At 54.8% G+C, this 57,671-nt stretch carries 50 protein-coding genes and 1 pseudogene (2 of these 51 only partly in view); 39 read left to right on the top strand and 12 right to left on the bottom strand.

All coding sequences use genetic code 11. The features are described 5' to 3' along the window. The 9 genes from ACKWMY_RS04640 to ACKWMY_RS04600 form a co-directional block, all read left to right on the top strand. Positions 1 to 748, top strand: the 3' portion of a protein-coding gene (locus ACKWMY_RS04640; protein WP_021178886.1) for a LysR substrate-binding domain-containing protein. Its footprint begins 176 nt before the window's first position; 748 of the gene's 924 nt are visible here — the last part of the coding sequence; its start codon lies beyond the left edge, outside the window; its stop codon occupies positions 746 to 748. A 111-nt stretch (positions 749 to 859) separates the two neighbouring features. Then, positions 860 to 2,323 (top strand): gamma-aminobutyraldehyde dehydrogenase, encoded by a 1,464-nt coding sequence (locus ACKWMY_RS04635; RefSeq protein ID WP_065686622.1) that lies wholly within the window; start codon positions 860 to 862, stop codon positions 2,321 to 2,323. 72 nt (positions 2,324 to 2,395) lie between these two features. Further along, positions 2,396 to 3,547 (top strand): putative ABC transporter substrate-binding protein YdcS, encoded by a 1,152-nt coding sequence (gene ydcS / locus ACKWMY_RS04630; RefSeq protein WP_409485964.1) that lies wholly within the window; start codon positions 2,396 to 2,398, stop codon positions 3,545 to 3,547. Positions 3,548 to 3,937: 390 nt separating this feature from the next. Next, complete coding sequence (locus ACKWMY_RS04625; RefSeq protein WP_021178883.1) at positions 3,938 to 4,966, top strand: ABC transporter ATP-binding protein; 1,029 nt, start codon at positions 3,938 to 3,940, stop codon at positions 4,964 to 4,966. 1 nt (position 4,967) lies between these two features. Continuing rightward, entirely contained in the window at positions 4,968 to 5,912 is a 945-nt protein-coding gene (locus ACKWMY_RS04620) for an ABC transporter permease (protein WP_021807702.1), read from the top strand. After that, complete coding sequence (locus ACKWMY_RS04615) at positions 5,902 to 6,708, top strand: ABC transporter permease (RefSeq protein WP_021178881.1); 807 nt, start codon at positions 5,902 to 5,904, stop codon at positions 6,706 to 6,708. The genes ACKWMY_RS04620 and ACKWMY_RS04615 overlap by 11 nt, the downstream gene beginning before the upstream one ends. A gap of 38 nt (positions 6,709 to 6,746) precedes the next feature. Continuing rightward, positions 6,747 to 8,171 carry an aminobutyraldehyde dehydrogenase gene (gene patD / locus ACKWMY_RS04610; RefSeq protein ID WP_098930043.1) on the top strand — a complete coding sequence of 475 codons (1,425 nt, stop codon included), beginning with the start codon at positions 6,747 to 6,749 and terminating at the stop codon, positions 8,169 to 8,171. 95 nt (positions 8,172 to 8,266) lie between these two features. Further along, a complete protein-coding gene (locus ACKWMY_RS04605) occupies positions 8,267 to 10,177 on the top strand; it encodes an NAD(P)-binding protein (RefSeq protein WP_409485963.1) in 1,911 nt (636 codons plus the stop codon). Next, a complete protein-coding gene (locus ACKWMY_RS04600; RefSeq protein ID WP_199062711.1) occupies positions 10,174 to 11,355 on the top strand; it encodes a c-type cytochrome in 1,182 nt (393 codons plus the stop codon). Before ACKWMY_RS04605 ends, ACKWMY_RS04600 begins: the two co-directional genes overlap by 4 nt. 59 nt (positions 11,356 to 11,414) lie before the next feature. Here ACKWMY_RS04600 and ACKWMY_RS04595 read toward each other — a convergent pair whose 3' ends face one another. The 8 genes from ACKWMY_RS04595 to hmpA form a co-directional block, all read right to left on the bottom strand. Beyond that, positions 11,415 to 11,699: a hypothetical protein gene (locus ACKWMY_RS04595; RefSeq protein WP_409485962.1), complete on the bottom strand. Its 285-nt coding sequence runs from the start codon at positions 11,697 to 11,699 to the stop codon at positions 11,415 to 11,417. A gap of 839 nt (positions 11,700 to 12,538) precedes the next feature. Further along, a complete protein-coding gene (locus tag ACKWMY_RS04590; RefSeq protein WP_211134446.1) occupies positions 12,539 to 12,943 on the bottom strand; it encodes a hypothetical protein in 405 nt (134 codons plus the stop codon). After that, positions 12,943 to 13,290: a hypothetical protein gene (locus tag ACKWMY_RS04585; RefSeq protein ID WP_211134445.1), complete on the bottom strand. Its 348-nt coding sequence runs from the start codon at positions 13,288 to 13,290 to the stop codon at positions 12,943 to 12,945. Before ACKWMY_RS04585 ends, ACKWMY_RS04590 begins: the two co-directional genes overlap by 1 nt. Beyond that, a complete protein-coding gene (locus ACKWMY_RS04580; RefSeq protein WP_211134457.1) occupies positions 13,274 to 13,696 on the bottom strand; it encodes an RHS repeat domain-containing protein in 423 nt (140 codons plus the stop codon). Before ACKWMY_RS04580 ends, ACKWMY_RS04585 begins: the two co-directional genes overlap by 17 nt. Positions 13,697 to 13,807: 111 nt before the next feature. Beyond that, positions 13,808 to 14,290 carry a pentapeptide repeat-containing protein gene (locus ACKWMY_RS04575; protein ID WP_211134444.1) on the bottom strand — a complete coding sequence of 161 codons (483 nt, stop codon included), beginning with the start codon at positions 14,288 to 14,290 and terminating at the stop codon, positions 13,808 to 13,810. After that, positions 14,290 to 19,155, bottom strand: coding sequence for an RHS repeat-associated core domain-containing protein (locus ACKWMY_RS04570; RefSeq protein ID WP_409485961.1), 4,866 nt, complete (start codon positions 19,153 to 19,155; stop codon positions 14,290 to 14,292). The genes ACKWMY_RS04575 and ACKWMY_RS04570 overlap by 1 nt, the downstream gene beginning before the upstream one ends. 10 nt (positions 19,156 to 19,165) lie before the next feature. Further along, positions 19,166 to 19,951 carry a DUF4123 domain-containing protein gene (locus ACKWMY_RS04565; protein ID WP_211134442.1) on the bottom strand — a complete coding sequence of 262 codons (786 nt, stop codon included), beginning with the start codon at positions 19,949 to 19,951 and terminating at the stop codon, positions 19,166 to 19,168. Positions 19,952 to 20,372: 421 nt separating this feature from the next. Further along, positions 20,373 to 21,563, bottom strand: a complete 1,191-nt coding sequence (hmpA, locus tag ACKWMY_RS04560) for an NO-inducible flavohemoprotein (RefSeq protein WP_409485960.1) — start codon at positions 21,561 to 21,563, stop codon at positions 20,373 to 20,375. Between the two features lie 341 nt (positions 21,564 to 21,904). Between hmpA and glyA the strand changes: the two genes are divergently transcribed. Both glyA and ACKWMY_RS04550 read left to right on the top strand, forming a co-directional pair. Further along, entirely contained in the window at positions 21,905 to 23,158 is a 1,254-nt protein-coding gene (glyA, locus tag ACKWMY_RS04555) for a serine hydroxymethyltransferase (RefSeq protein ID WP_024529358.1), read from the top strand. Between the two features lie 160 nt (positions 23,159 to 23,318). Further along, entirely contained in the window at positions 23,319 to 24,470 is a 1,152-nt protein-coding gene (locus tag ACKWMY_RS04550; protein WP_074029474.1) for a 3-phenylpropionate MFS transporter, read from the top strand. On the opposite strand, the gene csiE is transcribed toward ACKWMY_RS04550, so the two are convergent. Beyond that, positions 24,467 to 25,732, bottom strand: coding sequence for a stationary phase inducible protein CsiE (gene csiE / locus ACKWMY_RS04545; RefSeq protein WP_409485959.1), 1,266 nt, complete (start codon positions 25,730 to 25,732; stop codon positions 24,467 to 24,469). The genes ACKWMY_RS04550 and csiE overlap by 4 nt on opposite strands. Positions 25,733 to 25,876: 144 nt before the next feature. On the opposite strand from csiE, the gene ACKWMY_RS04540 reads away from it, so the two are divergent. Continuing rightward, on the top strand, positions 25,877 to 26,545 hold the full coding sequence (locus ACKWMY_RS04540) for a DUF1007 family protein (protein ID WP_409485958.1): 669 nt from the start codon (positions 25,877 to 25,879) through the stop codon (positions 26,543 to 26,545). Beyond that, entirely contained in the window at positions 26,536 to 27,558 is a 1,023-nt protein-coding gene (locus ACKWMY_RS04535) for a nickel/cobalt transporter (protein ID WP_409485957.1), read from the top strand. The genes ACKWMY_RS04540 and ACKWMY_RS04535 overlap by 10 nt, the downstream gene beginning before the upstream one ends. A gap of 51 nt (positions 27,559 to 27,609) precedes the next feature. Here the strand turns inward: ACKWMY_RS04535 and suhB are convergent, their stop codons facing one another. Next, entirely contained in the window at positions 27,610 to 28,413 is an 804-nt protein-coding gene (suhB, locus tag ACKWMY_RS04530; RefSeq protein ID WP_021178863.1) for an inositol-1-monophosphatase, read from the bottom strand. Positions 28,414 to 28,530: 117 nt separating this feature from the next. Between suhB and trmJ the strand changes: the two genes are divergently transcribed. From trmJ to ACKWMY_RS04420, 22 genes and pseudogenes are all read left to right on the top strand, one after another. Continuing rightward, a complete protein-coding gene (gene trmJ, locus ACKWMY_RS04525) occupies positions 28,531 to 29,265 on the top strand; it encodes a tRNA (cytosine(32)/uridine(32)-2'-O)-methyltransferase TrmJ (RefSeq protein WP_024529353.1) in 735 nt (244 codons plus the stop codon). A 195-nt stretch (positions 29,266 to 29,460) separates the two neighbouring features. Continuing rightward, complete coding sequence (gene iscR / locus ACKWMY_RS04520; protein ID WP_021178861.1) at positions 29,461 to 29,955, top strand: Fe-S cluster assembly transcriptional regulator IscR; 495 nt, start codon at positions 29,461 to 29,463, stop codon at positions 29,953 to 29,955. 55 nt (positions 29,956 to 30,010) lie between these two features. Continuing rightward, on the top strand, positions 30,011 to 31,225 hold the full coding sequence (locus ACKWMY_RS04515; protein WP_409485956.1) for an IscS subfamily cysteine desulfurase: 1,215 nt from the start codon (positions 30,011 to 30,013) through the stop codon (positions 31,223 to 31,225). Positions 31,226 to 31,249: 24 nt separating this feature from the next. Continuing rightward, positions 31,250 to 31,636 (top strand): Fe-S cluster assembly scaffold IscU, encoded by a 387-nt coding sequence (gene iscU / locus ACKWMY_RS04510; RefSeq protein ID WP_004952090.1) that lies wholly within the window; start codon positions 31,250 to 31,252, stop codon positions 31,634 to 31,636. Positions 31,637 to 31,688: 52 nt separating this feature from the next. Next, the gene (iscA, locus tag ACKWMY_RS04505) at positions 31,689 to 32,012 is read left to right on the top strand and encodes an iron-sulfur cluster assembly protein IscA (protein WP_021178859.1); all 324 of its coding nucleotides are present in this window, start codon (positions 31,689 to 31,691) and stop codon (positions 32,010 to 32,012) included. A 68-nt stretch (positions 32,013 to 32,080) separates the two neighbouring features. Next, positions 32,081 to 32,602, top strand: a complete 522-nt coding sequence (gene hscB / locus ACKWMY_RS04500) for a co-chaperone HscB (protein ID WP_024529351.1) — start codon at positions 32,081 to 32,083, stop codon at positions 32,600 to 32,602. Between the two features lie 34 nt (positions 32,603 to 32,636). Beyond that, the gene (gene hscA / locus ACKWMY_RS04495; protein WP_409485955.1) at positions 32,637 to 34,487 is read left to right on the top strand and encodes a Fe-S protein assembly chaperone HscA; all 1,851 of its coding nucleotides are present in this window, start codon (positions 32,637 to 32,639) and stop codon (positions 34,485 to 34,487) included. Between the two features lie 2 nt (positions 34,488 to 34,489). Further along, positions 34,490 to 34,825 (top strand): ISC system 2Fe-2S type ferredoxin, encoded by a 336-nt coding sequence (gene fdx / locus ACKWMY_RS04490; protein ID WP_021178856.1) that lies wholly within the window; start codon positions 34,490 to 34,492, stop codon positions 34,823 to 34,825. Positions 34,826 to 34,834: 9 nt separating this feature from the next. Then, on the top strand, positions 34,835 to 35,035 hold the full coding sequence (gene iscX / locus ACKWMY_RS04485; protein ID WP_021178855.1) for a Fe-S cluster assembly protein IscX: 201 nt from the start codon (positions 34,835 to 34,837) through the stop codon (positions 35,033 to 35,035). Positions 35,036 to 35,277: 242 nt separating this feature from the next. After that, on the top strand, positions 35,278 to 36,573 hold the full coding sequence (pepB, locus tag ACKWMY_RS04480; protein ID WP_065686609.1) for an aminopeptidase PepB: 1,296 nt from the start codon (positions 35,278 to 35,280) through the stop codon (positions 36,571 to 36,573). A gap of 224 nt (positions 36,574 to 36,797) precedes the next feature. Continuing rightward, entirely contained in the window at positions 36,798 to 37,634 is an 837-nt protein-coding gene (sseB, locus tag ACKWMY_RS04475) for an enhanced serine sensitivity protein SseB (RefSeq protein ID WP_065686608.1), read from the top strand. Positions 37,635 to 37,814: 180 nt separating this feature from the next. Further along, positions 37,815 to 38,240: a nucleoside-diphosphate kinase gene (gene ndk, locus ACKWMY_RS04470; protein ID WP_004952077.1), complete on the top strand. Its 426-nt coding sequence runs from the start codon at positions 37,815 to 37,817 to the stop codon at positions 38,238 to 38,240. A 229-nt stretch (positions 38,241 to 38,469) separates the two neighbouring features. Beyond that, positions 38,470 to 39,657 (top strand): bifunctional tRNA (adenosine(37)-C2)-methyltransferase TrmG/ribosomal RNA large subunit methyltransferase RlmN, encoded by a 1,188-nt coding sequence (locus tag ACKWMY_RS04465; RefSeq protein WP_024484240.1) that lies wholly within the window; start codon positions 38,470 to 38,472, stop codon positions 39,655 to 39,657. Between the two features lie 98 nt (positions 39,658 to 39,755). After that, positions 39,756 to 40,505: a type IV pilus biogenesis/stability protein PilW gene (gene pilW / locus ACKWMY_RS04460; protein WP_024526992.1), complete on the top strand. Its 750-nt coding sequence runs from the start codon at positions 39,756 to 39,758 to the stop codon at positions 40,503 to 40,505. Then, positions 40,495 to 41,475 (top strand): cytoskeleton protein RodZ, encoded by a 981-nt coding sequence (gene rodZ, locus ACKWMY_RS04455; RefSeq protein ID WP_409485954.1) that lies wholly within the window; start codon positions 40,495 to 40,497, stop codon positions 41,473 to 41,475. The genes pilW and rodZ overlap by 11 nt, the downstream gene beginning before the upstream one ends. A 47-nt stretch (positions 41,476 to 41,522) precedes the next feature. Further along, positions 41,523 to 42,644 carry a flavodoxin-dependent (E)-4-hydroxy-3-methylbut-2-enyl-diphosphate synthase gene (ispG, locus tag ACKWMY_RS04450; RefSeq protein ID WP_024484238.1) on the top strand — a complete coding sequence of 374 codons (1,122 nt, stop codon included), beginning with the start codon at positions 41,523 to 41,525 and terminating at the stop codon, positions 42,642 to 42,644. Positions 42,645 to 42,765: 121 nt separating this feature from the next. After that, a complete protein-coding gene (hisS, locus tag ACKWMY_RS04445; protein ID WP_065686605.1) occupies positions 42,766 to 44,040 on the top strand; it encodes a histidine--tRNA ligase in 1,275 nt (424 codons plus the stop codon). Between the two features lie 13 nt (positions 44,041 to 44,053). Further along, positions 44,054 to 44,674: a YfgM family protein gene (locus ACKWMY_RS04440; RefSeq protein WP_024526995.1), complete on the top strand. Its 621-nt coding sequence runs from the start codon at positions 44,054 to 44,056 to the stop codon at positions 44,672 to 44,674. Positions 44,675 to 44,685: 11 nt separating this feature from the next. Beyond that, positions 44,686 to 45,867: an outer membrane protein assembly factor BamB gene (gene bamB, locus ACKWMY_RS04435; RefSeq protein ID WP_024526996.1), complete on the top strand. Its 1,182-nt coding sequence runs from the start codon at positions 44,686 to 44,688 to the stop codon at positions 45,865 to 45,867. A gap of 157 nt (positions 45,868 to 46,024) precedes the next feature. Further along, positions 46,025 to 47,512 carry a ribosome biogenesis GTPase Der gene (der, locus tag ACKWMY_RS04430; RefSeq protein ID WP_024526997.1) on the top strand — a complete coding sequence of 496 codons (1,488 nt, stop codon included), beginning with the start codon at positions 46,025 to 46,027 and terminating at the stop codon, positions 47,510 to 47,512. Positions 47,513 to 47,616: 104 nt separating this feature from the next. Further along, on the top strand, positions 47,617 to 48,573 hold the full coding sequence (locus ACKWMY_RS04425; RefSeq protein ID WP_409485953.1) for an AEC family transporter: 957 nt from the start codon (positions 47,617 to 47,619) through the stop codon (positions 48,571 to 48,573). A 13-nt stretch (positions 48,574 to 48,586) separates the two neighbouring features. Then, positions 48,587 to 48,813 (top strand): annotated as a pseudogene (locus tag ACKWMY_RS04420) (zinc ribbon domain-containing protein). Between the two features lie 2 nt (positions 48,814 to 48,815). Here the strand turns inward: ACKWMY_RS04420 and ACKWMY_RS04415 are convergent. Further along, positions 48,816 to 49,898 carry a LacI family DNA-binding transcriptional regulator gene (locus ACKWMY_RS04415; RefSeq protein WP_074029466.1) on the bottom strand — a complete coding sequence of 361 codons (1,083 nt, stop codon included), beginning with the start codon at positions 49,896 to 49,898 and terminating at the stop codon, positions 48,816 to 48,818. Between the two features lie 349 nt (positions 49,899 to 50,247). Between ACKWMY_RS04415 and ACKWMY_RS04410 the strand changes: the two genes are divergently transcribed. Both ACKWMY_RS04410 and ACKWMY_RS04405 read left to right on the top strand, forming a co-directional pair. Then, the gene (locus ACKWMY_RS04410) at positions 50,248 to 51,555 is read left to right on the top strand and encodes an MFS transporter (protein WP_024484230.1); all 1,308 of its coding nucleotides are present in this window, start codon (positions 50,248 to 50,250) and stop codon (positions 51,553 to 51,555) included. An 11-nt stretch (positions 51,556 to 51,566) separates the two neighbouring features. Continuing rightward, positions 51,567 to 53,930, top strand: coding sequence for a TIM-barrel domain-containing protein (locus ACKWMY_RS04405; protein ID WP_409485952.1), 2,364 nt, complete (start codon positions 51,567 to 51,569; stop codon positions 53,928 to 53,930). Between the two features lie 174 nt (positions 53,931 to 54,104). On the opposite strand, the gene xseA is transcribed toward ACKWMY_RS04405, so the two are convergent. After that, entirely contained in the window at positions 54,105 to 55,481 is a 1,377-nt protein-coding gene (xseA, locus tag ACKWMY_RS04400) for an exodeoxyribonuclease VII large subunit (protein WP_021178839.1), read from the bottom strand. Positions 55,482 to 55,650: 169 nt separating this feature from the next. Here xseA and guaB point away from each other — a divergent pair, with 169 nt between their 5' ends. Together guaB and guaA are read left to right on the top strand one after the other, a co-directional pair. Continuing rightward, positions 55,651 to 57,114, top strand: coding sequence for an IMP dehydrogenase (gene guaB, locus ACKWMY_RS04395; protein WP_037411907.1), 1,464 nt, complete (start codon positions 55,651 to 55,653; stop codon positions 57,112 to 57,114). 102 nt (positions 57,115 to 57,216) lie between these two features. Beyond that, on the top strand, positions 57,217 to 57,671 hold the beginning of the coding sequence (gene guaA, locus ACKWMY_RS04390; protein ID WP_024527003.1) for a glutamine-hydrolyzing GMP synthase. Its footprint extends 1,123 nt past the window's final position; the window shows 455 of its 1,578 coding nt (coding positions 1-455); the start codon lies at positions 57,217 to 57,219; its stop codon lies beyond the right edge, outside the window.

The following is a 57,671-nucleotide window of genomic DNA, read 5'->3' as shown; positions in this document are numbered from 1 at the left end:
CCACCAGGGGCACCAGTTCCTGCGCCAGTCGTACCTGATCTTGGCAACGGTGGATAATGCCAAGCGCAGCCTGCAACTAGGCACCGAAAGCCTGAGTGGCAAATTGACCATCGGCGTCACCAGCCTGGTGGCGGGGTATTTCCTGGTTGAGCTGCTCAAGCGCTTCAAGTCTGCCTATCCCAACGTGACCATCCAGGTGATTGAGGACGAACGGCCCTATATCGAGCATTTGCTGGTGAGCGGTGAGATTGATATCGGGGTGCTGATCCTGTCGAACATTGAAGACCGCGATGCCTTACAGACCGAAGTGCTGATGCACTCCCCGTATCGCCTGTGGCTGCCGCCGCTGCATCCGCTGCTGGAGCACGAAAGCATCGGTTTGGCAGACGTTGCCAAACAGCCGCTGATCCAACTCAACGTTGATGAAATGGACGTTCATGCCCGGCGTATCTGGGGGAGAGCGGGCCTGAAGCCGGAGATCGCCATGAAAACTGCCTCCACCGAAGCGGTGCGCAGCCTGGTGGCGGCGGGCATGGGCATTGCCATCCTGCCGGATATGGCTTACCGCGCCTGGTCGTTGGAAGGCAATATGATTGAAGCGCGCAAGCTGGTGGATTTGCTGGAACCGCTGGATATCGGTCTGGCGTGGCGGCGTGGCAGCGCACGGCCTGAATTGGTGACGCCATTCCTCACCATTGCGCGGGAGAACAGCAAAACGAACATGACTGGCCTCAAGCCTTCGATTTAATCGAACGCTGCCTTCAGTATTTAGAATTTGTTGTCCGCAGTGCGCTCGCTTAGTCTGATTAAAACTAACTTATCACATTTAGTTAACGTTTTTGTCACATAAGGCGGCGCAATGGCAGAGTTACAGTTGGTTTCAGGTTTGTCCTGTCGGCAATTCATTAACGGCGAATCGGTCGAGGGTGAAGGCCACCAGGAGACCATTGTTAATCCTGCCAACGGTGAAACTCTGGTTTCCATTGCCGAGGCAACGCCAACTCAGGTGGGTCACGCAGTTGCCGCCGCGCAGCGGGCATTTTCCCACTGGTCACGGACCACTCCCGCTTTCCGAGCAACAATCCTGCTGCGTATTGCCGATGCCATTGAACGGCAGGCAGAACATCTGGCGCGCCTTGAAGCGCTGAACTGCGGTAAACCTTTCCATCAGGCACTGAACGACGATCTCCCCGCAGCCATTGACGTATTCCGCTTCTTCGCCGGGGCCGTGCGCACCCAGCAAGGCCAGTTGGCCGGTGAATATGTTGAGGGCCATACCTCAATGATCCGGCGTGACCCGATCGGTGTGGTGGCCTCCATCGCGCCATGGAACTATCCGCTGATGATGGCGGCCTGGAAGATTGCTCCGGCGCTGGCCGCAGGCAACACCGTAGTATTCAAGCCCTCCGAACATACCCCATTGACCATCCTGGCCTTGGTGCCTGCGTTGCAGGAAATCCTGCCGCCAGGCGTGTTGAACATTGTTTATGGCGGTGGCGAAGGGGTGGGTAGTCATCTGGTGGGTCATCCGCAGGTTCGTTTGGTTTCGGTTACCGGCGATATTGTTACCGGGCAAAAAATCCTGCAGGCGGCGGTCAAAAGCGTCAAGCGTACCCATCTGGAACTGGGCGGTAAAGCCCCGGTGATCGTCTGTGACGATGCCGATCTGGATGAGGTCGTCAGCAGTATCCGCACCTTCGGTTACTACAATGCCGGGCAGGATTGCACCGCGGCCTGCCGCATTTACGCCCAGGCAGGAATCTATCCGAAGCTGGTGGAAGCTTTGGGGGAGGCAGTCTCTAGCCTGCGCTTTGCCCGCAAGCGCGACGAAGATAATGAAATTGGCCCACTAATTAGCAGCCGCCAGCGTGACCGGGTAGCCAGCTTTGTCGAACGGGCCCTCAGCCAGCCACATATCGAATTGATCACTGGCGCGGCGGCGCACTCTGGCCCCGGCTTTTACTACCAGCCCACGCTATTGGCTGGCTGCCTGCAAACCGATGAAATCGTCCAGCGTGAAGTGTTTGGCCCGGTGGTCAGCGTGACGCGTTTCGACACCCTGGAGCAGGCGGTGACCTGGGCCAATGACTCCGAATACGGTCTGGCCTCCTCGGTCTGGACACAGAATATCGACCGCGCGCTGCATATCGCGGCGCATTTGCAATATGGCAGCACCTGGATCAATACCCACTTTACGCTGGCGAGCGAAATGCCCCACGGTGGCTTAAAGCGCTCCGGCTACGGCAAAGATCTCTCCAGTGATTCATTACAGGATTACAGCGTTGTCCGGCACGTGATGGCGAAGTTCAAGGCTTCCTTCTAGCCACACGGCCGATAAAAAATCGGCGGCAACCGTTCCTTGCCGCATATCTACTGCAACACAGGGGTAATTACGATGGGAAAAACACACGCAATCACCACAGTCACCGCGCTCTGTATGACGATCCTTTGCGGTATGGCTCAGGCTGCTGATACGCCGCAGCAGTTGGGCAAAGGGGAAGGGCGGTTGGACATCATCGCCTGGCCCGGTTACATCGAACGTGGTCAGTCCGACAAGAACTACGACTGGGTGACCCAGTTTGAGAAACAGACCGGCTGTGCGGTGAATGTGAAAACCGCCGCGACCTCGGATGAAATGGTCAGCCTGATGGCGAAAGGCGGTTACGATCTGGTGACCGCTTCTGGCGATGCGTCGTTGCGCCTGATCTTCGGCAAACGCGTGCAGCCAATCAATACCGCGCTGATCCCTAACTGGAAGAATATCGACCCACGCCTGTTGAACGGTCCTTGGTACAACGTGGCGGGGAAAACCTACGGTACGCCGTATCAGTGGGGGCCAAACCTGCTGATGTATAACACCAAAACCTTCCCGATGCCGCCAGACAGTTGGGCCGTGGTGTTCCAGCAGCAAAACCTGCCGGACGGCAAGACCAATCAGGGCCGGGTGCAAGCTTACGACGGCCCAATCTATATCGCCGATGCGGCTCTGTTCCTGAAAGCGACTCAACCCCAGCTTGGCATCACCGACCCTTACCAACTGAACGAAGAGCAGTATCAGGCGGCGCTGAAACTGCTGCGCAACCAGCACGCGCTGATCCACCGTTACTGGCATGACACCTCGGTACAGATGAGCGATTTCAAAAACGAAGGCGTGGTGGCCTCCAGCGCCTGGCCATACCAGGCCAACGCCCTGAAAGGCGAAGGCCAGCCTACCGCTACCGTATTCCCGAAAGAAGGGGTTACCGGCTGGGCAGATACCACCATGTTGCACGCCGAGGCTAAGCATCCAAGCTGCGCCTACCAGTGGATGAACTGGTCGCTGGAGCCGAAGGTCCAGGGTGACGTCGCTGCCTGGTTTGGTTCATTACCAGCAGTTCCAGCAGGCTGCAAGGCCAGCACCTTGCTCGGCGACAAAGGGTGTGAAACCAACGGTTTCAACCAGTTCGACAAGATTGCCTTCTGGAAAACGCCACAGGCCGAGGGCGGCAAGTTCGTCCCTTATAGCCGCTGGACACAGGACTACATCGCCATTATGGGCGGTAGATAACTCTCATTGCTCTCACCTGCGAGCGCCAGACGGCTCCCTCTCCCTTTGGGAGCATTGGGGTGAACAACTGGACTACATCGCCATTACGGGCGGTAGATAACCACCACTGTTCTCACCTACGAGTGCCTGACGGCTCCCTCTCTCTTTGAGAGAGGTTGGGTGAACTGCTGGACTATATCGCCATTACGGGTGGTAGATAACCACCACTGTTCTCACCTACGAGTGCCTGACGGCTCGCTCTCCCTTTGAGAGAGGTTGGGTGAACTGCTGGACTATATCGCCATTACGGGCGGTAGATAACCACCACTGTTCTCACCTACGAGTGCCTGACGGCTCCCTCTCCCTGTGGGAGAGGGTTGGGGTGAGGGGCAACATTTTGGAGCGTACATCATGACCATTGCTGTGCAGTTTATCGATGTCTCGCGCATTTTCGGCGATGTTCGCGCCGTAGATCGGGTTTCTGTTGAAATACAGGACGGCGAGTTTTTCTCCATGCTTGGGCCTTCTGGCTCGGGTAAAACCACCTGCCTGCGGTTGATTGCCGGCTTTGAGCAACTGAGCTCCGGCTCCATCCGCATTCATGGGCAAGAGGCGAGCAATCTGCCGCCTTATCAGCGCGATGTGAATACCGTGTTCCAGGACTATGCGCTGTTCCCGCATATGTCAGTGCTGGAGAACGTGGCCTACGGCCTGATGGTGAAAGGCGTTGCCAAGCGTGAACGACTGGCCAGGGCGAATCAGGCATTGGAAAGCGTGGCATTGGGGTTTGCTGCCGAGCGTAAACCGGCGCACCTTTCCGGTGGCCAGCGTCAGCGCGTGGCTCTGGCTCGTGCATTAGTCAATCGCCCACGCGTACTGCTGCTGGACGAACCGCTCGGGGCGTTGGATCTGAAACTGCGCGAGCAGATGCAGGGGGAGTTGAAGAAGCTGCAACGCCAACTGGGCATCACCTTTATCTTCGTCACGCACGATCAAAGCGAAGCCCTGTCGATGTCCGATCGGGTGGCGGTATTTAACAATGGCCGTATTGAGCAGGTAGATGCGCCACGCGAACTGTATATGCGGCCAAGAACGCCGTTTGTTGCCGAGTTTGTCGGCACGTCCAACGTGGTACGCAGCGAACTGGCGGAACGGTTGCTGGGGCAATCGGCCACCTTCTCGATCCGCCCGGAGCATATCCGCCTGCTGGATCAAAGCGGCGCAACGCAAGGGGAAGTTCAGGTTCAGGGCACCTTGCAGGATATCCATTACCAAGGGGCGGCGACACGCTATGAAATCGCCCTCAGCAGCGGTGAGAAACTGCTGGTCAGCCAGGCTAACCCGCAGTGGCAGGCCGTGGCACAGCAGCGCCTGATCGGCCAGCCGGTCACCGCCTGTTGGGCCAGAGAGGCAATGGTACCGCTGCTGGAGGAGAGGTGAGATGGACATGAGCATCGAGCAGCCGGCAGCGCCCGGCGGTAAAATTCGCGCGATTTCAACCTACCTGTACCGCAAGCCAACGCTGTATCTGCTGTTATTGCTGGTGCCACCGCTGCTGTGGTTTGGGGCGGTGTATCTGGGCTCGTTGCTGACCTTGCTGTGGCAGGGTTTTTACACCTTCGACGATTTCACCATGACGGTGACGCCGGATCTGACCTTCGCCAACCTGAGCGCGCTGTTCAACCCGGCCAACTACGACATCATCGTGCGTACGCTGACCATGGCAGTGGTGGTTTCGCTGGCCAGTGCGGTATTGGCATTCCCGATCGCCTATTACATGGCCCGCTATACCAGCGGCAAGGTGAAGGCATTCTTTTATATCGCCGTGATGATGCCGATGTGGGCCAGCTACATCGTTAAAGCTTATGCCTGGACGCTGCTGCTGGCGAAAGACGGCGTGGCCCAGTGGTTCCTGCAACATATGGGGCTGGAGCCGGTATTGGCGAGCATTCTGAGCATTCCCGGCGTAGGGGGTAATACGCTATCCACTTCCGGTCTTGGGCGCTTCCTGGTGTTTGTCTATATTTGGCTGCCGTTCATGATCTTACCGATCCAGGCGGCGTTAGAGCGCTTGCCACCTTCGTTGCTGCATGCTTCTGCGGATCTGGGGGCTCGCCCATCGCAGACGTTCCGCTATGTGATCCTGCCGCTGGCGGTACCGGGGATCGCAGCCGGTTCTATCTTTACTTTTTCGCTGACGCTGGGCGACTTTATCGTGCCACAGCTGGTGGGGCCGCCGGGCTACTTTATCGGCAGCATGGTGTATGCCCAACAGGGGGCGATCGGCAATATGCCGATGGCGGCTGCCTTTACGCTGGTGCCGATCGTCCTGATCGCCATTTATCTCTCGATTGTGAAACGCCTGGGGGCCTTCGATGCACTCTGAACGCGCGCCGTTAGGGCTGAAACTGGCCGCCTGGGGTGGCCTGATCTTCCTGCACTTCCCGATAGTGATTATCGCCATGTACGCCTTCAACACCGAAGACGCGGCGTTCAGCTTCCCACCGCGGGGTTTTACCCTGCATTGGTTCAGCGTGGCGGCGGGGCGGCAGGACATTATTGATGCGGTACTGCTTTCGGTGCAGATCGCCTGCCTGGCCACGGCGATTGCGCTGGTGCTCGGCACGTTGGCAGCAGCGGCGCTGTATCGCCGGGACTTCTTCGGCAAGGACAGCATTTCGTTGCTGCTGCTGTTACCTATTGCCTTGCCGGGGATTGTCACCGGTCTGGCGCTGCTGGCGGCGTTTAAGGCGCTGAATATCGAACCGGGGATCATGACGATCGTCATCGGCCATGCCACCTTCTGCGTGGTGATCGTGTTCAACAACGTGATCGCCCGCTTCCGCCGTACCTCACACAGCCTGATCGAAGCTTCGATGGATTTGGGGGCTGATGGCTGGCAGACCTTCCGTTACGTGATCTTGCCGAATCTGGGCTCGGCACTGTTGGCGGGGGGGATGCTGGCGTTTGCCCTGTCATTTGACGAAATCATCGTGACCACCTTTACCGCCGGGCACGAACGTACGCTGCCGCTGTGGCTGCTGAATCAACTGGGCCGCCCACGTGATGTGCCGATCACCAACGTGGTGGCGCTGTCGGTGATGGTATTGACGATGTTCCCGATCCTGGGCGCGTACTACCTGACCAAAGGCGGAGAAAGCGTCGCTGGTAGCGGTAAATAACACCTTAATTGATGCCAATATTTCCAAAGGATAACCCTATGCAAAGCCAACTGCTGATTAATGGTCAACTGGTTACCGGCCAGGGCGAAAAGTTGCCGGTCTACAACCCGGCGACGGGAGAAGTGATTGTGCAGGTGGCCGAGGCCAGCGCACAGCAGGTTGAAGAGGCCGTGCTGGCCGCCGATGCGGCGTTTGAACAGTGGGGGCAAACCACCCCGAAAGAACGTGCTGAGCACTTACTGGCGCTGGCGGACGTGATTGACCAGCATGCGGAAACCTTCGCCAAACTGGAATCCCTCAACTGCGGCAAGCCTTATCACTGCGCGTTGAATGACGAATTGCCTGCGGTGGCCGATGTCTTCCGCTTCTTTGCCGGTGCCAGCCGTTGCCTGAGTGGTATGGCGGCCGGTGAATATCTGGCGGGACACACCTCGATGATCCGCCGCGATCCGCTGGGTGTGGTGGCTTCGATTGCTCCCTGGAACTACCCGCTGATGATGGCCGCCTGGAAGTTGGCACCCGCGTTGGCGGCGGGGAACTGCGTGGTGATCAAACCTTCTGAACAGACGCCGCTAACCACCTTCAAGCTGGCCGAACTGGCTGCTGGCGTGTTTCCGCCGGGCGTACTCAACGTGTTGTTTGGCCGTGGTGCCAGCGTGGGCGATGTGCTGACCGGCCATGACAAGGTGCGCATGGTATCTCTTACCGGTTCTATTGCTACCGGCGAGCACATCATTGCCCACACCGCACCTGGGATTAAACGCACCCATATGGAGCTGGGAGGCAAAGCGCCGGTAATCGTCTTCGATGATGCCGATATCCAGCAGGTTGTTGACGGTATCCGCACCTTCGGTTTTTACAATGCCGGGCAGGATTGCACAGCCGCATGCCGGATCTATGCGCAAAAAGGCATTTACCCGCAACTGGTGAAAGCGCTGGGTGAAGCGGTGGCCAGCTTGAAGATCGGGCCTCCGGAAGACAGCAGTACCGAATTAGGGCCGTTGATCACTTCCCAGCATCTGGAGCGAGTGATTGGCTTTGTTGAGCGAGCCAAAGCACTGCCTCATATCCAGGTGGTCACCGGGGGTGAAAAAGTCGCTGGCCCTGGCTTCTATTTCCAACCAACGCTGTTGGCAGGCGCGCGCCAGGAAGATGAGATCGTCCAGCGTGAAGTGTTTGGCCCGGTAGTGACGGTGACGGAATTCGACGACGAAGCGCAGGTGCTGGCCTGGGCCAACGCCTCCAATTACGGCTTGGCTTCCTCCTTGTGGACGCGTGACGTAGGGCGTGCCCATCGCCTGAGCGCGCGTTTGCAGTATGGCTGCACCTGGGTCAACACCCACTTTATGCTGGTGAGCGAAATGCCGCACGGCGGGCAGAAGCTGTCTGGCTATGGCAAAGACATGTCGATGTACGGGCTGGAGGATTACACCACCATTCGCCATGTGATGTTCAAACACTAATCTGCTTGATCTGGCTGGATTTATACGCACAATAACGCGGCTCTCAGGCTGGCTTCGGCTGGCCTGATAATAATAAAGAATAAAAGGACGCTTTTATGGCTATCACCCGTCGCGATTTTCTTAATGGGGTGGCGATCACCATCGCCGCCGGGCTAACGCCGATGCAGATCCTGCGCGCATCACCGCAAGCCGCCCATCAAACCCTGTATTACCCACCCGCGTTAACTGGCCTGCGTGGCAATCATCCAGGCTCATTTGAACATGCCCACCAACTAGGGCGTGATGGCAAAACCTTTGATTTTGGCAGCCTGCCGATCGAGGAGGAATTCGATCTGGTGGTCGTCGGCGCTGGTATCAGCGGACTGGCGGCGGCCTGTTTTTGGCAGCAGATGAAGGGCAAACAGCAACGTATTTTGCTGATTGATAACCATGATGACTTTGGCGGCCACGCCAAGCGTAACGAATTCAGCACCGAGAACGGTACTCTCCTTGGCTATGGGGGCAGCGAATCGTTACAGTCGCCGCGTTCCAACTTCAGCCCGGTTGCCATGGGGTTGCTGAAAAATCTGGGCGTTAGCCTGGACGGTATGGAAAAGGCCTTCGACACCACCTTCTACCCAGACCTGAATCTCAGCCGTGGCGTCTACTTCGATCGCCAGAACTTTGGCGTTGATAAGGTGGTGAGTGGCGATCCGGGCCGAGTGGTGGCGGATGATATTCCGCGCGATCGCCTCAATGGTCGCTCTTATGAAGATTTTATCAACGACTTCCCGTTGCCGCAGGCCGATCGCCAGGCCTTGATTGCGCTGCACACCGTCGAAAAAGACTACCTGCCGGGGCTGAGCCAGGAAGAGAAGGTGGCCTGGTTGGACAAGCACAGCTATAGCCAGTTCCTACGTGAGAAAGTGGGGCTGAGCGAAATGGCGATCCGCTATTTCCAGCAAACCACCAACGATTTCCAGGCCGTCGGCATTGATGCGACCTCTTGTAGCGATGCCCGCATCTGTGATCTGCCAGGCTTGAGCGGTATGAACCTGCCGCCGCTGGACGAGGAATCGCAGGCCGATCTCGACGATCCCTATGTATTCCACTTCCCGGATGGCAACGCTACGCTGGCTCGTCTGATGGTGCGTCATTTGATCCCTGCGGTGGCACCGGGTGGCAAAGATATGAACGACGTCATCCTGGCGCAGTTTGATTACAGCCAGTTGGATCGCCCAGAGTCGCCGGTGAAACTACGCTTGAACAGCACCGGGCTGCACGTGGCCAACGTGGGTGATAAGGCCGAGGTGGCCTATATCAACGGCGAGAAGATGGTCAAAGTGCGTGCCGGGCAGGTGGTGATGGCCGGTTACAATATGATGATCCCTTATCTGATCCCGGAAATGCCTCACGAGCAGCAAGAAGCGCTGAAGCAGAACGTCAAATCGCCGTTGGTGTACAGTAAGGTGGTGATCCGCAACTGGCAGCCGTTTATCAAACTGGGGGTGCACGAAGTCTATTCTCCTACCGCGCCTTACAGCCGGGTGAAACTGGACTATCCGGTAAGCATGGGGGGATATCAGCACCCGCGCGATCCAAACCAGCCTATCGGGCTGCATATGGTGTATGTGCCGACCTTGTCCGGCAGCGGCCTGAGCCCGCGTGAACAGTCGCGCAAAGGACGAGCGCTGTTGCTAGGAACCCCGTTTGAGGTACACGAGCAGATGATCCGTGAACAGTTGCAGGGCATGTTAGGTGATGCCGGATTTGATCATCAGCGGGATATTCAGGCGATCACCGTCAACCGCTGGTCGCATGGTTACTCCTATTTCCTCAACGGCATGTTCGATGATGAAGATGAGACTAAAAAGATCATCGAAACCGCGCGTCAGCCGATCGGCAAGATCGTCATTGCCAATTCTGATTCCGACTGGAGCCCGTATGCCAACTCGGCGATCGATCAGGCTTGGCGAGCAGTGAATGAACTGGCTTACGGCAAAGTGGCTGCCAAGGAGGGGGTATGACATTACGTCCGTTGTATCTGATGCTGTTACTGGCTGGTGGCTCGGCTCACGCCATGTCCGCCGGTGAATACGTGGCCAAGGCAGGGGACTGTACGGCTTGCCATACGGCTCCGGGTGGTAAGGAACTGGCGGGTGGGATGAAGTTCCCAACGCCGGTGGGGGATATCTATGCCACCAATATCACACCGGATAAACAGCAGGGAATTGGCAGCTACAGCTTTGAAGAGTTCGACCGTGCCATGCGGCAGGGCGTGGCCAAAGATGGGCATCGTTTGTATCCCGCTATGCCTTATACCTCTTACGCCAAAATGAGCGAGCAGGACATGCGCGCTCTGTATGACTACCTGATGCACGAAGTCCCGGCGCAAGACACTGCCAACCGGGAAAGCGATATCAGCTGGCCGTTGTCCATGCGTTGGCCGTTAGCGGTATGGAATATGCTGTTCCATGAAGACCAAACCTATCAGCCAGACAGTAAGCAAAGCGCCCAATGGAATCGCGGCGCCTATCTGGTGCAGGGGTTGGGTCACTGTGGCAGTTGCCATACTCCGCGCGGCTGGGCGATGCAGGAACAAGGGCTGGATAACCAATCTCCAGAGTTCCTGAGTGGCGCAGAGTTGGATGGTTGGTATGCACCGAGCCTGCGTGGGTTGAAGCCGGATGATGTGGTTGCGCTGCTGAAAAGCGGCCGTAGCCGACATGCGGCAGTGGCTGGGCCGATGAGTGACGTGGTGGCGCACAGCACGCAATACCTCAGCGATGACGATTTAAAAGCTATCGCACAGTATGTGCACAGCCTGGAGATAGAGGCACCGAAACCTGTAGCAACCATGGCGGCATCAAGCGCGAGCATGGCTTCTGGCGGGCAGACCTATGCGATGTACTGCTCAACTTGCCATGGCAATAAGGGGGAGGGGAGCGACAACGTAATACCTGCTCTGGCGGGCAATCTGTCGGTGACGGCGGAAAATCCGCTGACCGCCTTGCGCGTGGTGCTGGAAGGAGCGCATACGCCGGTTACCCAACATGCCACGGCGATCGTTATGCCGGGTTATGGCTGGGTGCTCAACGATCAAAAGACTGCCGATCTGATGAGCTATCTGCGCGGGAGCTGGGGGAACCAGGCTGCGCCGGTGACGGCGGAACAGGTACGGGATGCGTGGAAGCGGACTAAATAACAGGGTGTTGCAGTGTGTCACTCTGTGCTTGTTTTATAGGGTTCGAACATGTTCGAACCCTATAACTTCAGCCACTTATTGTTTTTTATTTCCCTTACTTTATCAGTCAACGCAAAACAATCCTCCAGCGGTTCTCCATCTAACGCCCAGTATTCAATTAACTGAAAATGCTTCTGATGATTGTTTGAAAGAAAACCTAATGCTTTAACGATAACATCATCATTTGCATCCATTCCCATATTTAAACAATCATTAGTAACATCAAGTATCAATTGCATCAGCAAATCTTGCTCAGATTCAGAGTAACTATAATTTGAGTAAGTTAAGATATATTTTTCAGCCATTCCTCAGTACGAAATCCCTCAGGTAATTCATATGCCCAATCTTGGGTGAACTCATCCCCGCAAGGTAAGCCAAGATCTCTACATATACGCTCTATTGAATTCATTTTATGTTTCTCTATATTTTTTGAGATGTGTTGAGTTATAAAGTTTATAGTGCTTCATGTAGACGCCGAACACTTGTAGTGTGACGTTATTTTGGGATTGGTAGTTTTTAAATCAAAACTCACTGCACTCCAATAGATTGATATTTAATTCATTTTCTTTCAAAAATCGTTTCAATTTTATTTTTGATCACATTTTGCTCGTTCAGGTTTCCATAAATGAATAGTATGACAATATCCATAGACATAGAGAGATAAAAAAAGGGGAGTGGCGCTATTTTGATAAAAATTACCTTTGTGGACGAAGCCGATATTCTTTTTACGTGAATAGACCATGTCATAATCATTGATTAAGTCACAAGTGATTTTATTTATAAAATCATCAATAATCTTGTCTACTTTAGCAAATAGTTCTAGACCCATAATGCTTACTGTCCTCCTGAGCTAGTATAGCTCTGATTGAATAATAACGATACCGACTTTAGTACAACTTGCTTTCTACATCATGGAAATACCCATTCAAAATGAGCGACTGTGGAAAGGACTCAACAAACGCTACCGTCAGATTGCCTGAAGCGCGGCGTACCGCGCCTACGGCAATCTGACTTTTATCAATTATCAACCCCGGCGGGACCTTACCAATGCTTCAATTCCACTACATGTTACCAGTTGCGTTGAGTGAAATTGTTTACTTAATGCATCAGTCAAGGCGATTTTTGTTGGTAGTTAATTATTTTATCACCTTAACTCTTCACTGAGTAAATTAAATTCATCACTTTCATCATCAAATTTATAAGTATAAATCTTATCACTTGAATACACATGTCTACTAACATGTGTAACATCTTTGTTTTTCAGTGCTTCCTTAATGAATTTATCTTGTTCAACTATATTACTAACATGAACATATAGGCCATAATCTTTCAGATCCTCATCATACTGTTCCTCACCCTCTATATTTTGAATGATGTCTATTTTTCCATTATTATCGAAATCGAAAGTATTGTGTTCTCCTAGGTAACTCCCTTCTCTTTCTGTATATTCCATATCTAGCATGGATGAAAATAACTCACTATAGAGAGCCATGTCATTACTCTTAATCGCTAGGGTGTCATATTTTTTAACTTTATTTTCAGTAGTCATTATTTATTTACCTTTAATGAAGGTCGTCTCAATGCCTCAGTTGAATTATCAAAAAGCATGAGTTCAACATCTCTACCAGATATTTGACTAAGCTTAAGCCTAAGATCATCTAACTTCAAATATTCTGCCTGATTATCAGTAAGTGGCCCTATACGTAGAGGGCCTGTTTTTTGTTTGAATTTTTTATCTTTTGGTGCATTTAAAGCCCCTAAGTATAAATCATCGTTAACTATCGCAATATCAAAATCGCTTCTGCGGTTAACATCAAATTTTTCGCCTGTCGAGTGCTTATACCCTGTTGCTGAGCTACCTTGGAAATAAACATCAGTATTAGGGGGGTAAGTCATCTAACAATACTTTCTTAAATGTATTATATTCCTCAAGTGAATTAAAACCATGAGGAATTTCTGTACGATAACCAGGATTACTTAGCTCCTTACAAGGATCACTCGCCAGCCCCAGCGGATCCACCCATCCGGTCGGGTTAGGCACATACTGCGTCTGGTTCAGTCCACCGGCCAGCCCAATAGGGTCAGGGGTGATAAATCGGGCTGTCTCCGGCGAATAATAACGATACCGGTTATAGTGTAGCCCGCTCTCCGCGTCGAAGTACTGGCCCTGAAAACGCAGCGCCTGCGGCACAGATTCAACGAACGCTACCGCCAGATTGCCGTAGGCACGGTACGCCGCGCTCCAGACAATCTGTCCTTTGCCGTTGACCTGTTCCTGTGGCGTTCCCTGGTGGTCATTCAGGTGGTAGTAAATTGGCCTTTGCCCAGCAACTGCGCCAGTGGCACAAAGCTGCTAGGGCTAGGTTACCGGAAGTGCGATAGGGCGGATTCCCGGTAATCTGGCTTTAAATTTTTATTTAATCAATAATGCACCTTTGCTTTCAGGATCGAAGTTATCAGGCCAAATTGTAAGCCTATTATAAGTAGCTTGATTAAAGCTAGCTGTTTCAATTCTTGATGATGATAAGTTGGCCCCACTCAACTTTGCGTTGTTAAAGTTAACACAAAATAAGTCAGCCTCAGATAAATTCGCGTTAATCATATTTGAACCAAGAAAAAAAGCTCCCATCAGTTTTGCATTTGATAAATTGCAATTAATTAGTGATGCATTTAAAAAATTAGCATTCATTAACAATGAATTGGAAAGGTCAGAAAAATCAAGAACGCAGTTGGAGAAGTTAGCACTTCGTAAATTGGCGCTTTCAAAATTAGCTTGGCGTAATACATAGCCCTCAAAAATAGCCGTATGTAAAGATGCGCTAGAGAAATCGAAACCCTCTAAACTAGATGCATTGATAACTTTAACTTCTCCAGATTCAAATTTAATAATAAACATTAATTATTGCCCCAATCAGTTGGATCAACTATTGTTTCATGCATTGGCTTGACTCTAGGTATATTACTTGGGGATAATGTCCCCGCACCTATTTCAGGAAGGACTCCAACGACCTTTCCTGCAACATATCGATGGTTACCCTCAACGATTACATTACCATCAACTTTGATCGGAGGTGCAATGTCTCCTTTCAATAATCGGTCAACATAGCGTTGAACAGCAGGGAGTGAAACCATCCCCTGTACTGTTTGGAGAGAATCTCCTTTTAAAGCTGTGTGAATAACTTCAGGTGTAACGTCGGCACCACGCGTGATCTTAGGGATCTCCGGCTCACCCGTCTTCACCCCAGCCGGTATATCTGAGTCCGGAGGGCACCCCCTCTTCACACTAGTCAACCCCAGCGGATCCACCCACCCAGTAGGGTTAGGCACATACTGCGTCTGGTTTAGGCCACCGGCCAGCCCAATAGGGTCAGGGGTGATAAACCTTGCGGTCTCCGGTGAGTAATAACGATGCCGGTTATAGTGCAACCCGCTTTCTGCATCGAAGTACTGCCCCTGAAAACGCAGTGGTTGCGGCACAGATTCAACGAACGCTACCGCCAGATTGCCGTAGGCGCGGTACGCCGCGCTCCAGGCAATCTGTCCTTTGCCGTTGACCAGTTCCTGCGGGGTGCCCAGATGGTCATTCAGGTAGTAGTAAATCTCCGACTTGCGTCCTTTGCCCAGTAACTGCGCCAGCGGCACAAAGCTACCGGGGCTGAACAGGTAGCTTTTATAGGTCGCCAGGTGCGCCGGTTTTGGGTCATCCGCCGTAAAGATATTATCATCGTCGGCGCATTCTGCCACCATCCGCTCGCCCTGCCAGAAGAACCGGGTTATGGCATTAGGCCGTTGGGCCAGCAGGTCCTGCTTTTGGATACGCCGACCAAAGGCATCATAGGTATAGGCAAAATGGGTTTTCTGCCCCTGGCGCTGTTCAATGAACTCCACCAACCGGTGCTGGCAGTCATAACGGAACTCCCGCACCCACAGTGGCTTGTTGCTGCGCACTTCATGTGTCAGGTTGCCAAACTCGTCATATTCGAACTGCACATCGCCTTTCTGCTTCAGCAGGTTGCCACGCACTTGTGTTCCACGGGAGGCAGCATCGTTCCCCAATACGTTACCCGCTGCATCGTGCGTAAACCGTTCACTGATACCCCGCCAGCGCAGCGCCTGCGGCAAGGCTTCAGGGTAGGCTATCGGGTGGTGCAGCGCTTCGGTCAGGCGATGTTGCTTATCGTAGCGGTATTCCCGGTTGCCTTTGTGCGGGTCGAGGATCTGCGTCAGGTTGCCTGCCGGGTCGTACTCGTAGCGGCGCTGCATCACCGGTGTTACGTCTGGGGCGTCACCCTCCATTTCTGCCTGTACCACGGCGGTAGCCCGTTGATAGCGCAGGCGTTGCTGTCCGTCATAATCAAACTCGCTCACCACCTTGCCGGTGATACGCCGGGTTTCCTGCTCACCGCGATACTGGTGCTCACTCAGCACCTGGCCATTGAGTGCAATACGCGAGACCTGCCCCTGCTGGTACTGGTAGGCCAGAATGTTGCCGTCGGGCAGGCATTGGCGTGTCAGGTTACCTGCGCTATCGTAGCCGTAAAACAGGCTGGCGAAGCCCTGATACTCTTCCGTCAGCCGCCCGACTTCATCGTAACCGTAAGCCAGCGGCCACTGCCCGTCGTCCACCAGCCGCAGGCGGTTAAAGGTGTCGTAGGCGTAGCTGATTTCCTTGCCGTCCGGCAACACTTTGCGTACCAGTCGTCCGGCAGCATCCCGCTCATAGCGGGTAACCAATGCGGTCTGTTCACTCTGGCTGGTGCCGTACTCGGTGCGCTGGGTCAGGTGCCCGTTCAGGTCGTAGTCATAGAGGAAGTGGCGTCCGTCAACGGTGTGTTCTTCACTCACCAACCCGTTGGGGTGATAGGCCAACCGATGGTGTTCACCGTTCTGGTTGATGATGTCGCTGACTAAACTCTTCGGACTGTCATAACGGTATTCCACCTGGCTGAGGTCGGGGTAAATCACCCGGCTCACCAAACGGGAATTTGGATAGTATTCGTATTGGGTGGTCAGTCCCTTTTCATCACGCTCATTGGTGACCTTGCCGTAGGCGTTGTACCGGTAGTGGCGCACCGTGCCGTCATGCGCGTGAATAGCCTCCAGCCGGTTGGCGGCATTCCAGGTATAACGGGTGCCGTTGACCCCGGCCTCGTCCAGTGGGCTGTCGCTGTGCCGGATCACTTGCCCCAGCAGGTTGTAACGGTAGTAGTGGGTCAGCCCGTTGCGCTGATGGTGTTCCAGCACCTGGCCAAACGCATCGCGGACAAAGCGCTCGCGGCTGCCATCCGGGTATTGCACCTCGTTGAGTGCCCCTTGTGCAGACCACAGGTAGTGGCAGGTATTGCCCAATGCATCGGTTTCCTCCGTCAGGTTGCCCTGCGTATCGTAGCGATACCGTTCACGGAGCTTGTCCTCCTGATCGAGGCTCCAGGTGGTTTTCTCTACTACTCGGCCACGCGAATAACGGTATTGGGTCTCCTGTCCGTCAGGCGTTCGCACCCAGGTGCACTGCAGTTCAGCGTTATAGCCATATTCGGTGCGGTTGCCCAACGGATCGGTTTCACTCAGCAGCTCACCGCGTTCACCGTATTCATTGAGGTGGGTCGCGCCGTCCGGGTCGACTTTCTTGATCAGACGGCGGAAGCGGGTGTCATGTTGCCAGGTCTCCCGTGAACCGTCCTGATGGACCAGGGTGACGGCCCCGGGTTGCTCATCCCACAAAAAACGTTGGTCAAGGTTAGGCAGGTTGCTCCAGTGGCGCACCGCACGGGCTTGTTTGCCTTCCCCTTGCCATTCCCAATAAAACTCAGCCCCGCCGGCCAACTGCCGCAGGCTGAACACATAATCATCACGATACTGATAGCGCTCGGCCTCCCCGGCCGCATTGATAGCGGCACTCAGTTGCCCCCGCTCATCGTACTCATAGGTCATCAGCGGGTGGAGAGCCTCTTCCCGACCCGATTCTGGGATCAGGCTCAGCTGCGTCAGGCGCCAGCCTTGAGGCAGCTCCTGATAGCTGAACTGCAAGGCCGCACCAGCCGGATGTTCCAGCCGAACAGGTAAGCCATCGTGATAATGCAGGGTCAACCGCAACTGGCGGTGTGAAAGGCCGGTGATGCGCCCGGTCGTTTGCCCCGTAACCCGATGCACATGCAACACCCAGCCTTCCATGCTACCGGCCATCAGGCAGTAGCTATCGGGCTCTTCGTCCAGATAGGCGGCGGCCCCGGCTACATAGTTAAGCCCGCTTGGGGAAACTTCGGTAGGTAATGGCAGAATGGTGGTGAGGGTTTGATGATCGGTCCAGTGCAGTTCATCACCGATAAACTCCACCTGATGTTGCAGGCTATGGCTCCAGCCAAAACCAAATACAGACGTACGTTCGACAGCGGTGGTGCGGTACTGACGCTGGAAGATAAAGGGCGTCAGGCCAATCAGTTGCCCATCGTCCAGAGTAAGCAACTCTTCGCCGTTGATCAGCGAGACCGGGCAGCCGCTGCCGGGGGTGCACTGCGAGTTCACCGTGGAGTGGCCTGCCGCATCTTTCGCGGCGCTGTTATGCACCGCGCCTGAATTATCAGTCAGTTGTGCATGGTTTGATTCGCGTACTTTGTTATTCCGCCCCTGTTTCAACCGGGCACTGGCCTGACGCTTGAGGTTCCATTCACGAGTTTTTTCAAAGAAATGCTTGGCCAGTTTCTCGGTTGCTTGCAGGATAGTCATGAGCCCATCCCAGATGAGTTTCCCCACACTACCCAGTTTTTTTAGCGCCGCTCCCACTTTATAGACCAGGAACGCGACCCCTAACCCTCCGGTCACCAGGGACAGTACGGCTCCGATAACCAGGCCAATCAGGCTATCGCTGATCAGCGAGCCTCCGGCCTCCACCACCGGTCGCAGCAATGTGCCCCACGGGTACATGTACACTTGCAGTTCCACCGAGCGCATAAGCAGATACAACGCAGCTTCGTCATTAAACAGCGCCAGCAACTCACGGGTCATCTGCATGCTGCCCTTCAGCAGTGACTCCAGGTCTTGCTCATCCAGTTCGGGAATGAGATCTTTGTACTTGCTGGCTTCCGAATAGATTTTCTGGCCGTACTCTTTTGCATTGGTCGCCACATGGAAGGCCAGCTTGATATCATCCCACATGGAGAACAAACCGGCGTACATTCCCTTTCTTAGGGCCCCCCACAACTCCTCAGCAAGCTTATCTTTTTGCCACTGCGGTTTGTACGTTAACCATTGCGTCGATAGGGCGCTGTGCATATCCAGCATCAAGCCGTCATAGGCTTGCAGCATCTGGTCGTTGTGCTGTTTCATTTGGTTGTCAGTGGCGATAACACGGTATTTTTTGCCAGCGGTAAGATCAGGAAAGAGCGCCACACCTTGTTCATCGGTTTGCTTCGTCCCCACCAAGGTGTACTTATCCTTACTGGTATTTTCATAGACCTCGATAGTCACATCGGGGATGGGCAGTTCAAACGTGGACTCATAGGCGAGGGCCACTCTGATCTCACCGTTTTTCGGGCAGGTAACCACAGTGCTCTCGAAACTACGCTCATCTTCAGAGGCCACGGTTTTGTTATTGTTGAGCCGTAGGGTTTTTTCCATCTCCAGCGTCGGCCCACCGATTAGGCCGGAAAGCTTGCTGGCGACGGCCCACTCCTTGACAGCCTGCCGATAATCTTTGGTCAGCAGGGTCTTGTTTTTGAAGCCCAGTAAGGCATTGTCAATACTCGCAATATATTCGGTCGTCATAGTCCATTACTCACGGTCGAAAAGAGGAAACGTTGAGGGTGATCACCTCGAACGGATTGGTACGGCGGCTCAGTGCGTCTACCAGAGCCAGGGACAACCGGGCGGTTCGCTTCTTCGGATCTGGTGTCTGTTGCCAGACCTGTGGGTAAAGCCGCAACGCAATCTGGCGCAACACCGGTTCCGGCACGGCTTGATAGAGTTCAAACTCATTCTCGCGCAGCCAGGTCAACTGGTTGGCGATCAGCGGCTCCGGATCTTCATCCAGCAGTGCATCCACCATCCCTTGGGGCACCTGCCACCAGGGGCTAATCTGGGCCTGCGCGGAAGGATCTATCGGGCAGGTAAAACCCTCGCCGTTCACCCAGTAATCGGAGAACACCGGCAGGATAGTGCGCCACTCATCGCCAAAGTAGCGCAGGTAAGCTGGCAGATAACGCCCATCCCAATAGCGGAAAAACACCGCTTTGCCGCTGGGCATAATCACCTGCGTCAAACCGGCAAGGTGGGCCGCCAGGGCAGCCTGTGGCAACGGTGAACGTGCCAGCCAGCCCCAGTTGCGTAAAGGGGTATCTGCCACCCAGCGTAAGAATGGGCTGCCTTCGTTAAGCTGCACCAGCACCGGCATCACTTCAAACCAGTTGGCATAGGGTGTGTTGGCGTAAAGCCCGTACGGCGTGCGGCTGCCGTCCTCACGGTAATAGGCTTTGATGCCTTGCGCGCCATGGGTGTTGGCCAGGACTGCGTATAACTGTGTGCCCGTCGTTTCTCTTACCCAGTCCTGTAAGGTCTGTTGCATCTCTGTACCTCCTTGAAGATGACGCAAATAGTGAGTCCACTGATGCGTTCAACGTACACTTTCCATAATTAACAACGTGAATGAGCAGGTAAGGCTGCCAAAAAAGGTATTAGCCTGACGGGAGTATGGCGAGAGTGGTGGATCAGATTACTGGCGAAAATACAGCGAGGTGCTGAAAGCTGGATCATCCTTGCGCTCCATGCAAAGTCCTTATCAATGGGGCGTAGATTTACCACAGTGTCGGATTAAAAACGATAGCGAAAAGGGGAATAACATTAAGGAAATTGTAGATTTTAGATTGAGCTCAAACTGACAATATCATTGATTATTATCGCGGGCACCGTTTCTTCGGCACCCGCACTTGGCACGCAAATTAATCAATAACATTCGCACCTGATAATGTTACCAAGAGACTAGAGCCTTACAGCACCTTATGCGGGCCGAAGCATTCGTAGTGGATACGTTCGGCCTCCACGCCCATCGCCAGCAACTGCTTACCCACGTGCTGCATAAACGGCACCGGACCACAGAAGTAGTAATGCATTTGCGGATCGCTCAACTCGCTACGCAATGCGCTCAGATCCATCAGGCCCTGGCTGTGATAATCGCGGCCCTGCACATCATCGGCATTAGGTTCACGGTACCAGACATGACGGCTCAGATTCGGCATGCGCCCGGCGATATCCGCCACTTCGTCAGCAAAAGCATGCACTGAGCCGTTTTCTGCTGCATGCAGCCAGTGGATGTTGGCAGGATGCTGATTGTCGTGCAGGGTGTTAAGCATCCCCAGCATTGGCGTTTGGCCAACGCCTGCCGAGATTAATGCCACCGGTGTAGTAGGTTCCACCTGCAGGAAGAAATCGCCGTGTGGTGCCGCGAGATGAATAATATCGCCTTCTTTGGCCTGCTGATGCAGGAAGTTGGAAACGGCGCCCTGTTCCTCACGTTTGACCGCGATACGGTAATATTCCCCGTTCGATGCGGTGGTGAGTGAATACTGGCGGATCTCCTGATGTTGCAGGCTGCCATCGTTAATATAGACCGCCAGATACTGGCCTGGTAGGTAATCGGCCAAGCGGCCACCGTCTACTGGAGCCAGTACAAAGCTGGATATCACCTCACTCTGCGGCTGTTTTTTCACGATGCGGAAGGCACGCAAATCACGCCAGCCACCGTCACTCTTTTCCGTTTCCTGATAGATCTGGCCTTCACGCTGAATAAACACGTTGGCCAGCACTCCGTAAGCTTTTCCCCAGGCATCAAGCACTTCCTGGCCAGGGCTGAGCATTTCGTCCAACGTGGCTAACAGGTGGTGGCCGACAATCTGATACTGATCGGGCTGGATATTGAAGCTGGCGTGCTTCTGGGCAATGCGTTCTACCGCAGGCAGCAGGGCGGCCAGGTTTTCCAGATTGCTGGCGTAAGCGCAGATAGCATCGAACAACGCCTGGCGCTGATCGCCGTTACGCTGGTTGCTCATATTGAAAATATCTTTCAATTCAGGGTTATGAGCAAACATGCGATCGTAGAAGTGGGCGGTCAGTTTGGGGCCGGTTTCGGCTAACAGAGGGATGGTAGATTTAACGGTGGCGATGGTTTGACTATCCAGCATGGTGAGGCTCCTTGGGGATGTTTTTATGGTCATTTAGTAGGTGTATTTTAAATGCATCTTATAAAGTTACCCCGTGCTTGTAAATATCCCTGTTATTGTTGCGGGGTTGTTAACCGTCGATCGTCTTCACAGAACATGAAAAAAGCGCATTTTGTTGATGAGTAAAACTCCGTTGCCAAAATGTGACCTTTAAGGGTTCAAAGCCTTACGCCACCCGATGCCAATCGTTTGCGTAAAAACCTCTGTCAAGACCTATCTTCGATAGGCCGAAACGGTTTACACTGTGGCCCAGCACCCATAGGGGTAAATTAAGTTAGCTGATTTCAGTCAGGAGATGCCGGATGTTAAAGCGTGAAATGAACATTGCTGATTATGATGCCGAACTGTGGCATGCAATGGAGCAGGAAGTGGTGCGTCAGGAAGAGCACATTGAGCTGATTGCGTCTGAGAACTATACCAGCCCGCGCGTGATGCAGGCTCAGGGTTCCCAACTGACCAACAAATACGCAGAAGGCTATCCGGGCAAGCGTTACTACGGCGGTTGCGAATACGTTGATATCGTTGAGCAACTGGCGATCGATCGCGCCAAAGAGCTGTTCGGTGCCGACTATGCCAACGTGCAACCACACTCAGGTTCCCAGGCTAACTTTGCCGTTTATACCGCACTGCTGCAGCCGGGCGACACCATCCTGGGGATGAACCTGGCACATGGCGGCCACCTGACGCACGGTTCACCGGTGAACCTGTCCGGTAAGCTGTATAACGTGGTGCCTTACGGCATCGACGAAACTGGGCAGATTGACTATAACGATCTGGCCAAACAGGCGCAGACCCACAAACCAAAAATGATCATCGGCGGCTTCTCGGCCTTCTCCGGTGTGGTTGATTGGGCCAAAATGCGTGAAATCGCTGACAGCATCGGCGCTTACCTGTTCGTGGATATGGCACACGTGGCGGGCCTGATTGCCGCTGGCGTTTACCCGAACCCGGTTCCTCATGCCCACGTCGTGACCACCACCACCCACAAAACGCTGGCGGGTCCGCGTGGCGGCCTGATCTTGGCCAAAGGTGGTGATGAAGAGCTGTATAAGAAGCTGAACTCTGCCGTCTTCCCTGGTGGCCAAGGCGGCCCGCTGATGCACGTGATCGCGGGTAAAGCGGTAGCGTTGAAAGAAGCGATGGAGCCTGAGTTCAAGGTTTACCAGCAGCAAGTGGCCGATAACGCCAAAGCGATGGTGAAAGTGTTCCTGGAGCGCGGTTACAAAGTGGTTTCCGGCGGCACCTACAACCACCTGTTCCTGCTGGATCTGGTAGATAAGAACCTGACCGGTAAAGAAGCTGATGCCGCGTTGGGTCGTGCCAACATCACCGTTAACAAGAACAGCGTGCCAAACGATCCGAAGAGCCCGTTTGTGACTTCTGGCATCCGTCTGGGTACCCCAGCGGTGACTCGCCGTGGCTTTAAAGAAGCTGAAGTGCGTGAGCTGGCTGGCTGGATTTGTGACGTGCTCGATAACCTGAACGACGAAGCCACCATCGAACGTACCAAGAAGAAAGTGCTGGATATCTGCGCTCGTTTCCCGGTTTACGCCTAAGTACTTCGATTGGTTTGCAGATAAACCCGCCTCGGCGGGTTTTTTTAGCGTTGTTGCAGCGAAACTGTGAACTGCTTTGCACTCTAGCCCTTTGAGCATGAATGAAGATTGCTGCAAGGTGTGAGCTCTGTCAAAGTATTGCCCTCATCCTGGAGGGAACATGGTTCTGCAATCAACGCGTTGGCTCGCTCTCAGTTATTTCACGTACTTCTTTTCCTATGGCATCTATCTACCGTTTTGGAGCGTTTGGTTAAAAGGTGAGGGCATACCGCCTGAAACCATCGGTATCTTGCTCGGCGCTGGCCTGGTAGCGCGCTTCCTGGGTAGCTTGCTGATTGCTCCACGCGTTAAAGATCCCTCATATTTAATCACCGCGTTGCGTTTGTTGGCATTACTCTCCCTGGCGTTTGCCGTCGGCTTCTGTTTCGGTAATGGCTGGGCCTGGCTGATGCTGGTGATCGCCGGTTTTAACCTGTTCTTCTCCCCGTTGGTTCCGCTGACCGATGCGTTGGCTGCCACCTGGCAACGGCAGATCACTCTGGACTATGGCCGGGTGCGGCTGTGGGGATCGCTGGCCTTTGTGATCGGCTCGGCGTTAACCGGCAAGCTGGTGTCCGTTTGGGGCCATAATGCGATATTGATCAGCCTGTTGGTCAGCATTTTGGCGATGCTGGTGGGCATGTTGCTGAAACCGAGCGTGCTGCCACAAGGTGAGGCTCGGGCGCAGAATGAACCCAGCCGCTCCTGGCGTGAACTGCTCAGCGAAGGACCTGTCTGGCGTTTTCTGCTGTGTGTGACGCTGTTGCAAGGGGCACATGCCGGTTATTACAGCTTTGCCTCCATCTATTGGGAAGAGGCGGGTTACTCTGCGGCGACTATTGGCTACCTGTGGTCTTTGGGCGTGGTCGCCGAAGTGGTTATCTTTGCCAGCAGCAATTTCCTGTTCCGCCGCTGGAACGCGCGTAATCTGCTGTTACTTTCCGCCGTATGTGGCCTGCTGCGTTGGGGCTTGATGGCAACCACGACAGAAATCGGCTGGCTGTTGCTGGTGCAGGTGCTGCACTGTGGTACCTTCACGGTCTGCCATCTGGCGGCAATGCGCTTTATTGCGGCGCGTCAGGGGGCGGAAGTCATCCGTCTGCAGGCGGTTTATTCGGCGCTGGCAATGGGCGGTGGAATTGCCGTTATGACCGTGGTGGCGGGCTTCCTGTTCGAGCACTATCAGGGCGGAGTGTTCTGGGTGATGGTAGCGGTGGTGGTGCCAGCGCTGTTTATTCGCCCACCGGCGGTGGCGGTTAGCAATAGCCGTTAATGGCTTTCCAGTAGCGCACGGATCGCCTTGCGCTGCTGACGCTCCAGCGGCAGTTCGGTAATAATCAGTGTGGGTGGTTGCTCCTGGCTCGGTGTGGCGTAGGGGCTAATCACCAGCGTAATCCCTTGTGGTGCACCAGCAAGCAGGTAGTCGTGCAATGGCTGATATTTGATGTTCAATGGCAATAGCGTCAGTTCGCGGATCTGATATTCCACTTCTTCTTCCAACTGCGGGTTATCCAGCGTCAGCAACAGTATCTGCTTTTCATGCAGCGCGTTGCCCTGCATCAACCAGGCACCAAAGCTGATCGCCACTAGCCCTGCTTCTTCCCGCGAAAATTGAATCTCATATTCCTGTTCAAACGGCGCTAATGCCTCCTGCGTGGTGCGCATCAGACGGGGATATTTACGGACTACCTCTTCCAGTAGCGTATTGTCGATACCGATAGCAAACCGGCAGCGTTCCACGGCAGGGGCCAAATGGGCAAACAGCTGGCTGATTAACCCCTCCTGGCTGCTGAAATGCATGCCGGAGATCTGCTGGAAGCGTTCCACCACCTGTCCAATGGCCGCCATCAGGCGTTGGTCCTCTGGCGAATCGCTGCTCTGGTAACTGTGACTTTTCAGCAGGGTAAACATCAACGCCAGGAAGTCAGATTCTCTACTATCACCGGGCTGGCCAACTAGCTGATTCAGCGCTTGATGCAGTTCCGCTGCCGCCAGGTGCTCTGGCTTGCTTTGCAGCCACTCATGCTGGCGGCGATCAAATTGAGGATGGCGCTGATGCTGGCTAGCCCAGACGCAATAACCAAGATAGTGTTGCAAAAACAGTCGGTCACGCTGCTCAAAACGGCGGTTAAGGCGCTGTTCACATTGGTTGATGCACAATTCCAGTGCCGGTAGCTGTTGGTGCTGAAGTTGCATCGCCCGCTGAAACTGAGGGCCAAAGTGTTGTTCGACAAATTCAGGGCTGCAACGCAAGGCTCGCCGTAGCCATTGGAGCAGACACAAGCGAAGATCCAGCTCGCTGCCCTGGATCTGGTAGCCTTCGTGGGGATCGCCGCTGATTTTCAGATGATGGAAATGCTGGATCTCACTGGCAACCTCGGCTATATCTTGCCGGGTAATGAGCAGGTCTACGCCGTTGATTTGGCCGATTGTCTCCAGTTGTACCGAGGGTACTGGCGCATACAGCATCAGCAGTAAATGACAGCGCCGTTGTTGACCTGAAAACTCAGGCGCAGAAGAAGTCTCCAGGCTCATATCACCTTCTGGCAGGTCGTGTTTAAATTATGTTTAAGCATAGCAAAAGGCTCTGTGGGGCGTGGCAGTTACCCCTGCTTTTACTTCGGCTTACTACTTTCGTCACAGTTATTCGGCTTGTTAACGCCGGTTGAGGTTTTGTTGATGTTATATTATAACAATAAAAAGTATGCTTGGAGGATGAAACTCCGCGTCCTGGTGGCCTGCTTGGTCATGATGTTCAGCATGGGGGCACTGGCCCACCCACACAGTTTTATCGATATGAACACCACCTTTGTGGCTAAGGATCAGAAGCTGACCGGTTTAAAAATGGTTTGGGTAATGGATGAGATCACCTCGGCGGATCTGCTGTATGACGCAGAAAATGCCAACAGCGATTCAGAAGTCTGGAAAAAACTGGCGGCGGAAGTGATGGCTAACGTCCTCGGGCAGCACTATTTCACCGATATTTACCGCGCAGGCAAACCGGTGAAATACCTCAACCTGCCAACCGAATACCATCTATCCCGGCAGGGCCATAAAGCCGTGTTGGAGTTTGTGTTGCCGCTGGCGGAGCCACAGCTGCTGGTGGGGAAACCCTTTGAGATTGCCACCTACGATCCCACCTATTTTGTGGACATGACCTATCAGGATCAAAAGGCGTTGCATCTGCCGCCAGAGATGGCAGAGCAATGCAAATTCAGCCTGGTGACGCCAAAGCCCGATTCGTCATTACAAGCCTACGCATTGTCTCTCGATAAGAACGACTCGCCCGGTGAAGATATGGCATTAGGGCAACAGTTTGCCCAGCGGGTGACGTTAACATGTCAGTAAACCTCAACCAGACCAGTAAACCTCAGCGCCATTGGGCCTTCAGCCTATGGCCGTTGTTGCTGCTCTTCATTCTGCTGGTGGCGGTGGCTCAGTGGGTTTGGCATTACTGGCCGCAGCTGTTGATGCAAAGCGTGGTGTGGCAGAAAGGGCTACATCAGGAAATGGCGGCCTTGCTGCAACAGGTCAAGGCGGCTCCCCAGCAAGCGGGAGTGGCGCTGATGCTGTTCAGTTTAGGTTATGGTGTGTTGCATGCCCTGGGGCCGGGCCACGGTAAAGTGGTGATCGCCACCTATCTGGCTACCCACCCGGCACGGTTGAAAAGCAGCCTGAAGCTGACGTTTGCCGCCTCCGTGGTGCAGGGATTGGTCGCGATTGCCCTGGTCACGCTAGTGCTGGTGGTGCTGCAACTTTCTTCCCGGCAGTTGCATCAAAGTAGTTTCTGGCTGGAGAAGGGCAGTTTTATTCTGGTGATCCTGCTCGGTGTCTTGCTCAGTTGGCGGGCGTTAAAGCGTTTGTTTATGGCGGTGAAAGCCATGCGGCCTCGGCCTGCGCTGCGCATCAACAGCTTGCAGCCTCTGCCTGCCGATCATGTACATAGCGCGAATTGTGGTTGTGGCCACCGGCATTTACCGAGCGATGAGGAACTGCAAGCCGGCAATGATTGGCGCACCAAAACGGCGATTGTGCTGGCCATGGGGCTGCGGCCTTGCTCCGGGGCGATCCTGGTCTTGCTGTTTTCTAAAGTGATCGGCGTTTTTACCTGGGGCGTGTTGTCGGCACTTGCCATGGCTCTGGGTACCTCGATCACGATTTCCGGGTTGGCGCTGTTGGTGCATTACAGCCGTAAGCTGGCGATACGCATCAGCCGCCAGCGCGCACCGGCGGCCTGGAGTGCGGTTGCTTGGGGGGCGTTGGCGTTAGCCGGAGGGTTAATTCTGCTGTTTGCCGGTGTGCTGCTGTACGTCAGCGCTCAGCCGGAATTTGGTGGCGGGATACGGCCTTTTGCCCGTTGATGACATAAAAAAAGCGCTGCAAATGCAGCGCCTTGATTTTCATCTGAGTTATTAACGCTTCAGCGCTTCGCTCAGTTCTTCACGCATGTTGGAAAGCAATGCTTTCACCACACGCGGGTTACCGGCAACCACGTTGCCAGAGCTGAAGTGGTTATGCCCGCCAACAAAGTCGGTGACCAAGCCACCAGACTCACGTACCAGCAGTTCGCCAGCAGCAAAGTCCCAAGGTTTCAGACCAATCTCAAAGAAACCATCAACGCGGCCAGCGGCAACGTAGGCCAGATCCAGCGCGGCGGAACCGGTACGACGGAAATCGGCACATTGGGTGAACAGTTTGCCCAGCACGTTGATGTAAGCTGGTGCATGTTGTTTGACTTTGAACGGGAAGCCGGTCGCCAGAATGGTGCCATCCAGATCTTTGGCATTGGTGCCGCGCAGACGGTAACCGTTGAGCTGTGCGCCCTGGCCACGGGTGGCGGTGAACAGTTCGTTGCGCATTGGATCGTAAACCACGGCCACTTCGGTACGGCCTTTAATGCGTACGGCGATGGAAACGGAGAAGTGTGGAAGACGTTTGATGAAGTTGGCGGTGCCATCCAGTGGATCAATCACCCATTGTACATCCTGATCTTCACCGGTTAACTCACCGCACTCTTCACCAATAACGGTGTGTTTCGGGTAAGATTTACGGATGATTTCGATGATCAGACGCTCAGCCTCGCGATCGACGTTAGTGACAAAGTCGTTAGAACCTTTTTGTGTCGCTTCTACAGCGTCTGGAGTCTCGTAATTTTTGGCAATCAGGTTGCCAGCCTTGCGCGCAGCGCGCACGGCGATAGTCAGCATCGGATGCATGGGTATCTTCCACAGGATGTTAAAGAACAGGAAACGGCGCGAAGTATAGCAGGTGTTCGGCAAAATACCTACGACTGTGTTAGGATGCTACGATTTTCCGCAACGCTCAGAGTTTGTATGCTGCACAATATCCGCATTGTTCTGGTTGAAACTTCTCATACTGGCAACATGGGCTCTACTGCCCGTGCCATGAAAACCATGGGGTTAACCAACCTTTATCTGGTCAATCCGCTGGTGAAACCCGATTCCCAGGCGATCGCCCTGGCCGCTGGCGCCAGCGATGTGATTGGCAACGCCACGATTGTCGATACCTTTGATGAAGCCATTGCGGGTTGCCGCTTGGTGGTAGGCACTAGCGCTCGTTCGCGCACCCTCCCATGGCCGATGCTGGAACCTCGCGAATGTGGCGTGCGCGCGGTACAGGAAGGCGAGCAGGGGCCGGTCGCGTTGGTCTTTGGCCGTGAACGCGTTGGGCTAACCAATGACGAATTACAGAAATGCCATTATCATGTCGCCATTCCTGCCAACCCGGATTACAGCTCGCTGAATCTGGCCATGGCGGTGCAAATCCTGGCGTATGAGGTCCGCGTTGCCTTCCTCGATCGCCAGCAGGCAGAAGCCGCACCGGTGGAAGAGTCGCCGTATCCTCTGGTGGATGATATTGAACGCTTCTATCAGCATCTGGAGCAGACGCTGGTGCGCACCGGCTTTATCCGCGCCGCCCATCCAGGGCAGGTGATGAACCGTTTACGCCGCCTGTTTGCCCGAGCACGCCCGGAAGCGCAGGAGCTGAATATCTTGCGTGGTATGCTGACCTCGATCGAGAAACAGGATAAACAGCAAGGTAATTAATTTTTGCTGTCGCCCGCAGTTAGGCAAGATAGTATTGCTTATCTGTGGGTTATAAGGTGTATTTTATATACATCGGATAGCAAAGCGCACGAAAAGCACGAATACTTGAGTAAATTAGTAGGTTAAATAGTTGACTGATTTACTCGGGAATGTCAGAATTTGGCCCATGTTTGACCAACAGGTAACCAATTAGCTATGAGACTGACATCCAAAGGCCGTTATGCAGTAACTGCCATGCTCGACGTGGCATTACACTCCCAGGAAGGGCCGGTACCACTGGCGGATATTTCCGAACGCCAAGGTATCTCGCTCTCTTATCTGGAACAACTGTTTTCCCGTCTGCGTAAGAATGGCCTGGTGGCCAGCGTGCGTGGGCCAGGCGGTGGTTACCTGTTGGGCAAAGACGCAGACGCTATCGCCGTAGGTGCGGTGATTTCCGCAGTCGACGAATCAGTAGACGCAACCCGTTGCCAGGGTAAAGAAGGCTGCCAGGGAGGCGATCGTTGCCTGACCCATACCCTGTGGCGCGATCTGAGCGAGCGCATCAGCGGGTTCTTGAACAATATTACGCTGGCCGAACTGGTGAACAACCAGGAAGTGCTGGACGTGGCAGACCGTCAAAATAGTGATACGCGCCGCACGGCCAACGGTCGTCTGCAAGAAACGATCAACGTTAATCTGCGCGCATAAGCAGCTGACGACTAATTTATTGGTTTTTGGAAGTGATGTACGGAGTACAAGAGCAATGAAATTACCGATTTATCTGGACTACTCGGCCACGACCCCCGTCGACCCGCGTGTTGCCGAGAAGATGATGCAGTTTTTGACCCTGGACGGCACTTTCGGTAACCCGGCCTCCCGTTCCCACCGTTTCGGCTGGCAGGCGGAAGAGGCGGTTGATATCGCCCGTAACCAAATTGCTGAGCTGGTTGGCGCAGACCCGCGTGAGATCGTGTTCACCTCTGGGGCCACCGAATCCGATAACCTGGCGATCAAAGGTGCTGCCAACTTCTATCAGAAGAAAGGCAAGCACATCATCACCAGTAAAACCGAACATAAAGCCGTGCTGGATACCTGCCGCCAACTTGAGCGCGAAGGTTTTGAAGTCACCTATCTGTCACCGCAGAGCAACGGGATCATCGATCTCCAGGTTCTCGAAGCCGCGATGCGTGAAGACACCATCCTGGTTTCCATCATGCACGTGAATAACGAAATTGGCGTGGTGCAGGACATCGCCGCCATCGGCGAAATGTGCCGGGCGCGTGGCATCATCTATCACGTCGATGCGACCCAGAGCGTAGGTAAACTGCCTATCGATCTGAGCAAGCTGAAAGTGGATCTGATGTCCTTCTCCGGCCACAAGATTTATGGCCCGAAAGGCATTGGTGCCCTGTATGTGCAGCGTAAGCCGCGCATCCGCATCGAAGCCCAGATCCACGGCGGTGGCCATGAGCGCGGTATGCGTTCCGGTACCCTGCCAGTGCATCAGATCGTTGCCATGGGTGAAGCCTATCGTATCGCCAAAGAAGAAATGGCCAGCGAAATGGCACGCCTGCGCATCCTGCGCGATCGTCTGTGGGACGGCGTGAAAGATATGGAAGAAGTGTATCTGAACGGCGATCTGCAACACGGTGCACCGAACATTCTCAACGTCAGCTTCAACTATGTTGAAGGTGAGTCGCTGATCATGGCGTTGAAAGACTTGGCGGTTTCTTCAGGTTCTGCCTGTACTTCTGCCAGCCTTGAACCCTCCTATGTGCTGCGTGCACTGGGTATGAGTGATGAGTTAGCGCACAGCTCGATCCGTTTCTCCCTGGGGCGTTTTACCACGGAAGAAGAGATCGATTACACCATTTCGTTGGTGCGTAAATCCATTGGCCGTCTGCGCGATCTCTCCCCACTGTGGGACATGTTCAAACAGGGCGTGGATATCAACAGCATCGAATGGGCACATCATTAATTCTCAGCATCCAGGAGCAACGTCATGGCTTACAGCGAAAAAGTAATCGATCATTATGAAAACCCGCGTAACGTAGGGTCGTTTGATAACGAAGATCCTACCGTCGGTAGCGGAATGGTAGGGGCACCAGCCTGTGGCGACGTGATGAAGCTGCAGATCAAGGTCAACAACGAAGGCATTATTGAAGATGCCCGTTTCAAAACCTACGGCTGCGGTTCCGCCATCGCTTCCAGTTCGCTGGTGACCGAATGGATGAAAGGCAAGTCTCTTGATCAGGCCGAAGCGATCAAAAATACCCAGATCGCCGAAGAACTGGAGTTACCTCCGGTTAAAATTCACTGCTCAATTCTGGCCGAAGACGCCATTAAAGCAGCGATCGCCGACTACAAGAGCAAGCACAGCGCCAAGTAGTTATTATTGAGTCAGTTAGCCCGCCTTGCGGGCTAAGATTGAAGAGGTTGTTATGTCGATTACCATGAGCGACAGCGCCGCGCAGCGGGTTCAGGCATTTTTGGACCACCGTGGCAAAGGTCTCGGCCTGCGTCTGGGCGTGCGAACTTCCGGCTGTTCCGGAATGGCGTATGTACTCGAATTTGTTGATGAAACGAACGACGATGATATCGTTTTTGAAGACAAAGGCGTCAAGGTGATCATTGACGGCAAGAGCCTGGTCTATCTGGACGGTACCGAGCTTGATTTCGTCAAGGAAGGTCTGAACGAAGGCTTCAAGTTCAACAACCCGAACGTCTCAAGCGAGTGCGGCTGCGGCGAAAGCTTTAACGTCTGACAGTCCATCGTGCTCCCCCGTGACCCACGGGGGAACCTCAATCATCACGATAACGCCCCGAGCACGCTATGGATTACTTTACTTTATTCGGGTTGCCGGTTCGCTACAGCGTAGACGGCAGCTTGCTTACCTCACGCTATCAAGATTTGCAGCGCCAATTCCACCCCGATCGTCATGCCCTCCAACCGGAGCGTGAACGCCTGATGGCGTTACAGCAGGCGGCGACCATCAATGAAGCCTATCAGTCGCTGAAGCACCCGTTAAAACGTGCCGAGTATATGTTATCTTTGCACGGCTTTGATTTGGGCAACGAGCAACATACCCTGCGCGACACCGCGTTCCTGATGGAGCAGTTGGAGCTGCGTGAAGAGCTTGATGCCATTGAACGCTCGCCGGATGCGCAAAACGCACTGGCTGCCTTCGCCACGCGCCTGAACAAGACCTTCAAGCAGCGTAGTGCGCAGATGGTGCAGGAGCTGGATGATCAGCAGTGGTCACAGGCTGCCGATACCGTGCGCAAGCTACGCTTTTTGGACAAGCTCCAGCAACAGATTGAACAACTCGAAGAAAAATTGCTGGGTTTTGAGTAATAGATTCTTGATCTTGATTTTGGAAGCTCTGTAAATGGCCTTATTACAAATTAGTGAGCCTGGCCTCACGGCTGCGCCGCATCAGCGCCGCTTGGCTGCCGGTATTGATCTGGGGACCACCAACTCGCTGGTGGCTACGGTGCGTAGCGGCCAGGCCGAGACGCTGGCCGACCTTGAAGGGCGCTATCTGCTGCCTTCCGTGGTGCATTATCAGGCCACCGAACATCAGGTTGGCTGGAGTGCTCGTGCACAGGCGGCACAAGATCCGGTCAATACGGTCAGCTCTGTCAAACGCATGATGGGCCGCTCTTTGGCGGACGTGCAACAACGCTATCCAAACCTGCCGTATCAGTTCCAGGCCAGCGACAACGGCTTGCCGATGATCGTGACCGCCGCAGGCCTGGTTAACCCGGTTGGCGTATCTGCTGATATCCTCAGGGCACTGGCTACCCGCGCCAAAGCGGCGCTGGAAGGTGAACTTGATGGGGTAGTGATCACCGTTCCTGCCTACTTCGACGACGCTCAACGCCAAGGCACCAAAGACGCTGCGCGTCTGGCTGGCCTGCACGTGCTGCGCCTGTTGAACGAACCGACCGCCGCGGCTATCGCCTACGGGTTGGATTCGGGTCAGGAAGGGGTGATCGCTGTTTACGATCTGGGCGGCGGCACCTTTGATATTTCCATTTTGCGCCTCAGCCGTGGCGTGTTCGAAGTGCTGGCTACCGGCGGTGATTCTGCATTGGGTGGCGATGACTTCGATCATCTGCTGGCGGACTGGCTGCGTGAACAGGCCGGCATTAGCGATCGCAGCGATCATGGTGTGCAACGTCAATTGCTGGATGCCGCGATTGCGGTCAAAATCGCCCTGAGCGATGCGCAGAGCACCACGGTCGATATCGCTGGTTGGCAGGGGGAAGTGACCCGAGAACAGTTCGAAACTCTGATTGCCACGCTGGTGAAACGTACCCTGATGGCCTGCCGCCGCGCGCTGAAAGATGCCGCCGTCAGTGCCGAAGATGTGCTGGAAGTGGTGATGGTGGGCGGCTCAACCCGAGTGCCATTGGTACGCGAACAGGTGGGCGAGTTCTTTGGCCGCACGCCGCTGACGTCGATCGATCCGGACAAGGTGGTGGCGATTGGTGCTGCTATTCAGGCGGATATCCTGGTGGGTAACAAACCAGATAGCGAAATGCTGCTGCTGGACGTGATCCCACTTTCGCTTGGTCTGGAAACCATGGGTGGCCTGGTTGAGAAGGTGATCCCGCGTAACACCACCATTCCGGTGGCGCGTGCGCAGGAGTTTACCACCTTTAAAGACGGCCAGAGCGCGATGATGATCCACGTGCTGCAAGGCGAGCGTGAACTGGTGCAAGATTGCCGTTCGCTGGCACGCTTTACGCTGCGTGGCTTGCCGCCGTTACCTGCCGGTGGGGCACATATTCGTGTGACCTTCCAGGTGGATGCCGATGGCCTGCTGAGCGTGACGGCGATGGAGAAATCCACCGGCGTCGAAGCCTCTATTCAGGTCAAGCCTTCGTATGGCCTGTCCGATGCCGAAATTGCCGGCATGTTGAAGGACTCGATGGCCAATGCGCAAAGCGATGTCGGTGCTCGCAAGCTGGCGGAGCAACGGGTAGAAGCTTCCCGCGTGCTGGAAAGCCTGCAAGGTGCACTGGCGAGCGATGCTGCTCTGCTGAGTGACGAAGAAAGCCTGGCTATCAATAACGCGGTAGCCGAGCTCCAGCAAGTGATGCAAGGCTCCGATCCTGCAGCGATCGAAGCTGCAATAAAAATAGTCGATGCAACAACCCAAGATTTTGCCGCGCGCCGCATGGATGCCTCCATTCGCCGTGCGCTGGCTGGCCATTCTGTGGATGAGGTTTAACCATGCCGAAAATTGTTTTCCTGCCCCATCAAGATCTATGCCCAGAGGGGGCAGTACTGGAAGCGGAAGTTGGGGAAACCATCCTCGATGTCGCACTGCGTAACGGTATTGAAATTGAACATGCCTGTGAGAAATCCTGCGCCTGTACCACCTGCCACTGCATCGTGCGTGAAGGGTTTGATTCCCTGGCCGAAAGCAGCGAGTTGGAAGATGACATGCTGGACAAAGCCTGGGGGCTGGAGCCGGAAAGCCGCTTGAGCTGCCAGGCCCGCGTCACCGAAGACGATCTGGTAGTCGAAATGCCGCGTTACACTGTTAACCATGCGCGCGAGCACTAGGAGATAAGAATGGGACTGAAGTGGACAGACAGCCGCGAAATCGGCGAAGCCCTGTACGACGCCTATCCAGATACCGATCCTAAAACCGTGCGTTTCACCGACATGCACCAGTGGATTTGCGATCTGGAAGAGTTTGACGACGAACCGCAGGCTTCCAATGAAAAAATACTGGAAGCGATCCTGCTGGTCTGGTTAGATGAAGCAGAGTAAATAGCGAAATGGGCTGCCAAAGGCAGCCCGTTTATTTTGTATCCGACATACCCGTCGTCTTTCAAGCTGCAGCGTTGTTAGCTGCGCTATCTCACCCCAGTCACTTACCAAAAGTAAGCTCCTGAGGCTGAGATAGCTTGTCGCCTGGCTGCAACTTGAAATCCATAGGGTATACAATAAAAATCCCCAATGAATTTCGCTTGATAGAGTGAAGAATGAAGGGGGGAATCCGGAGTAAGGCTATGACAACCGAAATCATGCAGATTACGCTATCCCAGCAACCCGCCGATGCGCGCTGGGGTGAAAAGGCGCTGCTGAGCACCAATGACCAAGGCATTACCATCCATCTGACCGCAACCGGCAAACTGGGCCTGATCCAGCGCGCGGCACGCAGGATCGATGGCCAGGGCATCAAGAAAGTGAAACTGGCCGGGGAAGGCTGGGACCTGGAAAACAGCTGGGCGTTTTGGCAGGGCTTTCGCGGGCCGAAAGGGCAGCGTAGCGTTGAATGGGCTGAGCTGCCGGCAGCGGAAAGCCAAGAGCTGCAACAGCGCCTGAAGATTGTCGATTGGGTGCGTGACACCATCAATATGCCAGCGGAAGAGCTGGGGCCAGAGCAACTGGCAACCCGCGCGGTTGATCTGATGTGTGCTGTTGGTTGCGATGCCGTCAGCTACCGTATCACCAAAGGTGAAGATCTGCGTGAGCAGAACTACGCCGGTATTCATACCGTTGGCCGGGGTTCCGATCGTTCCCCGGTGCTGCTGGCGCTGGACTTTAACCCGACGGGCAACCCGGATGCACCGGTATTTGCCTGCCTGGTAGGTAAAGGTATCACCTTCGACAGCGGTGGCTACAGCCTCAAGCAGAGCGCGTTTATGGACTCGATGAAGTCCGACATGGGCGGTGCGGCTACCATCACTGGCGCATTGGCATTAGCGGTGGCACGCGGCTTGCAGCAGCGTGTCAAACTGTACCTGTGCTGTGCAGACAATATGGTCAGCGGTAACGCCTTTAAACTGGGCGACATTATTCGCTACCGCAATGGCAAGACGGTTGAAGTGATGAATACCGATGCGGAAGGGCGTCTGGTGTTGGCCGATGGCCTGATCGATGCCAGCGCACAAAACCCGCAGTTGATCATCGACTGTGCGACCTTGACCGGCGCAGCCAAAACGGCGGTAGGTAATGATTACCACGCGCTGTTCAGCTTTGACGATGCGTTGGCGCAAGAGCTGTTAGCCAGTGCGGATGAAGAGCATGAGCCGTTCTGGCGTCTGCCGCTGGCGGAATTCCACCGCAGCCAGTTACCGTCAAACTTTGCTGAACTGAACAACGTTGCGGGCCCGGCTTACACCGCTGGTGCCAGTACCGCAGCGGCCTTCCTGTCGCACTTTGTGCAGAATTATCAACAGGGTTGGCTGCATATCGACTGTTCTGCCACCTATCGCAAAGGTGCCGTGGATCAGTGGTCAGCAGGTGCAACCGGTCTGGGCGTGCGTACGCTGGCCAACCTGTTGCTGAGCAAAGCCAAGTAACCTGTATTTGCCCCTCACCCAATCCTCTCCCAAAGTGAGAGGGAGCTGAAACGGTGACGTGGTGAAGGGCGGAGTTAAATTGTGGCACGGACAGTCCCCTCTCCTTGGGGAGAGGGTTAGGGTGAGGGGAAGATCACTGAAGCAGGAAAACTTCTCACCTCGATTATCCCAAACTTTCCAGGGGCTCAGCATGCTGAGCCCTTAATACATAGGAGGAGTCGGCAATGAGTTCCCACCATCATGATGATGACGCCGTTTCAGGCGAAAACGAGCTTGAGCGCCTGCTGAGGCTGGCGGCCTCGGAACCGGCACACCGCCCGGCGTTTTTCCGCGAACTGCTGGATTCAACGGTCTACATTCTGGGTGACAGCGAGCAGGTGCCGCACGACGGTGAAATTACGCTGAATGCCGAGACGCCGGTGAACATTCAGCACTGGGAAAAGCAGGATGGCAGCAGCGTGGTGCCTTTCTTCACCTCGTTGGAGGCGCTGCAAAAAGCGGTGGAGGATGAGCAACCCTTTATCGCCATGCCCGCTAGAGTGCTGTTTGAAATCACCCAAGGTGCCGAACTGTTCCTGAACCCGAAAGGCACCCACGGCAAAGAATTCTTGCCAGCAGAGATCGCCATGCTGTTGGCTACCGGTGGCGTAGTGAAACCGGCGGAACGCTATATCGATACCGAAACCCAGTTGCTGCTGGGGCAGCCTGAAGAGTATCCGGCGGCGATGGTGGATGCGCTGACGACCTTGTTCAGCCAGCGGAAACCGGTACGCCGCGCTTTCCTGGCGTTGATGCACGATCGCGCCGTAGACGAGAAGCCGAACCTGTTAGTGGGTCTGGAAGTGGATGGCGATCCGGCAGAGATTGAAGCCCTGATCAGCGAAGCCGGCATGGTGGCCAGCGAAACCGCGCCGAACGATGAGCCAGTCGATTTTTGCCTGGTAGAAGAGAATGCGCGGGGCGTGAGCCATTACCTGATCACCCATACCCAGGCCTTCTATCAGCGTCGCTGGGGCAGTTGGCTGCGAAATATGATCCCATCGACCGATAAAACCCAGTAAGCCGACCGGTCAGGATCCCATTTGTCGCTGACTATCGAGGATTAAGATAATTTTTTTTTAATGAAATGTTGATTTTCCCGTAGGCAAGCGTTAACAGCGCACATATAATCTGCGCCACTTGAAAGGCCGGCACCTCACCTTATCGCCCGGCCTGTTTTGGAAGACATAATAGAGGCCATCATGACCGTAGAACGTACCTTCTCCATCATTAAACCAAACGCTGTAGCTAACAATGACATCGGCGCTATCTATGCTCGTTTCGAGCGCGCGGGTTTCAAAATCATCGCATCTAAAATGTTGCGTCTGACTCGCGAACAGGCCGAAGGCTTCTACGCTGAGCACAAAGGCCGTCCTTTCTTCGACGGTCTGGTGGAGTTCATGACTTCTGGCCCAATCGTAGTTCAGGTTCTGGAAGCCGAAAACGCCGTACAGCGTAACCGTGACATCATGGGCGCAACCAACCCGGACAACGCATTGGCCGGCACCCTGCGTGCTGACTATGCGGACAGCTTCACGGCCAACGCCGTGCACGGCTCAGACGCAGTAGAATCTGCCCAGCGTGAAATCGCCTATTTCTTTAACGAAAGCGAAATCTGCCCACGCTAATACCCGCCGTCTTTAGGGTTAAGTAGGTTTCACTTGGTGAGAGCGGTGTTTACCGGCAGATACAATAAAAAATGTCGTGAAAGCCGTTCAGACGTAGAAACCCGCTACTAAAATTTGTACAATGCCGCGCCCCAGGGAAGCTATCTTGCCTGGGGCGTGTCTTTTGATGACACACTTACTTTCCACTCCTTCAAGCCATAACGTGTAATAACGAGGCTAAGAGATCATTATGTTAGAACCCATCGCGCCCGAGCATACCTTGTCTGAAAATAATTCCCTGACCGTGCAAACGGAACAACCGGCTACGGCCAAAATCAACCTGCTGGATTTGAACCGTCAGCAATTGCGCGAATTCTTCGCCAATATGGGTGAAAAACCTTTCCGCGCCGATCAGGTGATGAAGTGGATGTATCACTATTGCTGCGATGATTTTGAGCAGATGACCGACATCAACAAGGTGCTGCGCAATAAATTACAGCGCGTTGCGGAAATCCGTGCGCCGGAAGTCGCAGAAGAGCAGCGTTCGGCCGATGGCACCATCAAGTGGGCCATCAAGGTGGGCGATCAACAGGTCGAAACCGTCTACATCCCAGATGGCGATCGCGCCACCCTGTGCGTGTCTTCACAGGTAGGCTGCGCACTGGAGTGCAAATTCTGTTCCACAGCTCAGCAGGGCTTTAACCGCAACCTGCGCGTCTCGGAAATCATCGGCCAGGTTTGGCGTGCCGCTAAAATCCTGGGTGCCATCAAAGTCACCGGCCAACGTCCTATCACCAACGTGGTGATGATGGGCATGGGCGAGCCGTTGCTTAACCTGACCAACGTGGTGCCAGCGATGGAAATCATGCTGGATGACTTTGGTTTTGGTCTGTCCAAGCGCCGCGTTACCTTGTCTACCTCCGGTGTCGTACCCGCTCTGGACAAATTGGGTGACATGATCGATGTGGCTCTGGCCATTTCGCTACATGCGCCTAACGACAAGATCCGCGACGAGATCGTGCCGATCAACCGCAAGTATAATATTGAAACCTTCCTGGCAGCGGTACGCCGTTATCTGGAAAAATCCAATGCCAACCAAGGGCGGGTCACCGTTGAGTACGTGATGCTGGATCATATCAACGACAGTACCGACGATGCGCACCAACTGGCGGAAGTGCTGAAAGATACGCCGTGCAAGATCAACCTGATCCCATGGAACCCGTTCCCTGGGGCACCTTATGGCCGCAGCTCCAACAGCCGCGTCGACCGTTTCTCCAAGGTGTTGATGGAATACGGCTTTACGACTATTGTTCGTAAAACCCGTGGCGATGACATCGATGCTGCCTGTGGGCAGTTGGCGGGAGAGGTGATCGATCGTACCAAGCGTACCCTGAAAAAGAAAATGGCCGGGGAACCTATCAACGTACGAGCGGTCTGAATCCTATAGCATGATTTTTTTGTTATCTAACAGCCTGTTATGTGAGCAGCAATCCTTCAGGCGATCGGGTAACATCGGATAAGGAAATGAGTGCAAGCATGAAGCTGAAACTGTGGGGTGTAATATTGGCGGCCAGTTTGCTGGCGGGCTGCTCCAGCTCGCAACCCGATCACGACGGGCCAGCGGTGGCAGCAGGCCAGACCCGGTTACAACTGGGCCTGGAGTATCTGAACCAGGGCGATCTACCGGCTGCCAGGCAGAATCTGCAAAAAGCGGTCGATGCGGCCCCACAGGATTATCGTACCCAATTGGGCATGGCACTCTACAACCAGCGGATTGGCGATAACGCCGCCGCTGAACAGCGTTATCAGCAAGCGCTTAAACTTGCACCGGGTAACGGTACCGTATTGAATAATTACGGTGCGTTTCTCTGTAGTTTAGGGCAGTATGTACCGGCCCAACAGCAGTTTAGCGCTGCGGCACTGGCGCCAGAATATGGCCAGGTTGCCGACAGTCTGGAAAACGCAGGTTACTGTTTCCTCAAGGCCGGTCAAAATGATGAAGCTCGTAAGTTATTAACGCGAGCGCTGAAGATCGATCCGGACAAGGGGGCTCCGCTACTAGTGGAAGCAGAAAAGCAATTTGGAGAAGGGAAGCGCGCGCAGTCGCAACTTTTATTGGACAGTTATCAACATGTTCTGCCGGCGAGTGCCGACAGTCTATGGTTACAGATTCGTTTCGCCGCGTTAGCGGGCCGTCAGGATAGCGTTCAACGCTATGGCAAACAGCTAGCGCGAAGTTTTCCACAATCCAAACAGTACCAGCAGTTCTTAGCTAATGAATACTGAAGATTCCCAAGATAAAACCGTATCTATGACAACAGGTCAACGCCTGCGCCAGGCTCGTGAACAACTCGGGCTGAGTCAACAGGCCGTGGCTGAACGCCTGTGCCTAAAAATGTCTACCGTGCGCGACATTGAAGACGACAATATGTCTGCCGATCTGGCTTCAACGTTCGTGCGTGGTTATATCCGTTCCTATGCCAAGCTGGTGCATTTGCCAGAAGATGAACTGTTGCCGATGATGGAAAAACAGGCACCAGTGAGAGCGGCCAAGGTGGCTCAGATGCAGAGCTTCTCTTTGGGTAAGCGCCGTAAAAAGCGTGATGGCTGGCTGATGAGCTTTACCTGGCTGATTGTGTTTGTGGTCGTGGGTTTGACCGGTGCCTGGTGGTGGCAGAATCACAAGGCTCAGCAGGAAGAGATCGCCACCATGGCGGATCAATCTTCCGCACAGTTGTCTCAGCATGGTGAAGGCCAGCCCGTGCCATTGACCGACGGTAACGTGGATAATGGTGCATCGGCAGTTGTTCCAGACAACAGCCCTGCGCCGTCAACCAATAGTGCTGCTACGACTCAACAGGTCCCGGCCGTGCTTGATCCTCAGGCGGCTCAACAGCCTGCTGTGGTAGCACCAAGCCAGGCTACTATCCCGAATGCGACATCGACCGCGCCAGTCGCTCAGGCTCAGTTGCCTACCGGTGCTGCTGGCGTCAGTGCTTCGGAGGCTGATGCCAACGGGCTGGTGATGGATTTTTCCGGCGACTGCTGGGTGCAAGTGGTTGACGCGACTGGGAAATCCTTGGTCAGCGGCATCCAGAAAAGCGGTTCCCGGCTGAATCTGGCTGGCAAGGCGCCGTTTAAACTGACCCTTGGCGCACCGGCTTCGGTACAGGTCCAATTCCAGGGTAAACCGGTCGATTTAAGCCGGTTTGTCAAGTCAAACCGTGTTGCTCGTCTGACCGTTGCCGCGCAGTAATTGCGCGGCTATTGTCGGAATAAAAGAGCAGCAGTGGAGAGTAACTGATGCATAACCAAGCTCCCATTAACCGCCGCAAATCCACCCGTATTTACGTCGGTAACGTGCCTATAGGCGATGGAGCGCCGATTGCCGTGCAATCGATGACCAACACCCGTACCACCGATGTCGAAGCGACGGTTAATCAGATCCGGGCTCTGGAGCGCGTGGGGGTTGATATCGTCCGCGTTTCCGTTCCCACCATGGACGCCGCCGAGGCGTTTCGGCTGATCAAGCAGCAGGTCAACGTACCGCTGGTGGCCGATATCCATTTCGATTACCGCATTGCGCTGCAGGTTGCCGAATACGGCGTTGACTGCCTGCGTATCAACCCTGGCAACATCGGCAACGAATCTCGTATCCGTTCAGTGGTTGACTGTGCGCGTGACAAAAATATCCCGATCCGCATCGGCGTTAACGGCGGCTCGTTGGAAAAAGATATTCAGGAAAAGTACGGCGAACCTACGCCGGAAGCGCTGCTGGAATCCGCTATGCGTCACGTGGATATTCTGGACCGTCTCAACTTTGACCAGTTCAAGGTGAGCGTGAAAGCATCCGACGTGTTCCTGGCCGTGCAGTCTTATCGGCTGCTGGCTGCTCGTATTGACCAGCCCTTGCATCTTGGCATCACCGAAGCGGGCGGAGCACGTAGTGGCTCAGTAAAATCAGCCATTGGCCTGGGCATGCTGCTGTCGGAAGGGATCGGCGATACGCTACGCATTTCGCTGGCGGCGGACCCGGTCGAAGAAGTGAAGGTTGGCTTTGATATCCTGAAGTCCTTGCGCATCCGCGCCCGTGGCATCAACTTCATTGCCTGCCCAACCTGTTCACGTCAGGAGTTTGACGTCATTGGCACCGTCAATGCGTTGGAACAACGTCTGGAAGACCTCATCACCCCGATGGATGTGTCCATTATCGGTTGCGTGGTGAACGGGCCGGGCGAAGCCCTGGTGTCGACCATTGGGGTAACCGGTGGGCACAAGAAGAGTGGCTTCTACGAAGACGGCGTGCGCCAGAAAGAGCGTTTTGATAACGAACAGATGATTGACCAGTTGGAAGCGAAGATCCGGGCCAAAGCGGCCATGATGGACGAATCCAAGCGTATCTCGATCAATCTTCTGGAAGAATAAGTCGGCGGCTATTGGCCCGCTGATTGTTTATCCGAGGACTGGATTGCGCATCTGCGTTGAATAGCGGGTGGCAAAGTCCCTATAATCGGATCCATTTTATATAAACGGACAGAGAACTCACGTGGCAAAAAACATTCAAGCCATTCGCGGCATGAACGATTACCTGCCGGAAGAAACGGCACTGTGGCAGCGTATTGAAGGCACACTCAAGCAGGTGCTGAGCGGCTATGGCTATAGCGAAATCCGGTTGCCGATTGTAGAGCAGACCCCGTTATTTAAACGCGCCATCGGTGAAGTGACCGACGTCGTGGAAAAAGAGATGTATACCTTCGAGGACCGCAACGGCGAAAGCCTGACGTTGCGCCCGGAAGGAACGGCTGGCTGCGTACGCGCCGGTATCGAACATGGTCTGCTGTACAATCAGGAACAGCGTCTGTGGTATATCGGCCCGATGTTCCGTTACGAACGTCCACAAAAAGGCCGTTACCGCCAGTTCCATCAGTTAGGGGCTGAGGTATTTGGCCTGCAAGGCCCGGATATTGACGCCGAACTGATCCTGCTCACCGCCCGCTGGTGGAAAGCGCTGGGTATTGCCGAACACGTCAATCTGGAACTGAACTCCATCGGTTCACTGGAAGCTCGCGCCAACTATCGTGACGCTCTGGTGGCTTTCCTGGAACAGCATCAGGAAAAACTCGACGAAGACTGCAAGCGCCGCATGTACAGCAACCCACTGCGCGTGCTGGATTCTAAAAATCCAGAAGTGCAAACCCTGCTTAACGATGCGCCGCGTCTTTCCGACTATCTGGATGACGAGTCCAAAGCCCACTTTGCCGGGCTGTGTGAACTTTTAGCTCAGGCCGGTATCCCATATACCGTTAACGAGCGCCTGGTGCGCGGCCTGGATTATTACAATCGCACGGTGTTTGAGTGGGTCACCACCAGCCTGGGCGCTCAGGGCACCGTGTGTGCCGGTGGCCGCTACGACGGCCTGGTTGAGCAACTGGGTGGGCGCGCTACCCCTGGGGTTGGTTTTGCCATGGGTCTGGAGCGTCTGGTGCTGCTGGTTCAGGCGGTTAATCCGGACTTCAAGGCACCGGCCACCATCGACGTGTACGTCATATCGAGCGGGGCGGGTACCCAGAGTGCGGCCATGTTGCTGGCAGAGCAGGTTCGTGATGCTGCGCCGCAGATTAAATTGATGACCAACTATGGCGGCGGCAACTTTAAAAAGCAGATCACCCGTGCGGACAAGTGGGGCGCGCGTATCGCCCTGATCCTGGGTGAGAACGAAGTCGCAGCACAGCAGGTGGTGATTAAAGACCTGCGCAGTGGTGAACAAGAAACGCTGGCGCAAAGCGAAGTCGCTGCGCGTCTGGCTTTGATGTTAGGTTAAGGAGAAGGACACCGTGGAAGTCTATACCACTGAAAACGAACAGCTTGACGCCGTGCGCAACTTTTTTGCCGAAAACGGTAAAGCTTTGGTTGTGGGTGTGGTGCTCGGTATTGGTGCCCTGGTTGGTTGGCGCTATTGGCAGAGCAACCAGACCTCCAGCATGATGGCTGCCTCACAGTCTTATCAACAGGTCGACGTTGCCCTGGCATCGGGTAAAGCCGAAGACGTGGCAACGGCAGAGAAGTTTATCCAGGCGAACGACAACAGCTACGGCGTGTTCGCGGCTCTGGATTTGGCTAAACACTTTGCAGAACAAGGTGATTTCGCCAAGGCAGAACAGCAACTGGTGGTGGCACAGGGCCATGCCAAAGATGAAAACCTGCTGGCGCTGGTAAACCTGCGTCTGGCTCGTATTCAGTTGCAAGAGAAAAAGCTGGATGAAGCGCTGAAAACGCTGGATGGCGTGAAAGGCGAGGGTTGGATGGCGATGATGCAAGACGTACGCGGCGACGTACTGTTGGCCAAAGGCGACAGCAAAGGTGCGCGCGAAGCTTACAGCAAAGGCATCGAGTCCAATGCTTCTCAGGCGCTTGCGGCAGTAATGCGCATGAAATTGAATAACTTGTCCAGCTAAGGGGAATTCCCATGCAATTGCGTAAAACACTCTTGGTCGGACTGGTTTCCGTGACTTTGCTGAGTGGTTGCTCGCTGTTTAGTGGCGAAGAAGACGTGGTTACCATGTCGCCGCTGCCAAAGGTTGAAAATCAGTTCACGCCGAACAAAGCGTGGAGCACGTCAGTCGGCGATGGCATTGGCGAGTATTACTCTCACCTGCGTCCGGCTTATCAGGACAGCACGGTTTATGCTGCCGACCGTCGCGGTACGGTGAAAGCGATGGACCTGGCCGACGGTAAAGAAAAATGGAAGGCCGATCTCTCCGAGAAAACCGGCTTCTTCTCCAGTAACCTGCCTGCTCTGCTGTCTGGTGGCCTGACGGTGTCTGGCTCCAACGTATACGTTGGCAGTGAGAAAGCGGTGGTGTATGCGCTGAATACCGAAGACGGTAAAGTCGCCTGGCAAACCAAGGTGGCGGGTGAAGCGATTTCCCGTCCGGTGGTCGCCGAGGGGCTGGTGCTGATCCATACCACCAACGGCCAACTGCAAGCGTTGAACGAGTCTGATGGTGCCATCAAGTGGACGGTCAACCTGGATATCCCTTCACTGTCACTGCGTGGTGAGTCTGCTCCGGCAACGGCCTTTGGTGCAGCGGTAGTTGGCGGTGACAACGGTCGCGTCAGCGCCGTGTTGATGCAGCAGGGTCAGTTGATCTGGCAGCAGCGTATTTCCCAGCCAAGCGGTGCGACTGAGATCGACCGCCTGAATGACGTAGACACCACGCCGGTGATTATTGACAACGTGGTCTATGCCTTGGGTTACAATGGCAACATGGCGGCGCTGGATCTGCGCTCCGGCCAAATCATGTGGAAACGTGATATGGGCTCGGTGAACGACTTTATCGTCGACGCAGGCCGTATCTATGTGGTCGATCAGAATGACCGTGTAGTGGCGATGAATACCGAAGGTGGTGTTAACCTGTGGCGTCAGAGCGATTTGCTGCACCGCAACCTGACCGCACCAGCGTTGTACAACGGCTACCTGGTTGTCGGTGATGCCGAAGGTTATCTGCACTGGATCAATACCACCGATGGCCGTTTTGTGGCTCAGCAGCAAGTGGATAGCTCCGGCTTCCTGTCCGCGCCAATTGTGGCCGGTGACAAACTGCTGATCCAGGCGCGTGGCGGCAAGGTTTACGCCTTCACTCGCTAACCGTTTTAGCCCCAATAGATCGCAGGCTGTGCAGTCTGTAAGATTCGTGGGATAACGGCTCCTGATACCAGGAGCCGTTTCGTATTTTTAAGCTATGCTGCTGCTGTCTATTGCGCTGCATAGTAACGCATTGATTATTAAGTAATGAGGCTTCAACATGATACCTGTCGTTGCGCTGGTCGGGCGCCCGAATGTCGGTAAATCCACCTTGTTTAACCGTTTAACACAGACGCGCGATGCGCTGGTGGCGGATTTCCCCGGGCTAACGCGAGACCGCAAGTATGGTCGTGCTGAAGTTGAGGGCAACGAATTTATTATCGTCGATACCGGGGGTATTGACGGGACGGAAGATGGCGTTGAAACGCGTATGGCCGGTCAGTCGCTGCTGGCGATCGAAGAGGCCGATATCGTGCTGTTTATGGTCGATGCCCGTGCCGGGCTGATGCCTGCCGATCAGGGGATTGCTCAGCACCTGCGTAATCGCCAGAAGGCGACGTTTCTGGTTGCCAACAAAACCGATGGCATGGATCCGGACACCGCGACGGCAGATTTCTATTCCTTGGGCCTGGGCGACGTCTATGCGATTGCCGCTTCCCATGGCCGTGGCGTCACGCAGCTGATTGAACACGTGCTGGTGCCGTTCATTCCGGCAAAACCGGAAGAGGTCGAGCTGACCGAAGAAGAAGCCAATGCCGCCTATTGGGCCGAGCAGAGCGGTGAGCTGGAAGAGGGTGAATATGAAGATCCGGAAGATGACTTCAACCCGCAGGATCTGCCGATCAAGCTGGCGATCGTTGGCCGCCCTAACGTAGGTAAGTCGACGCTAACTAACCGTATCCTCGGCGAAGAGCGTGTTGTTGTGTTTGACATGCCAGGCACGACTCGCGACAGCATTTACATTCCGATGGTGCGTGACGAGCGTGAATACGTGCTGATCGACACCGCCGGGGTGCGCAAGCGCGGCAAAGTTACCGAAACCGTAGAGAAATTCTCGGTGATCAAAACGCTGCAGGCGATCGAAGATGCCAACGTAGTGTTGTTGGTGATCGACGCCCGCGAAGGCATTTCCGATCAGGATCTGTCGCTGCTGGGCTTTATCCTCAATAGTGGGCGCTCACTGGTGATTGCGGTCAACAAGTGGGACGGCATGAGTGAGGAAGATCGCGATCACGTGAAAGAGATGCTCGATCTGCGTTTGGGCTTTGTCGATTTTGCGCGTGTGCACTTTATCTCTGCGCTGCACGGCAGCGGTGTGGGTAACCTGTTCGAATCTGTGAACGAAGCCTATGAGTGTGCTACTCGTCGCGTAAATACCTCGATGCTGACCAAGATCATGCAGATGGCTGCCGAAGATCACCAGCCGCCGTTGGTGCGTGGCCGCCGCGTGAAGCTGAAATATGCGCACGCAGGGGGTTATAACCCGCCTATCGTGGTGATCCACGGTAACCAGGTATCCGATCTGGCCGACTCCTACAAACGTTACCTGATGAACTACTTCCGTCGTTCACTCAAGGTGATGGGGACGCCGATCCGCATCCAGTTCAAAGAGGGCGAGAACCCGTTTGCGGGTAAGCGCAATACTTTGACGCCAAACCAGATGCGCAAGCGCAAGCGCTTGATGAGCCACCTGAAGAAGTCAAAATAACAATCGTAGGGCGTGGAATTGATACCGCGCCCTATTTTTATCCTGCTTAAACCGTTCTATTATCTGCCAATCTCACTTCTTCACCGACCCTGCAAAGGAACCTCATGTCCTGGGAAACCTGGAGTTTTGCCTTTAGCGTCACCGTACCCAACTTATTGATGATGCTGCTGGGGATCCTGCTGCGCCACTGGCGGCTGATGGACGACCGCTTTATCGATGGGGCCACCAAACTGGTCTTTAATCTGGCGCTGCCCTGCCTGTTGTTCTTCAGCATTGCCACTAACCACCCGCAACTGCGCGATAATTTTGCTCTGGTGATCTACGGTGCGGTAGGGACGATAGCGACCTTCTTGCTGTTGGAGATCGCGGCCAAGTGGCTGGTGAAAGAGCCACGCGAGCGTGGCGTGTTTGTACAGGGAGGGTTCCGGGCGAATACCGCGATTGTTGGTCTGGCTTATGCTATGACTGCCTACGGCGATGAGGGCGTCGCGATTGCCTCGCTGTATCTGACCGTGACGGTGATCCTGTTTAACGTGCTGTCGGTCATCACCCTGACGCGCAGCCTGCAAGGCGGCAACGGGCAGAAGATCAAACATTTGTCATTGCTGCGCAGTATCGTGACTAATCCGCTGATCTTGGGGCTGCTGAGTGGCCTGGCCTATGCGCAGACCGGGTTGGGGATTGCGCCAGTGCTCAAGCAGACCGGCAGCTATATCTCAGGCCTGTCATTACCGTTGGCCTTGCTGTGTACCGGGGCCAGCCTTGATCTGCGGGCAATGTTCCGCTCTTCCAACGTCGCGGCGTTGTCTTCGTCGGCTAAACTGTTTTTGGTGCCGATGTTGATGACGTTTGGGGGTTGGCTTTGCGGTTTCGAGGGCGCTACGCTCGGCATTATTTTTATGTTCTCTGCGACGCCAACCGCCTCCGGCAGCTATGTGATGACGCGTGCCATGGGGGGCAACGCGACGTTGGCCGCCAATATTATTGCGATCACCACCGTGGGATCCTTCTTTACCACCGCGTTGGGGATCTCTTTCTTACGCTCGTGGGGCGTGATTTAAACCAGGAGGAAAGATGGACGCCTTATGTCCGGTTTGTGCCCAGCCGATGAGCTGGGTGAATGGCCACTATCATTGTGACGACTGCAACAGCGATTACCGGCAGCTTGCCGAGTGCCCCGACTGTGCGGGCAACCGTTGCAAGAACTGAAAGCCTGTGGTGCCGTGGATTATCTCTGCCAGCATGGCCATGGGCTGATCTCCAAAAAGCGGGTGAAGTTCAGCTATCAACCGGTGGAATGACCTTATGCATCATAGAGCCGGTGGTCGTGCGTGCTGACCGCTGGTGACACCTTGTTTTGGCTGAGCCGCTTTACCGAGGCCCGTACCGCTAAACGCCCATGCAACAGCATATTGCTGGGTGGCGCATCCGGGCGCAGCATACGGCGCTGCAACAGCGCTATGGCCTCTGCACCCAGCTCATCACGAGGAACGTGAACCGAGGTTAGCGGCACGTCGTGGATCTCCGCCAGATTAAAACCATCCGTACTCATCACCGAAATATGCCCCGGCACGCTGATGTGCATTTTCTTTAGCGCATTGACGGCACCCACCGCCATATAATCCCCCCCTGCCAGGATCGCCGTTGGCAATTGTGCCCGATCGGTAACGCCGTTGATAAAGGCTGTGATGGCCTGCTCGGCTTCTTCGCTGCCAAAACCTGAAGTGGTGACCAGATGCTGGCGGTCATCGAAGGGAATATTATGCCGCATATAGGCTTGTTTGATCCCCGCCAGCCGCAGCTCCATGGTGTTGCGCCGTAGACATTGCAGATTGAGGATACGGCTGTGGCCCTGTTGCAACAGATAGTTGGCGGAATACTCCCCAATCAGCTGATGGTCGGGGGAAACGCTGTCTAACCGCATCTGGCGATCGGTGCAGTTAATTAGAATGCAGGGTTTGTTCAGATCGGCGGCCAGCGTATGGATATGCTCGTCATCAATGCCGATGATCAGCACGGCTTCGGTTAACGGATCGCTCATCTTTTCCAAAAACAGCACGCTGTCGCTGTGTTGCTCCTCCAACCCGCAGTAGCGGATCCTCACATCATGTTGCGCCAGTGCGGTGGTGATCCCCTGGATCACCTTGTAGTAGAAAATATCGGTGCGGACATCAAAGGCGCGCTGTGGGGCAAATACCATCACGTTGTTCAACATCAGCCTGCCGTTGGAAAGCCCCTGCAAGATACCGTTTTGCTGCGCGCAAGCCAGCACCCGTTGCCGCGCCTCGGCGCTGGTGTTGGCTTTTCCTGCCAACACGCGTGAAACGGTGCTGATCGAAAGCCCGGTTTGGCGCGCAATTTCCTGTATTTTCAGCTTTCCGTTCATTTTGTGATCTCCTTCAAATTTGGTCGTGAGAATATTTTCACGGCGTATGTTTTCCTTTCAGACGGCTTTCTATGGCTATAACGGCGAAAATTTAGCTGGTGTATGAAAATTTTTGCAAATTTCGCCATTTCACTTGCACTCTCCGCTGGTTAGTCTGCCTTGGTACACCAATTTTATAGATTTATCAGTCCAATTTATTGGATGGAATACAAGTAAAACAACATTAAATCATAGGGTTGTCGCAGCATTGACGTTGCATTTGTGGCCGACGTCACAAATAACGCTGTTAACACCTCCGTTAGCAAGAGTTGCCCTACCAAAAAGGCGTATGGTCGCCACGGAGATCAAGATGAGTGTAGAAATCAATCAAACGGTCGTCGCCAGCAGTCGCCGTAAATTCAAATCGTTGCGCTGGTGGATGTTGGCCCTGTTCCTGTTAGGCGTCACGGTTAACTACATTACCCGCAACTCGCTGGGTATTCTGGCACCTGAGCTGAAAACCAGCCTCAACATGACCACCGAGCAATATTCTTGGGTGGTGGCGTCCTTCCAACTGGCTTATACCCTGTTCCAACCGATCTGCGGCTGGCTGATAGACGTCATTGGTTTGAAGATGGGGTTTCTGGTTTGTGCCAGCATCTGGGCGGTGGTGTGCATGATGCATGCTGGCGCGGGCAGTTGGTTGCAACTGGCGATCCTGCGTTTCTTCATGGGCGCAGCTGAAGCGGCGGCTACCCCGGCTAACGCTAAAGCCATTTCTGACTGGTTCCCGAAAAAAGAACGGCCGATTGCCGCTGGCTGGGCAGGGGTTGGCTTCTCGATCGGCGCGATGTTGGCTCCGCCGATCATTGTGATTGCCCATGTGTCCTTTGGCTGGCAGGGAGCCTTCCTGTTCTCTGGTGCCCTGGCGCTGATCTGGGTGGTGCTGTGGTGGGTGTTTTACCACTCGCCGCAACAGCACCCTAACCTGAGCCAAAAGGAGTTTGATCTGATCAACGAGGATAATGAACCGGTACTGCCGAAACTGCCGTTCTTTAAATCGTTGGCGATCCTGTGCAAAAACAAAAAATTCTATGGCATCGCCATCCCAGCGTTTCTTGCTGAGCCAGCCTGGGCGGTGTTCAGCTTCTGGGTGCCGCTGTATCTGGCCACCGAGCGCGGCATGGATCTCAAACAGATCGCCATGTTTGCCTGGCTGCCGTTCCTGGCAGCGGATATCGGCAGCGTCGCCAGTGGTTATCTCACTACGCTGTATCGCAAATGGTTCGGCTGTTCACGGGTGAACTCGGTGGTGGCCAGCTCGGTGACCGGAGCCTTCATGATGGTATCGCTGGCGTTTGTCGCGATCACCAAAGACCCCTATATCGCGATCGCGCTGATCTCCATTGGTGGCTTTGGCCACCAGGTGATCTCCTGCATGTTGAGCGCGCTGGTGGTGGAATCCTTCGATAAAAACCAGATGGCGACGGTGAACGGTATGCGCGGCTCCAGCGCCTGGATCGCCAGTTTCCTGTTCACGCTGTTGATTGGTGCCGTTTCCGACACCGTCGGCTTCAACCCGCTCTTCGTCGCGATGGGCTTCTTCGATCTGATCGGTGCGATGTTCCTGATCGGTTTGATCGCCGAGCGCGGCAAAAAACCTTCACCTACTGTTTAAGTTGGATAATTATGAAAACGTTAAAAAACTGGACGCTGGCTGGGCAATACGCCGACCGTGTTGAACTGCTGGTGGATGAGCAACACCTGTTCTGCCTTTACGTGCTGGAAAGCAATCTGTTCCGCGTGCTGATCAAACGCCACGGCGAACTGGCACTGGATCGTACCTGGAGTATCGCTCCGCAGGAGGATGTGCCTTGGGAAGGGCGGGATCGCCTCAGCGTCGCCGGTTTTGGCCTGCCGGGCTATCAACTTGGCCAGCAGGCAGACCGTTTGACAGTAGCGACTTCGCAGTTGCGCGTGACGATACATCAGCCGTTATGGCTGGAATGGGAATACTGCAATGCGGCGGGGGAATGGCTACCACTGGCTGCGGATCGCCCGACCAGTGCCTATCTGCTTAATGCGCACGGCGACGGCGTGGCGCACTATCAGCGCCGCCATCAGGGCGAACGTTACTATGGGCTAGGTGAAAAAACGGGCGATCTGGAGCGTACCGGCCGCCGCTTTGAAATGCGTAACCTGGACGCGATGGGTTACAACGCCGCCAGCACCGATCCGCTTTATAAGCATATCCCGTTTACCATCACGCGCCGGGAAGAGGTCAGCTTTGGCCTGTTTTATGACAACCTGAGCAGTTGCTGGCTGGATCTGGGGAATGAGATCGACAACTATCACCTGGCCTATCGCCGCTATCAGGCCGAGGCGGGCGATCTGGATTACTATCTGTTCCTGGGGCCAAGGGTGCTCGACGTCACCAAGGCCTTCGTGCGTCTGACCGGTAAAACCCATTTTGGGCCGAAGTGGAGCCTGGGGTACAGCGGCTCGACGATGCACTACACCGACGCACCGGATGCCCAGCAGCAGTTGCAGCAGTTTATCCAGCTGTGCCGCCAGCACGCCATCCCGTGCGATTCGTTTCAGCTCTCTTCCGGCTATACCTCGATCAATAACAAACGCTACGTCTTCAACTGGAACTACGACAAGGTGCCGCAGCCTAAACAGCTTAGCCAAGCCTTTCACGATGCTGGGCTGAAGCTGGCGGCGAATATCAAACCCTGCCTGTTGCAGGATCATCCCAAATATCAGCAGGTGGCGGAACTAGGCTTGTTTATCCGCGATTCGCAGAGCGACGGCCCAGAACGTTCCAGCTTCTGGGATGACGAAGGTTCGCATCTCGACTTTACCAACCCGGCAGCGGTGCGCTGGTGGCAGCAGGGGGTGACGGAGCAACTGCTGGAAATGGGGATTGATTCCACCTGGAATGACAACAACGAGTATGAAGTGTGGGATGGTGAAGCGCGCTGCCATGGCTTCGGCAAGCCGATTGCCATCAAGCATATTCGCCCGGTGATGCCGTTGCTGATGATGCGTGCCTCACTTGAAGCACAGCAGCGTTTTGCGCCGAACCTGCGGCCTTATTTGATCTCGCGTTCTGGCTGCGCCGGTATGCAGCGTTATGTGCAAACCTGGAGTGGCGACAACCGCACCAGTTGGCAAACCTTGCGCTATAACACCCGAATGGGGGTGGGGATGAGCCTGTCCGGGCTGTTTAACGTTGGGCATGACGTGGGCGGTTTCTCCGGCGATAAGCCAGACGCGGAGCTGTTGGTGCGTTGGGTACAAAACGGAGTAATGCACCCGCGCTTCACCATTCATTCCTGGAATGATGATGCTACCGTCAATGAACCCTGGATGTACCCGGCGGCGACGCCGATGATCCGAGATGCCATCAACCTGCGTTATCGCCTCATGCCATACTTCTACACGCTACTTTGGCAGGCAAGCCATGATGATGAGCCGATGCTGCGGCCAACCTTCCTCGATCATGAGCACGATGAGCGCACCTTCGGTGAGACCGATGATTTCCTGATTGGCCGCGACCTGCTGGTGGCCAGCGTGGTGGATCAGGGGCTGCGCCAGCGTGAAGTCTACCTGCCGGATAACGTTGATGGTTGGTATTGCTTCTATAGCGGCCAATGGTACAGCGGTGGTCAGAGTATTGTGCTAGAGGCACCGCTGGAACGCTTGCCGTTACTGGTACGCGCTGGGGCCGGGCTCCCGATGTCACAACGGTTGGGGCATGTAGACAATGCGGCAGACGATCGCCGGGAACTGCGGCTGTTCCCCACCAAGGGCTGCGGATGGTCCTCAGGCCTGCTGTTTGAAGACGATGGGGAAAGCCATGGCTGGCAGCAGAATAATGCGCTGTGGCTCCGCTGGGAGGCGGTGAGTGACAATCAGCGCATCGAACTGACCTTCACCCACGAGGGGCATTTCAAACCGACGTGGCAGGTGCTGAACATTGTATTGCCAGCAGGTGAGACTCGCGAACTGTGGGTGAACGGGGTTTGCCGGGATTCTTTTGTGCTGTAATTAATGTCATACCCCAACCCTCTGCAGAGGGTTGGGGAAGTATCAAACTGGATGAAGTTTGGCGTGGGGGTTGGTTATCATTAATACACTGCTATCTAGGTACCCATAAGGTGTTCTCTGTGAAAAAGACCAGCTTACAAGCTAAATTAGCCTATTAAGCTCTGCCACTAACCGCTATTCCACCACGCGTTTCTTACGCGGCTTTTTTGCCACGGTGACGGTTTTGACTTCGCTCTCCACCCAGCCATCCTGCAGGCGGGTTTTCAGCATTTCCCCAACCTGTGCCTGCTTGGTGGTTTTCAGTAACTCACCCTGTGGCGTCTGCGTTACGCTATAGCCGCGAGCCAGGGTTGCCAGCGGGCTAACCGCCTCCAACTGACTACAGGCGACGCCAAAGCGTTGGCGATAGCCATTGAGTTGCCGCTCCATCCCTTGCTGCAATCGGTATTCCTGCTGCTGAACACGCTGCTGCAAGCGGTGGATGCGGCCCATCGGCTGTACCTGCGCCAGGCGCTGCTGCACGCGTTCACTGCGGCGAGAAGATAGCCGTAATTGCTGCTGCATCCCATCTTCCAAACGGCGCTGTAGCTTGAATAACAGCGTTTGCTGCCGAGCTAGCCGCAGGTGTGGATGCTGCTGTTGCAGACGGTGGTTGATGCGGGTGAACTGCTGCTGGCGCTGCGCCAGATAATAGTCCATCGCCATTTCCAGCCGCTGTTGCTGTGACTGCAATTGGCGCAACAGCTCAAGCTGATTACGGCTGACCAACTCTGCGGCCGCGGAAGGGGTAGGTGCCCGCAGGTCGGCAACAAAGTCGGCAATGGTGACGTCTGTTTCATGGCCGACGGCGCTGACGATCGGGATACGGCTGGCAAAAATTGCCTTCGCGACGCGTTCGTCGTTAAAGCTCCATAAATCTTCTAACGAGCCACCGCCGCGCCCGACGATCAGCACATCGCACTCATCACGGCGGTTGGCGGTTTCGATCGCGCGAACGATCTGCAACGGTGCTTCTGCACCTTGCACGGACGTGGGATAAATCACGATCGGCAGTGAAGGATCCCGCCGCTGTAGCACCTGCAAAATATCGTGCAGCGCTGCGCCGCTGGCGGAGGTGATCACCCCAACGCATTTGGCCGGGCTTGGCAAGGGTTGTTTGAACTGCTGATCAAACAAACCTTCGGCCGCCAGGCGCTGTTTTAACTGTTCGAATTGTTGTTGCAGCAGGCCGTCACCGGCAGGCTGCATGCTTTCGGCGATCAGTTGGTAATCACCACGTGGTTCATACAGGGTGATGCTGGCACGTACCAGAACCTGCTGGCCATTTTGTGGGCGAAAGGTGGTGCGGCGGTTGCTGTTGCGGAACATCGCGCAACGCACCTGGGCACGGTCATCTTTCAGCGTGAAATACCAGTGACCGGAGGAGGGCTGGGAGAAGTTGGAGATCTCGGCGGAGAGCCAAATCTGCCCCATTTCCATTTCCAGCAGCTGTCGAACCGTCTGATTGAGGCGGCTTACGGTAAAAATGGACGGTGAAGTAGGTAGCGACATGTGACCCAGATCAAATTTCAAAACAAGCACTTAATTGGTCGATATTACAGCTCGGCGAAAGGTAATCAAGAGTTTTTGTAAGAAAGTGCTGGAGGCAACCGATTACGCTCTGTATAATGCCACGGCAATATTTTATCTTTTCCGCATCCACCTTGGTGAGATATTGCCCATGCTACGTATTGTAAAAGAAGCTCTAACGTTTGATGACGTTCTCCTGGTTCCAGCCCACTCCACAGTTCTGCCTAATACCGCAGATCTTGGCACCCAACTGACCAAATCTATCCGCCTGAATATCCCTATGCTGTCCGCAGCCATGGATACCGTAACCGAATCCAACCTGGCCATTGCGCTAGCGCAGGAAGGCGGTCTGGGCTTCATTCACAAAAACATGTCCATTGAGCGCCAGGCGGAAGAAGTTCGCCGGGTGAAAAAACATGAAAGCGGCGTGGTCACGGACCCACAGGCCGTTACACCTTCCACCACGCTGGCAGAGGTGAAAGAGTTAACCGCGCGTAACGGCTTTGCCGGTTACCCGGTTGTGACCGAAGAAAACGAACTGGTGGGGATCATTACCGGCCGTGACGTGCGCTTCGTAACCGATCTGACTCAGCCTGTCACCGCAGTGATGACGCCAAAAGAGCGCCTGGTCACCGTCAAGGAAGGCGAAGCGCGTGAAGTTGTGCTGCAAAAAATGCACGAAAAACGCGTCGAAAAAGCGCTGGTGGTGGATGACAGCTTCCACCTGCTGGGCATGATCACCGTCAAAGACTTCCAGAAAGCAGAGCGCAAACCTAACGCCTGTAAAGATGAGCATGGCCGTCTGCGCGTAGGCGCTGCGGTGGGTGCTGGTGCCGGTAACGAAGAGCGTGTTGATGCGCTGGTCGCTGCTGGTGTTGACGTACTGCTCATCGACTCTTCACACGGCCATTCCGAAGGCGTGTTACAGCGCATCCGTGAAACCCGTGCCAAATACCCAGACCTGCAAATCCTTGGCGGCAACGTCGCGACCGGGGCTGGTGCCAAAGCCCTGATGGAAGCTGGCGTAAGCGCGGTGAAAGTCGGTATCGGTCCAGGCTCTATCTGTACGACTCGTATCGTAACCGGCGTGGGTGTTCCGCAGATCACCGCTATCGCCGATGCGGTCGAAGCGCTGGAAGGAACAGGTATCCCAGTTATCGCTGACGGTGGTATCCGCTTCTCTGGCGATATCGCCAAAGCGATTGCTGCCGGTGCGTCTTGCGTGATGGTTGGTTCAATGCTGGCGGGGACGGAAGAATCTCCGGGCGAAATCGAGCTGTATCAGGGCCGTTCGTTCAAATCTTACCGTGGGATGGGTTCTCTGGGCGCGATGTCCAAAGGTTCCTCGGACCGTTACTTCCAGACCGATAACGCCGCTGATAAACTGGTGCCGGAAGGTATCGAAGGCCGTGTGGCCTACAAAGGCATGCTGAAGGCGATTGTACATCAGCAGATGGGCGGCCTGCGTTCCTGCATGGGCCTGACCGGCTGTGCGACCATCGATGAACTGCGTACCAAAGCCGAGTTTGTGCGCATTAGCGGTGCCGGGATTCAAGAAAGCCATGTGCATGACGTGACCATCACCAAAGAATCACCAAACTACCGCATGGGCTAATGCTTTAACCTCTCTCCTGCGGGAGAGGGGCAGGGATGAGGGCAGCCTCTCATCCCAAATACCCTTTTTGCTCTTTTTCTCTGTTGCTGGAATTTGCCTCACATGACAAAAAATATTCATAAGCATCGCATCCTGATCCTGGATTTCGGTTCACAATACACCCAACTGATTGCCCGCCGCGTGCGTGAGATCGGTGTTTACTGTGAGCTGTGGGCCTGGGACGTCAGCGAAGAGCAGATCCGCGAATTCAATCCAAGCGGCATCATTCTCTCCGGTAGCCCGGAAAGCACCACCGAACTGAACAGCCCGCGTGCGCCAGAGTATGTCTTCACCGCTGGTGTACCGGTATTGGGCGTGTGCTACGGCATGCAGACCATGGCGATGCAACTGGGCGGCCATGTACAGGGGTCTACCGAGCGTGAGTTTGGTTATGCGCAGGTGGAAATCACCCAGGCAAGCGCCCTGATCCGCGATATCGAAGACGCTATCAGCCCGGCAGGCAAACCGGTATTAGACGTGTGGATGAGCCACGGCGATAAAGTTACCGCTATTCCGTC

Origin of the sequence: Serratia sp. J2 (assembly GCF_046269175.1) — a bacterium.
GTDB classification, from domain to species: domain Bacteria; phylum Pseudomonadota; class Gammaproteobacteria; order Enterobacterales; family Enterobacteriaceae; genus Chania; species Chania fonticola_C.
The sequence above is the reverse complement of the archived record's forward strand: the minus strand, read 5'-3'. Positions and strand labels throughout refer to the sequence as shown.

Excerpts from the sequence above, each read along its gene's own strand:
- ACKWMY_RS04635 (WP_065686622.1), top strand. The coding sequence starts at position 860 with ATGGCAGAGTTACAGTTGGTTTCAGGTTTGTCCTGTCGGCAATTCATT.
- ydcS (WP_409485964.1), top strand. The coding sequence starts at position 2,396 with ATGGGAAAAACACACGCAATCACCACAGTCACCGCGCTCTGTATGACG.
- ACKWMY_RS04625 (WP_021178883.1), top strand. The coding sequence starts at position 3,938 with ATGACCATTGCTGTGCAGTTTATCGATGTCTCGCGCATTTTCGGCGAT.
- ACKWMY_RS04620 (WP_021807702.1), top strand. The coding sequence starts at position 4,968 with ATGGACATGAGCATCGAGCAGCCGGCAGCGCCCGGCGGTAAAATTCGC.
- ACKWMY_RS04615 (WP_021178881.1), top strand. The coding sequence starts at position 5,902 with ATGCACTCTGAACGCGCGCCGTTAGGGCTGAAACTGGCCGCCTGGGGT.
- patD (WP_098930043.1), top strand. The coding sequence starts at position 6,747 with ATGCAAAGCCAACTGCTGATTAATGGTCAACTGGTTACCGGCCAGGGC.
- ACKWMY_RS04605 (WP_409485963.1), top strand. The coding sequence starts at position 8,267 with ATGGCTATCACCCGTCGCGATTTTCTTAATGGGGTGGCGATCACCATC.
- ACKWMY_RS04600 (WP_199062711.1), top strand. The coding sequence starts at position 10,174 with ATGACATTACGTCCGTTGTATCTGATGCTGTTACTGGCTGGTGGCTCG.
- ACKWMY_RS04595 (WP_409485962.1), bottom strand. The coding sequence starts at position 11,699 with ATGGCTGAAAAATATATCTTAACTTACTCAAATTATAGTTACTCTGAA.
- ACKWMY_RS04590 (WP_211134446.1), bottom strand. The coding sequence starts at position 12,943 with ATGACTACTGAAAATAAAGTTAAAAAATATGACACCCTAGCGATTAAG.
- ACKWMY_RS04585 (WP_211134445.1), bottom strand. The coding sequence starts at position 13,290 with ATGACTTACCCCCCTAATACTGATGTTTATTTCCAAGGTAGCTCAGCA.
- ACKWMY_RS04575 (WP_211134444.1), bottom strand. The coding sequence starts at position 14,290 with ATGTTTATTATTAAATTTGAATCTGGAGAAGTTAAAGTTATCAATGCA.
- ACKWMY_RS04570 (WP_409485961.1), bottom strand. The coding sequence starts at position 19,155 with ATGACGACCGAATATATTGCGAGTATTGACAATGCCTTACTGGGCTTC.
- ACKWMY_RS04565 (WP_211134442.1), bottom strand. The coding sequence starts at position 19,951 with ATGCAACAGACCTTACAGGACTGGGTAAGAGAAACGACGGGCACACAG.
- hmpA (WP_409485960.1), bottom strand. The coding sequence starts at position 21,563 with ATGCTGGATAGTCAAACCATCGCCACCGTTAAATCTACCATCCCTCTG.
- glyA (WP_024529358.1), top strand. The coding sequence starts at position 21,905 with ATGTTAAAGCGTGAAATGAACATTGCTGATTATGATGCCGAACTGTGG.
- ACKWMY_RS04550 (WP_074029474.1), top strand. The coding sequence starts at position 23,319 with ATGGTTCTGCAATCAACGCGTTGGCTCGCTCTCAGTTATTTCACGTAC.
- csiE (WP_409485959.1), bottom strand. The coding sequence starts at position 25,732 with ATGAGCCTGGAGACTTCTTCTGCGCCTGAGTTTTCAGGTCAACAACGG.
- ACKWMY_RS04540 (WP_409485958.1), top strand. The coding sequence starts at position 25,877 with ATGTTATATTATAACAATAAAAAGTATGCTTGGAGGATGAAACTCCGC.
- ACKWMY_RS04535 (WP_409485957.1), top strand. The coding sequence starts at position 26,536 with ATGTCAGTAAACCTCAACCAGACCAGTAAACCTCAGCGCCATTGGGCC.
- suhB (WP_021178863.1), bottom strand. The coding sequence starts at position 28,413 with ATGCATCCGATGCTGACTATCGCCGTGCGCGCTGCGCGCAAGGCTGGC.
- trmJ (WP_024529353.1), top strand. The coding sequence starts at position 28,531 with ATGCTGCACAATATCCGCATTGTTCTGGTTGAAACTTCTCATACTGGC.
- iscR (WP_021178861.1), top strand. The coding sequence starts at position 29,461 with ATGAGACTGACATCCAAAGGCCGTTATGCAGTAACTGCCATGCTCGAC.
- ACKWMY_RS04515 (WP_409485956.1), top strand. The coding sequence starts at position 30,011 with ATGAAATTACCGATTTATCTGGACTACTCGGCCACGACCCCCGTCGAC.
- iscU (WP_004952090.1), top strand. The coding sequence starts at position 31,250 with ATGGCTTACAGCGAAAAAGTAATCGATCATTATGAAAACCCGCGTAAC.
- iscA (WP_021178859.1), top strand. The coding sequence starts at position 31,689 with ATGTCGATTACCATGAGCGACAGCGCCGCGCAGCGGGTTCAGGCATTT.
- hscB (WP_024529351.1), top strand. The coding sequence starts at position 32,081 with ATGGATTACTTTACTTTATTCGGGTTGCCGGTTCGCTACAGCGTAGAC.
- hscA (WP_409485955.1), top strand. The coding sequence starts at position 32,637 with ATGGCCTTATTACAAATTAGTGAGCCTGGCCTCACGGCTGCGCCGCAT.
- fdx (WP_021178856.1), top strand. The coding sequence starts at position 34,490 with ATGCCGAAAATTGTTTTCCTGCCCCATCAAGATCTATGCCCAGAGGGG.
- iscX (WP_021178855.1), top strand. The coding sequence starts at position 34,835 with ATGGGACTGAAGTGGACAGACAGCCGCGAAATCGGCGAAGCCCTGTAC.
- pepB (WP_065686609.1), top strand. The coding sequence starts at position 35,278 with ATGACAACCGAAATCATGCAGATTACGCTATCCCAGCAACCCGCCGAT.
- sseB (WP_065686608.1), top strand. The coding sequence starts at position 36,798 with ATGAGTTCCCACCATCATGATGATGACGCCGTTTCAGGCGAAAACGAG.
- ndk (WP_004952077.1), top strand. The coding sequence starts at position 37,815 with ATGACCGTAGAACGTACCTTCTCCATCATTAAACCAAACGCTGTAGCT.
- ACKWMY_RS04465 (WP_024484240.1), top strand. The coding sequence starts at position 38,470 with ATGTTAGAACCCATCGCGCCCGAGCATACCTTGTCTGAAAATAATTCC.
- pilW (WP_024526992.1), top strand. The coding sequence starts at position 39,756 with ATGAAGCTGAAACTGTGGGGTGTAATATTGGCGGCCAGTTTGCTGGCG.
- rodZ (WP_409485954.1), top strand. The coding sequence starts at position 40,495 with ATGAATACTGAAGATTCCCAAGATAAAACCGTATCTATGACAACAGGT.
- ispG (WP_024484238.1), top strand. The coding sequence starts at position 41,523 with ATGCATAACCAAGCTCCCATTAACCGCCGCAAATCCACCCGTATTTAC.
- bamB (WP_024526996.1), top strand. The coding sequence starts at position 44,686 with ATGCAATTGCGTAAAACACTCTTGGTCGGACTGGTTTCCGTGACTTTG.
- der (WP_024526997.1), top strand. The coding sequence starts at position 46,025 with ATGATACCTGTCGTTGCGCTGGTCGGGCGCCCGAATGTCGGTAAATCC.
- ACKWMY_RS04425 (WP_409485953.1), top strand. The coding sequence starts at position 47,617 with ATGTCCTGGGAAACCTGGAGTTTTGCCTTTAGCGTCACCGTACCCAAC.
- ACKWMY_RS04415 (WP_074029466.1), bottom strand. The coding sequence starts at position 49,898 with ATGAACGGAAAGCTGAAAATACAGGAAATTGCGCGCCAAACCGGGCTT.
- ACKWMY_RS04410 (WP_024484230.1), top strand. The coding sequence starts at position 50,248 with ATGAGTGTAGAAATCAATCAAACGGTCGTCGCCAGCAGTCGCCGTAAA.
- ACKWMY_RS04405 (WP_409485952.1), top strand. The coding sequence starts at position 51,567 with ATGAAAACGTTAAAAAACTGGACGCTGGCTGGGCAATACGCCGACCGT.
- xseA (WP_021178839.1), bottom strand. The coding sequence starts at position 55,481 with ATGTCGCTACCTACTTCACCGTCCATTTTTACCGTAAGCCGCCTCAAT.
- guaB (WP_037411907.1), top strand. The coding sequence starts at position 55,651 with ATGCTACGTATTGTAAAAGAAGCTCTAACGTTTGATGACGTTCTCCTG.